Origin of the sequence: Streptomyces sp. HUAS YS2 (assembly GCF_033343995.1) — a bacterium.
GTDB classification, from domain to species: domain Bacteria; phylum Actinomycetota; class Actinomycetes; order Streptomycetales; family Streptomycetaceae; genus Streptomyces; species Streptomyces solicathayae.
In genome coordinates this window covers 3,346,434-3,401,337 of the sequence record NZ_CP137573.1, presented here as the reverse complement: position 1 = coordinate 3,401,337, position 54,904 = coordinate 3,346,434, and the positions used below count along the sequence as shown (strand labels likewise).

The following is a 54,904-nucleotide window of genomic DNA, read 5'->3' as shown; positions in this document are numbered from 1 at the left end:
ACGCGGGCCGTACAGCCCAGGATCTCCGGCTCCGCCCGGCGGATGAACATCCCGATCAGGCTGTCCGGGCCATACCGTCCCGCGATCTCGTTGACCCGGTCCACGGGATTCGTGGGCGTCCCGTCCGGAGTCGTGTTCATGTCGCAGAAGCAGAGCGCGTCGGCGAGGTGCGGCTCTTCCCTCGGGAATTCGCTCTCCAGCTCATCGCGTAGACCGCGGGCCTCCGCCTCCATCCACGCGCAGGAGTGGTGCGCGACAAGCCGGATAACCCGCAGGTCGGCGTCGGCCACGTCCCGGAGGTACCGAGCGCCGTCCAGCGGGTGGAAGCCGGTCTTGGCGAGGTCGGGCGAGTAGCCGATGTCGTGAAGGACGGCCGCGGCCTCCAGCAGTTCGGCGTCCTCGCCCAGGATCGGCGCGAGAAGCCGGGCCCGCTCAGCGACCCCGAGCGAGTGAGCCCACCGCCGCGGCAGCGGCTCGGCGAGCAACGACTTCGCAAGCGGGTAAGCCCACTCCGTCAGTCCTGTGGTGGCCACGCTACGAACGCTCCTCTCCGCCCGGCAGGGCAAGTACAGTCCGCGCCTTCCCCTGGCGGCTCTCGGAGAGCAACCCGGCGGCCTCCAGCTCGGCCAGAGCCTTCGCCACGGTAGGGCGCGCGACCCCGAGGCGTTCAGCGAGCTTGGAAGCGCTCAGGAAGGGCTTCCCCACGGCGACACTGTCATCCGTGAGCATCACGTCGGAGATCCGTTCCGTTAGCGACCTCCGGCCGGCACCATGGTCGCCCCTGATGACGCGCCAACGGCCGCCGGGCACAGGTTCGGCCACCCCGTCCGCACGCAGGACGCGAAAGGCCCGGAGAGCGAGCCCTCGCGAGACCCCGAACCGGTCCATGACCTCCGCAAGGGTCGGCAACTCCGTCGCCTTCAGATCGGACTCGATGTCCGTCCTCAGGGCATCCGCAATCTTCAGGAACGTCCCCCGAGGGCTGGCCTGTTGCGTCACTCCCTCTCCCCTCTGAGTCAGTCGTCCTGCTCTAGCCTCGCATGCTGTCATCACTCTCCAGAGTGTCCGAGCTGTCCAGCTGTCCGGATGGCTCCCTGACCAGCGCAAACGCTTGGGATCGTCGCCAGTGATGCTGTCCGGACTGTCCGATGCGAACCAGGCTGTAACACCCGGGTGTTACAGCCCTGCGGTGAAGCTGGCCGGGCAGACTCTAAGTCGGAGTTCATTCGCGGCACGCGTTACTTATTGGGCTGCCATTCGCCGTCTGAGGGATTCGATCTTTGTCCTGAGTGTGGCGTCGTCCCGTTCGCTCACCCAATGCGCGACCTCGAAGGGGCATGGTGCGTGTTGGCGAACTTCCTCAATCTCCAGTTCAAGGTTCTTGGAAATGTGGCGACTAGTCACGAGTAGAGCGGCGTCAGTCAGTGAGCTGGGGTTGAAAATGGCTGCCTCTATGTCGGCCATGCGAAGTCTCCCTTCTCCGGCTTTGACTGATACCGCGATCAGCCCTTCCCGGGATTTGGAGATTGCGTCTGCTCCCAAGTCTCCTGGCCCGTCTGTGATGTAGACGGAGTCATTCACGCGACGGAGCGCATCGAAGACCCGGTGGCTGTATACAAGCGCGTATCGAGCGTCGAGATTGCGGGAGTCGAATTGCTCGCGTTGGAGTCTCCGAGAGATGGCTAGTCTCCTAGGGTCATCAGAGGCGTCCTCGTCATCGATAGTGCTTTGATACTCTTCTTGGGTCATTTCCTCTTCGAAGGAAAGGAGATCCCTGGACAGACTATCCTTCAGCTCGCCGTCGAGTTCATCCAGAGTGATTGGTGCGATGCGCCCGCCTCTCAAGAGGGAAATGGGGGCCGTGTCACCCTCAGGGAAGAGGATGGAGGTATCCCATTCCATCATCAACGGGTCGAGGTGGCGGCGCTGGAGTACGTACAGTTGCCACTTGACCTTGGACCAGTACCACACGGAGCTCCCGATGCGCCGGCACTCAACCGGCTCTATAGAGTCGAAGGAAACTCTCACTTTCGGGGGTGCATCTCCGCCCTTCATTCGGAAGTGGCTCCGCCCTACCCTCCTCCATGCCTCCCGTGCCATGGTTGCGGTCGACTCGCGGCTGGAGAGACGCGCGGTCAGAGCCTCCTGAATTCCTTCCGGGGCCTCTGCCTCCTCAGTGAATTCTTTCAGGGCGTCTTCGAAGTTTAGGAGGTGTGTGATTCGATGGACACTCTCGCCGAGGTCTAGATTTAGAGGGAATGGCCACTTGTCCGGTTCCCCGAAATCGGTTGTATTGTTCGAGACGAAATAGACCTTCGCTTCCGGGTTCTCGCCCAGGTGTTCTAGGATTGAGAACCACACGGCCACGTCGCGGCCGCCTGATTTCTTGCTTTTGTCAACCTTCGCAGGCTTTATGCAGGCGGATTCACGTAGTACCGCAGTGCGCAAGGCGCTCTGAGATGTGGGTAGTACGGCAAAGATGTCAGAGTACTGATTTCGCCAGTGGTCAGCGAAACGTTCTCCTCGGAATGTTGGCGGGAGGCCCGCAAGATTGGGTTCAAGTCTCGCCAGTTCCTGGTGTTGGCGAAGCATCAGGTCGAAGTGGCGCTGGTACTCGTAGAGCTTGTGTGCCGTGAGCTCTTCAATCACGACCCATGGAGCGGCGACCTCAAGTCCGGCCTTTCTTAGGAGGCGGATGAGATCCGCCTTGCTCCCGTGTGGATCGAGTTCATTCACTGCATTAGTGTCGAAAATGATCATAATTCTCCCCCAGTCGGCTGAAACCGCCACATCTTGATGCCTTGGGCTGAGCGCAGTCAGTTTCGCAGCGAGGGCTATCCGGTGGAGGGGATTCCAGAAAGCCGCTCGCTAGAGGCTCAACGGCGGCGAGGAGTCGCCTCTGGCGAGCGTCGGCTCCAAGATCAGGACGGGGCGTGGACGAGGCGTACAAGTCCAGTGCTACGTCTGGGCGTTGCCGCTGGTCAGGGCAGCGGGAGATTGCCAGCGCCAGAAGTCTGTAAATCCGTCGGCTTAGCCTACCCAGGTTCGAATCCTGGCGCCGCCACGCGATGGAACGGCCCCTGATCTGCGGAAACGCGATCGGGGGCCGTTCTGCGTATGCCGGCGAGGAATGGCTGGTCCGGCGGCCGAACGCGTCTTCTCGTGCGTACAACTCTCCCCCACCTTCGAAGGTCTCATCGGGCGGCGCGCACCCGTTCCACGCCGTTCGATCCATGGGGGATCTCCTTGACGTCACGCACCACCCGACGGCACCTCGCGGCTTCGGTCGCTGTCGCTCTCGCGCTCACCGTCGGGGCCGGCGGCCTCGCCGCCCCTGTTGCCGTCGCTGCACCGGTTGCCGCGGGGGAGGGGCAGAGCGCTGCCTTCGTTCCGGTGGGCTCCTCGTTGATGGGCATCGGGTCGTCCGGCGTCCTCACCGCGACCAAGGACGCGACGGAGACGTACCACTACCGCTGGACACGTCTCGCGGACGGTGCCGTGACGGAGCTGCCGGGCCAGGTGTACGGCTCTGGCACCGACACCGTCCTCCTGGTCGAGAGCGACGCCTACGTCCTGCGCGACATGACAGGAAGCAGCGCGCCGGTCCGCATCCCGCGTGACGCGCTGAACAGCGGTTACAGGTTGCTCCGGCCCCTCGGCTCCACGCTCCTCATGAGCGCTGCCAACCCGGCGGGCGGTACCGAGCTGCACCTGGTCTCCCGGAGGAACGGCACGCTGTTCGACCGGACGGTGACCGGTCTGCCCTCGAATGCCTCGAGCCTGAGCGTGGACGTCGACTCACCTCCGGGGACCGCCCTTCTCCGCTACGACGTGTACCCCGAGCCGCGCGTCGCCCTGGTCGATCTGGCCTCGGCGGCCGTCGTCGAGACCCGTGCACCCGCGTACACGTCCAGAGGGGTGACGGACGTCGCCGCTTCCGCGACCCACATCGCCTGGGGCGACCTCGACAGCGTCACGGGGGCGGGAGTGTCGACCGCTTCCCGCGGCTCCGGAGAGGTCGAGCGCACCTTCGTGGGGGGCGGCGGGGTTCAGCTCCACGTGGATCTCCTGGGTGACTGGGTGCTGTACTCGGGCAAGGGAGCCGAGACCGCCACCACGCCGCACCCCCTGTTCGCGCTCACCGCGCGCAACATGAAGACCGGCGCGACCCTCGAGCTGCTGGACCACTCCGAGAGCATCGGCCCCACGCCCGACGGAGCCCTGGTGGCGGAAGGCGGAAGCGTCGAGCACGGCGAGGGCTTGTACCGGATCGAACTGGGGGCCGACGGCGCGCCCGTCACCACGCTCGTCGCGAGCACCGGGGTGCCGACCGCGGTCAACCTGCTCGGGTACGTCGCACCAAGCGGCGTGATCGACCTGGACAAGACGCCTCTCGTGCCCGTGGAGGCGACGTTCAGCCGGAGCAACGTACGTCTGGAGATCGAGTTCACGCATGTCGCGTCACAGCGGCGGCACCTTCTCGTCCGGCTTCCGGAGAGGCCAGGGGCGGAGGGTCCCGTCACGGTCAAGGGCAGCTGGGACGGGCGTCTGGACCGGCAGCAGGGCGAGGTGGGCTCGTTCCTCACCGCCTACAACGGTGACTACACCTGGCGGCTCAGAGCCGTTCCGATGAACGGCGTCGGCCCGGCGGCGGAGCGGACCGGGTCGTTCAGGGTGCTCCGCACACCCAAGCCTCACGACTTCAGCGACAACGGCTCACCCGACGCCCTGGGCGTCGACTCCGCGGGGCGGCTGACCCGCTACGACTCCTCCACCACCGAGAACGGCTCGACCTCCTTGATCGGCCGTTCCGGGATCGGTACCGGCTGGCAGATCTACGACCGCCTGGTCGCACCCGGAAACGTCGGTGGCACCGCACAGGCCGATGTCGTGGCGCGGGACCGGAGCGGCGTCCTCTGGCTCTACGAGGGGACCGGCAAGTTGGAGCGGCCGTTCGAGCTCCGGAAGAAGGTCGGCGCGGGCTGGCAGATCTACAACAAGATCACCGCCGGCAGCGATCTCACCGGCGACGGCAGGACCGACCTGCTGGCCACGGACGCCGCCGGCGTCCTGTGGCTCTACAAGGGGACCGGCAGCGCCACCGCTCCCTTCGCGCCCCGGGTGAAGGCCGGGAACGGTGGTTGGGGGATCTACAACAAGATCGTCGCGACCGGGAACATCGCCGGCGGCGCCGCGGGCGATCTCGTCGCCCGCGACGCATCCGGTGTCCTCTGGCTCTACCCCGGCAACGGGAACGGCACCTTCGCCACCCGCATCAGGGTCGGCAGCGGCTGGAACGCGTTCGCCCATGTGCTCGCCGTCGGCGACGCCAACCACGACCGGCGCCCCGAGGTCTTCGCGTACAAGCCGGACGGCCGCATGTTCGTCTACGAGTCCACCGGCGACGCGAACGCGCCCTTCAAGCCCGGTCGCGCGACGTACTACGCGCTCACCGTCGCCCCCGGAGAGTTCACCCAACTCTTCTGACGCGGACGCGTTCCTGAGGTGTGCTCAGTTCCCCGCCACGTCCCGCACCGCCACCGCCACCGGGACCGAGCCCGAGACGAGTTCGAGGGTGAGGCCAGCGGTGGCGGGGGTGTCGACGAGTTCGGCGAGGACGGCGGCGACGTCGTCGCGGGGGACCGGGCCGCGGCCGGTGTGGGCCTCCAGGCGGACCAGGCCGGTGCCGGCGTCGTCCGTGAGGAGGCCGGGGCGGAGGATCGTCCAGTCGAGGTCCTCGCGGGAGCGGACGTACGCGTCGGCCGCGCCCTTCGCCCGCTGGTAGGCGTCGAAGACGTCGTCGCCCGGGCGGTCCGGGTCCGCGCCCATGGACGAGACGACGACGTACCGCCGCACACCCGCGCGTTCCGCCGCGTCCGCGAACAGAACCGCGGCGCCCCGGTCCACCGTGTCCTTCCGGGCCGCGCCGCTGCCCGGGCCCGCGCCGGCCGCGAAGACCGCCGCGTCGGCGCCCTGCAGGGCCGCCGCGACCATCTCCACCGACGCCGACTCCAGGTCCAGGACGACGGGTTCGGCGCCCGCCGCGCGCAGGTCGTCCGCCTGTTCCGGCTTGCGGATGATGCCCGCGACCTCGTGTCCGCCCGCCGAGAGCAACCGCTCCAGGCGCAGCGCGATCCGACCGTGTCCTCCTGCGATGACAATGCGCATACTCACGACCGTACGTCGCCGCCGCCCGGAGGGCTTCCCGTGTCCGGCCGGGTCTGGCGCGGCAGGTCCAGCGCCGCCGCCGAGTCGCAGTACTCGCGGACCGCGCTGGTACGGGCCACCACCCGGCCGCGGTGGATCACGATCCGGCTGTAGGCGAGCGAGAGGACGCCCTCCAGACGGTCGCCGCGTACCGCCAGCAGCTCCGCGGGAAAGCCGGCCTCCACCCGCACCTCCGGCAGCCCCATCGCCGCCCGGGCGGCCGAACTCACCGCCCCGTACGCGTCCTGCGGCCCCAGCCCGCCCTGCGAGGCCAGCAGGTACGCCGCCTCCAGCGGGTCGCCGCGCCCCACCGGGTTAGACACGTCCCGCAGCGCCCCGCTGCCCGCCGCGAGCCGTACGCCCGCCGCGCGCAGCAGCCGCGCGGGCGCCGCGCCGCGCGCCTCCGCGCCCGCGCAGGCGCCCTGCGGCAGCGTCACCACCGTCACCCCGGCCGCCGCCAGCCGGTCCGCCGTCCGCCGCGCCACGTCGGCCGGCAGCCGGCCGAGCCCGGCGCACGGGCCGATCGTGACGCCGGCCCGCAGCCCGCCCGCCATCGCGGCGAGCCGGGCGAGCCGGGCCGGGTCGTCGCCGTCCGTGTGCAGGTCCACCGGGCAGCCGTGCTCGGCGGCGACCTCCAGGACCGCCTCCACGTACCCCGTCGGGTCGGGATCCAGGTCCGGGCAACCGCCCACCACGCCGGCGCCCATCTTCACCGCGTCCCGCAGCATCGCCAGGCCGTCCGCGCCCGCGACCCCGGTCAGCAGCCGTGGCACCGCCACCGTCGTGAGGTCCGCGAGGCCGCGCAGCGAGCGCCGTGCCTGGAGCACCGCTTCCAGCGGGCCGAGCCCGTGCACGTCCCCGATCCGCACCTGGGCGCGCAGCGCGGTCGCCCCGTGCCCGAGCTGGAGCAGCGCCGCCTCGGTGGCCCGGCGCTGCACCTCGTCGGCGGCGTACGAGACCGGTCCCGGGACGTCGGCGCTGAGCGCGGTGTCGGCGTGCGCGTGCGGCTCGGCGGGGGCGGGCAGCAGCAGGTAGCCGGCGAGGTCGACGCGGGAGCCGGTGGCGGTGAGGCTGCCCGCCGTGCCGACGGCCTCGATCCGGCCGCCGCCCAGCCGTACGTCGACGGTCCGCCCGTCCGTGAGCCGGGCGCCGGACAGGAGCAGCGAGGTGGCGTCGGCGGTGGCGGCCCCCCAGTCGTCGGACGGCGGTGGCTGGGGCTGCTTGCTGTCGGCTGACATGGGGCTCCTCGGGGCTCCTCAAGATCAAGATCACGCAGCGTGGGCCCGAGCCTAGAGGCGGCCCGGCCGCACTTGGAGGAGGAGCGCAATAGTCGTACCGACGAGTCCACGAGTGGCCTACGGGGCACCTGTGAGAGAGCCCGGCAGGGAGCCCCGGAGGGCCGTCGGGGTGGGGCGGGGAAACGGATTTGGGGGAACGGCGGCCGACCGTGTAATGTCTTCATCGCTCGCCCCAATAGCTCAGTCGGTAGAGCGTCTCCATGGTAAGGAGAAGGTCTACGGTTCGATTCCGTATTGGGGCTCTGGTGGAAGGGAACCCGTCTTCGGACGGGAACCCGATCATCAAAGCGGTGTAGCTCAGTCGGTAGAGCAAGCGGCTCATAATCGCTGTGTCACCGGTTCAAGTCCGGTCACCGCTACACACGGTAGCCGATTGTGGGGTCGGTCCTTCGATCGGCTACTCTTTTTTGCGTTCATCCGTCCATCCGTCCGTCAAGGAGCACTCACGTGGCTGCCACCGACGTCCGCCCGAAGATCACGCTGGCCTGCGTGGAGTGCAAGGAGCGGAACTACATCACCAAGAAGAACCGGCGCAACAACCCGGACCGTCTTGAGATGAAGAAGCACTGCCCGCGCTGCAACGCGCACACTGCGCACCGCGAGACGCGCTAATCAGGCTCGTTCACGAGGCCGTCCCCACTTCGGGGGCGGCCTCGTGGCGTTTGTGTCGACAACACGTCCAGTAGCAGCAGTCCAGGAGGGAACGAGTCCATGGCGCTCGACCAGTCCTTCGTGGGGCGGACCTATCCGCCCACCGCGCCGTACGAGGTCGGCCGGGAAAAGATCCGCGAGTTCGCCGAGGCGATCGGTGACGCGAATCCCGCGTACACCGATCAGGAAGCCGCGAAAGAACTCGGTCACCCCGATGTGATCGCCCCGCCGACCTTTGTGTTCGCGATCACATTCAAGGCCGCCGGACAGATCGTCCAGGACCCGCAGCTCGGGCTCGACTACAGCCGCGTGGTGCACGGCGACCAGAAGTTCGCCTACAAGCGCCCGGTCCGGGCCGGCGACCGGCTCGCGGTCACCTCGACCATCGAGGCCATCAAGTCCCTCGCGGGCAACGACATCCTGGACATCCGCGGCGAGGTCCACGACGAGAGCGGCGAGCACGTCGTGACCACGTGGATCAAGCTCGTGGCGCGCGCGGCCGAGGAGGGCTGACCATGGCGGCGAAGATCGCTTACGACGAGGTCGAGGTCGGCACGGAGCTGCCGGCGCAGTCCTTCCCGGTGACCCGCGCCACACTGGTGCAGTACGCCGGCGCCTCGGGGGACTTCAACCCGATCCACTGGAACGAGAAGTTCGCGGTCGAGGTCGGCCTGCCGGACGTCATCGCGCACGGCATGTTCACCATGGCCGAGGCGATCCGCGTGGTGACCGACTGGGTCGGCGACCCGGGCGCGGTCGTCGAGTACGGCGTCCGCTTCACCAAGCCGGTCGTCGTGCCGAACGACGACACCGGCGCGCTCATCGAGGTCAGCGCGAAGGTCGCGGCGAAGCTGGACGACGGGCAGGTCCGGGTGGACCTGACCGCGATGTCGGCCGGCCAGAAGGTCCTGGGCATGAGCCGGGCCGTGGTCAAGCTCGCCTGACAGCGGCATGAGCCGGGCTGTGGTCAAGCTCGCCCGGCACCGAGACGTCACGGGCCCCTCCCGCGCGGGAGGGGCCCGTACTCTTGAGCCCGTGCAGGAACTCCACGACGCTCCCCTCGCCCCCCTGACCACCTTCCGGCTCGGCGGCCCCGCCCGGCGGCTCGTCACGGCGACCACCGACGACGAGGTCGTCGCCGCGGTCCGCGAGGCCGACGAGACCGGCACTCCGCTGCTGATCATCGGCGGTGGCTCCAACCTGGTCATCGGCGACAAGGGCTTCGACGGGACCGCCCTGCGCATCGCCACCGAGGGCTTCGCCCTGGACGGCACGCGCCTGGAGCTGGCGGCCGGCGAGGTCTGGACGGACGCGGTCGCGCGCAGCGTCGAGGCCGGGCTCGCGGGCATCGAGTGCCTCGCCGGCATCCCCGGCTCCGCGGGCGCCACCCCGATCCAGAACGTGGGGGCGTACGGCCAGGAGGTCTCCGCCACCATCACCGAGGTCGTCGCGTACGACCGCCGGGCGGGGGAGACGGTCACGCTCACCAACGCCGAGTGCGCCTTCTCGTACCGGCACAGCCGCTTCAAGGAGCACCCGGACCGTTATGTGGTGCTCCGGGTCCGCTTCGCGCTGGAGGACGCCGGCGGGCTCTCCGCGCCGGTCAAGTACCCGGAGACCGCCCGTGTGCTCGGCGTCGAGGCCGGCGACCGGGTGGCGCTGACGACGGCCCGTGAGACGGTCCTGAAGCTGCGCGCGGGCAAGGGAATGGTCCTGGACCCGGCGGATCACGACACCTGGTCGGCCGGCTCGTTCTTCACCAACCCGATCCTCGCCCGGGAGCAGTACGAGGACTTCCTCGGCCGGGTGCACGACCGGCTCGGCCCCGAGGTCGCCCCGCCCGCCTTCCCCGCCGGCGAGGACGGCGAGCGGATCAAGACCTCCGCCGCCTGGCTGATCGACAAGGCCGGCTTCACCAAGGGGTACGGCTCCGGCCCCGCCCGCATCTCCACCAAGCACACCCTCGCCCTCACCAACCGCGGCGAGGCCACCACCGAGGACCTGCTGGCGCTCGCCCGCGAGGTGGTCGCCGGGGTGCGGGACGCCTTCGGGGTCACGCTGGTCAACGAGCCGGTGACGGTCGGCGTCGAGCTCTGAGCGCCGAGCTCCAGGGCCTCACCACCTCAGTACGCCACGCCCACCGGCTGCTTCACCGTGGCCGGGTCGGACACCATCGCGAGCATCGCGTGCGCCACGTCCGCCCGGCCGATGTTCCGGCCCGAGCGCGGGTTCGCGCCGACGACCTTCCGGTACGTCCCCGTCAGCGGCCTGTCGCCGAGCTTGGGCGGCCGGACCGACGTCCAGTCGGTCGCGCTGCGCTCCAGCTCCGCCTCCATGACCCGCAGGTCCGCGTAGACGTCCTTCAGGGCGGCCCGGACCACCGAGACGACGACCTTGTCGAGCAGCGGCTCGTCCGGGGGAGTGGTGGCGAGCGGGGCCGCGCTGACCACGACCAGCCGCCGCGTCCCCTCCGCCTCCATCGCGGCGAGCACGACGCGGGTGAGCCGTGCGGCGACGCCGGCGTCCGCGCGGCTGCGGGCGCCCAGACCCGACAGGACCGCGTCCCGGCCGGCCACGGCGGGGCGCAGCGCCTCCGGGTCGGTGAGGTCCGCGCGGAAGACCTCCAGGTTCTCGCCGGTGACGGTGAACCGCGCGGGGTCCCGTACGACCGCCGTCACGTGATGGCCGGCCGCGAGGGCCTGGCCGACGATCTCGCGGCCGATGCCGCCGGTCGCGCCGAAGACTGTGAGCTTCATGTCGCACCCTCCTTGGGGGTGAGTGAGCATTCACTTACCTCTAGAGTGGGTGGGTACTCACTCACCCGTCAAGCGTGATCGGAGAATTCGAGCCTTCATGGACCAGAAGCCGACTCGCGTCCGCATCGTCGACGCGGCCCGCCACCTCATGCTGACCGCCGGCCTCGCCCGCACCACCACCAAGGAGATCGCGAAGGCCGCGGGCTGCTCCGAGGCCGCGCTCTACAAGTACTTCAGCAGCAAGGAAGAGCTGTTCGTGACGGTGCTCAACGAGCGGCTGCCCGGGCTCGGCGCACTGCTCGGCACCCTCGCCGCCGACCCCGGCGGCCGCTCGGTCGAGGAGAACCTCACCGAGATCGCCCGCAGCGCGGCCCTGTTCTACGAGCAGACCTTCCCGATGGCCGCCTCCCTCTACGCCGAACCGCAGCTCAAACACCGTCACGAGGAGGTCATGCGGGACCTCGGCGCGGGCCCCCACAAGCCCATCGAAGGGCTCGACGCGTACCTCCGCGCCGAACAGCAGCACGGCCGCGTCGCGCCCGACGCCGACACGCACGCCGCCGCGTCCCTGCTCCTGGGCGCCTGCGTGCACCGCGCCTTCGCGTACGAGATGGCCCCCGAGCGCCGTCCGCCCCGGCCGCTCGACGAGTTCGCCGCCGCCCTCGCCCGCACCCTCATGGCCGGGATCGCCCCGAGGAAATGACGTTGCGGGCGCCTCCGCGCCCCCGCCACGCTGGGCACCATGCCTCCGAAAGCACGGCCATGCGCCTGAAAGTACGTGAGTTCAGGATCCGTACCGGACCTCACGCGTACCGGATCGTCCAGCCGTGGCAGCCGCTGCGGCACACCACCGTCAACGACCCCGTGGGGCAGCACTGGGGCTATCTGCTCGGCGACCACGAGGGGCTCAACGCCCTCGCCGCACTCTTCTCCTTCGCCGCCTTCTCCCGGCACACGATCGTGCACGTCCCGCTGCGACACAGCATCCCGCGCACGTTCTTCACCGTGGACCCGGTCGACCTGGTCCTCGCCCACCGCTCACCCGGCCTGCGTCCCTCCGCCTGGCCCGGGCTGCGTGGGCGCCTGCGCGACGGCACCCCGCTGACCGTCCGTACGAACGAGCAGCGCACCGCCGCCCACGCCGCCGACTGGGAGCGGGAGCGCGAGCGCCGTCACGAGCGGGCCGTCGAATGGCTGCACCCTGCCGTCCACGCGGGCACCCTGTTCCTGCACGGCGGCCGGGACGTGTTCTCCGCCGCGTCCGTCGCCTTCTCGCTCGCTGCCGGCTTCGGGCCGCTGGAGAAACGCGCCCGCAAGGGCCACGACGCGCTGATCGCCTCGCTCACGCCCTACCTGGCCCCGTCTCGCGCCGGACACCGGACCGAGCTCGACATCGGCTTCCAGGCCCGGCCCCCGCTGCACCGCTTCAGGCCGCCGGGGCGGCCAGCCAGTCGTCGACCCCGGACAGCAGCTTCCGCCTGACGTCCTCCGGCGCCGCCGAGGCGCGCACCGACTGCCGGGCCAGCTCCGCCAGCTCCGCGTCCGTGAAGCCGTGGTACCGGCGGGCGATCTCGTACTGGGCGGCCAGCCGCGACCCGAAGAGCAGTGGGTCGTCCGCGCCCAGGGCCATCGGCACCCCCGCCTCGAACAGCGTGCGCAGCGGGACGTCCTCGGGCTTCTCGTACACGCCGAGCGCAACGTTGGACGCCGGGCAGACCTCGCAGGTCACGCCCTTCTCGGCGAGCTTGCGCAGCAGCCGCGGGTCCTCCGCGGCGCGCACGCCGTGGCCGATGCGGGAGGCGTGCAGGTCGTCCAGGCAGTCCCGGACCGACGCCGGTCCGGTGAGCTCGCCGCCGTGCGGCGCGGCCAGCAGACCGCCCTCGCGGGCGATCGCGAAGGCCCGGTCGAAGTCGCGGGCCATGCCGCGCCGCTCGTCGTTGGACAGGCCGAAGCCGACGATCCCCCGGTCGGCGTAACGGACCGCGAGCCGGGCGAGCGTACGGGCGTCCAGCGGGTGCTTCATCCGGTTGGCGGCCACCAGGACCCTCATCCCGAGCCCGGTGTCCCGGGAGGCCGTCTCCACGGCGTCCAGGATGATCTCCAGGGCCGGGATCAGCCCGCCGAGCCGGGGTGCGTACGAGGTGGGGTCGACCTGGATCTCCAGCCAGCCGGAGCCGTCCCGGACGTCCTCCTGCGCGGCCTCCCGCACGAGGCGCTGGATGTCCTCCGGGGCGCGCAGGCAGGAGCGGGCCATGTCGTACAGCCGCTGGAAACGGAACCAGCCCCGCTCGTCGGTGGCGCGCAGCTTCGGCGGTTCACCGCCGGTCAGCGCCTCGGGGAGGTGGACGCCGTACTTGTCGGCCAGCTCGATCAGCGTCGTGGGCCGCATCGAGCCGGTGAAGTGCAGATGCAGGTGGGCCTTCGGGAGAAGCGTCAGATCGCGTACGTGCTCCATCGCCCGATCTTGCCCCACCCGAATGGACTACGGGAGTCCCTTTCCCCGATCGGGACCTTGCTCGAACGTGAAAACGGGCCCCCGGCGCAGCGCCGGGGGCCCGTCACGGGCTCATCGCAGAAGCGGACGTCAGTCGCGCGCCTCGGCGAGCAGCTTCTGGATCCGGGACACGCCCTCGACCAGGTCCTCGTCGCCCAGCGCGTACGACAGGCGCAGGTAGCCCGGCGTGCCGAACGCCTCGCCCGGGACGACCGCGACCTCGGCCTCGTCCAGGATCAGTGCCGCGAGCTCCACGGAGGTCGCCGGGCGCTTGCCGCGGATCTCCTTGCCCAGCAGGGCCTTCACCGACGGGTACGCGTAGAACGCGCCCTCGGGGGTCGGGCAGACCACGCCGTCGATCTCGTTGAGCATCCGCACGATGGTCTGGCGGCGGCGGTCGAACGCCTCGCGCATCTCCGCGACCGCGTCCAGGTCGCCGGAGACGGCGGCGAGTGCGGCCACCTGGGCCACGTTGCTCACGTTGGAGGTGGCGTGCGACTGCAGGTTGGTCGCGGCCTTCACCACGTCCTTCGGGCCCACGATCCACCCGACGCGCCAGCCGGTCATCGCGTACGTCTTGGCGACGCCGTTGACGATGATGCACTTGTCGCGCAGTGCCGGGACCAGCTTCGGCAGCGAGGTGAACGTGGCGTCGCCGTAGACCAGGTGCTCGTAGATCTCGTCGGTCAGCACCCACAGGCCGTGCTCGGCGGCCCACTCGCCGATCGCGCGCGCGTCCTCCTCGCTGTAGACCGCGCCGGTCGGGTTCGACGGGGAGACGAAGAGCAGGACCTTCGTGTTCTCCGTGCGCGCCGCCTCCAGCTGCTCGACGGAGACCCGGTAGCCGGTGGTCTCGTCGGCCACGACCTCCACCGGGACACCGCCCGCCAGCCGGATCGACTCCGGGTACGTGGTCCAGTACGGCGCCGGGACGATGACCTCGTCGCCCGGGTCGAGGATCGCGGCGAAGGCCTCGTAGATGGCCTGCTTGCCACCGTTGGTCACCAGGACCTCGGCCGGGTCGACCTCGAGACCGGAGTCCCGCAGGGTCTTCTCGGCGATGGCCTTCTTCAGCTCGGGCAGACCGCCGGCCGGCGTGTAGCGGTGGTACTTGGGGTTCTTGCAGGCCTCGACGGCCGCCTCGACGATGTAGTCCGGGGTCGGGAAGTCGGGCTCACCGGCGCCGAAGCCGATCACCGGACGGCCGGCGGCCTTGAGGGCCTTGGCCTTGGCGTCGACGGCGAGGGTGGCGGACTCGGAGATCGCGCCGATGCGGGCGGAGACCCGGCGCTCGGTCGGAGGGGTAGCAGCGCTCATGCGGCCATGGTCCCAGACCGTCTCCGGACCGGGCACACAGGTTTCGAAGGGCGGACAGGACCGGTCATTACCGGTCACGCAGAGGGCTCGGCAGGGCTCCGACGTGCTTTCTGTTCGACGCGGCGCTCATGAACACGTACACTCACTGCTCGTTGGCCCTCACCGACCACATCTCACGATGCGGTAGGTTGGGGACACCGCAAAGGGTCGTAGCTCAATTGGTAGAGCACCGGTCTCCAAAACCGAAGGTTGGGGGTTCAAGTCCCTCCGGCCCTGCTACACACACCGCCAGGTTGTGTGCGCATGTACGTCTTGCTATTGCACCGCCGTGCGGCTCCACCCGGGCGCGGCACGGCCACGACCCGGAATCAGGTGAGAGATCGTGACGGACGCCGTGGGCTCCATCGACATGCCTGATGCCCAGGACGAGGCTCCGGACTCGAAGAAGAAGTCCCGCAAGGGCGGCAAGCGCGGCAAGAAGGGCCCTCTGGGCCGTCTCGCGGTCTTCTACCGCCAGATCATCGCGGAGCTCCGCAAGGTCGTCTGGCCCACGCGCAGCCAGCTGACGTCCTACACCACTGTGGTGATCGTCTTCGTTGTCATCATGATCGGTCTCGTAACCGTGATTGACTATGGCTTCCAGGAAGCAGTCAAGTACGTCTTCGGCTGATTCCCGCGGAGGGCGCCTCCTGGCGCCCCTTTTCGCATGTTCCACCCCATCTGTATCGCAGGAAGAAGCAGCCACCGTGTCTGACCCGAACCTGAACGTTGAGGACGAGCTCGACATCGTCGAGGCGGCCGACGAGGACCAGGCCGAGGCTGCTGACGCCGCTGCGGGCGAGGCAGCCGAAGAGGCCGCTCTCCACATCGAGGACGAGAGCGACGAGGCCGAGGCCGAGGACGCCGACGAGACCGACGCCGACGACGAGGCCGAGGACGCCGACGAGTCCGAGGACGAGGACGCCGAAGAGGCCGAGGTCGTCGCCGAGGACGAGGAGGAGGCCGAGCCGGCCGCCCCCGTCGACCCGATCCAGGCCCTGCGCGACGAGCTCCGCGGCCTGCCCGGCGAGTGGTACGTCATCCACACCTACGCGGGCTACGAGAAGCGCGTGAAGGCCAACCTGGAGCAGCGTGCCGTCTCGCTGAACGTCGAGGACTTCATCTACCAGGCCGAGGTCCCCGAGGAAGAGATCGTCCAGATCAAGAACGGCGAGCGCAAGAACGTCCGGCAGAACAAGCTGCCCGGCTACGTGCTCGTCCGCATGGACCTGACGAACGAGTCCTGGGGCGTCGTCCGCAACACCCCCGGCGTCACCGGCTTCGTGGGCAACGCCTACGACCCGTACCCGCTGACCCTGGACGAGATCGTCAAGATGCTCGCCCCGGAGGCCGAGGAGAAGGCCGCCCGCGAGGCCGCCGAGGCCGAGGGCAAGCCGGCTCCGGCCCGCAAGGTCACCGTCGAGGTGCTGGACTTCGAGGTCGGCGACTCGGTCACCGTCACCGACGGCCCCTTCGCCACGCTGCAGGCCACGATCAACGAGATCAACGCCGACTCGAAGAAGGTCAAGGGCCTCGTCGAGATCTTCGGTCGCGAGACCCCGGTCGAGCTCAGCTTCGACCAGATCCAGAAGAACTAGCAGCACCAGCTCTTCACAGATTTCCGACCAGGTCAGAGAGGCTCTCGTAGCCCCTCTGACCTGCTCGGTTTTTGGCCGCGCAGCTATACCCGTTATCGTTGTGCGGTATGCCTCCATCCGGATGACCGGATGGATCGGCTGAAAACTCTCACTAGGACCCGGAGAGAGCTATGCCTCCCAAGAAGAAGAAGGTCACGGGGCTTATCAAGCTCCAGATCAACGCCGGTGCGGCGAACCCGGCCCCGCCGGTCGGCCCCGCGCTCGGTCAGCACGGCGTCAACATCATGGAGTTCTGCAAGGCCTACAACGCCGCGACCGAGTCGCAGCGTGGCATGGTCGTGCCGGTGGAGATCACGGTCTACGAGGACCGTTCCTTCACCTTCATCACCAAGACTCCGCCGGCCGCCAAGCTGATCCTCAAGGCCGCGGGTGTGGACAAGGGCTCCGGCGAGCCGCACAAGACCAAGGTCGCCAAGCTCACGGCCGCCCAGGTCCGCGAGATCGCCACGGTCAAGCTGCCCGACCTGAACGCCAACGACCTGGACGCCGCGTCGAAGATCATCGCCGGCACCGCCCGTTCCATGGGCATCACGGTCGAGGGCTGATCAGCCCCCTTGTGACCTCAGTGGTAGGGCCTGCGCCGGCCCGCACCACGACTCCATACCTGAACCAACAGGAGAAGAAGTGAAGCGCAGCAAGGCTCTCCGCTCCGCGGACGCCAAGGTCGACCGCGAGCGGAACTACGCTCCCCTCGAGGCCGTCCGTCTCGCCAAGGACACCGCCACCACGAAGTTCGACGGCACCGTCGAGGTCGCCTTCCGCCTGGGCGTCGACCCGCGCAAGGCCGACCAGATGGTCCGTGGCACCGTGAACCTTCCGCACGGCACCGGTAAGACCGCCCGGGTCCTGGTCTTCGCGACCGGTGACCGTGCCGAGGCCGCGATCGCCGCGGGCGCCGACATCGTCGGCTCCGACGAGCTCATCGACGAGATCTCCAAGGGCCAGCGCCTGAACGAGTTCGACGCCGTGGTGGCCACCCCGGACCTCATGGGCAAGGTCGGCCGCCTCGGCCGCGTCCTCGGCCCGCGTGGTCTCATGCCGAACCCGAAGACCGGCACCGTCACCCCCGATGTCGCGAAGGCTGTCAACGACATCAAGGGCGGCAAGATCGAGTTCCGCGTCGACAAGCACTCGAACCTGCACTTCATCATCGGCAAGGTCTCCTTCGACGAGACGAAGCTGGTCGAGAACTACGCCGCGGCTCTGGAGGAGATCCTCCGTCTGAAGCCGTCCGCCGCCAAGGGCCGCTACATCAAGAAGGCGACCCTGACGACGACGATGGGCCCCGGCATCCCGCTGGACTCCAACCGCACCCGTAACCTCCTCGTCGAGGAGGACCCGGCCGCGGTCTGAGCCCTCTGAAAGGCCCCTCGGGGCCGGCTCGCAGCGCCTCGGGCCCCGCACCTCTCCGGAGGAGCGGGGCCCGATTTGCTTGCCGCGTACCGGTTCGCGTATGGTCTTCCAGAAGCCAAAGACCGCTGGTCGTTGCTGTGCCCGCGAGGGTGCGGTGGCCGAAGGATTCGCTGATTGATGCGAACGACCCGCGCAGGTGATCGTGGAAGAGTTCCCGGATCGTACGATTCGGTCGAGCTGAGCCCCGTGCGCCTGCGCCCGGGGCGTTTTGTTTTGTTCAGCCCCTTCTGAGCGGTCCTCATCACCCGGAAGGAGGCCGACGCACTATGCCGACGCCCAACAAGGCTGCATCGGTGGCCGAGCTCAAGGACGCGTTCCAGAGCTCCAACGCCGCCGTGCTGACCGAGTACCGGGGTCTCACCGTCGCGCAGCTCAAGACGCTGCGTCGCTCTCTCGGTGAGAACGCCCAGTACGCCGTGGTGAAGAACACGCTGACCAAGATCGCGGCCAACGAGGCCGGGATCACCGCACTGGACGAGCACTTCGCTGGTCCGACCGCGGTCGCCTTCGTCACCGGTGACCCGGTGGAGTCGGCGAAGGCTCTGCGTGACTTCGCCAAGGAGAACCCGAACCTCATCATCAAGGCCGGTGTCCTTGACGGTAAGGCTCTCTCCGCCGACGACATCAAGAAGCTTGCGGACCTCGAGTCCCGCGAGGTTCTGCTCAGCAAGCTGGCCGGCGCGTTCAAGGGCAAGCAGTCTCAGGCTGCTCAGCTCTTCCAGGCGCTGCCGTCGAAGCTCGTCCGCACCGTGGACGCGCTCCGTGCCAAGCAGGCCGAGCAGGGCGGTGCCGAGTAATTCGGCTCGCGCATTGATCCGCGCCGCCTAGCGCGCGGGTCGTAGCGGGCCGATACGCCCGCCTCTCTATACAACCGGCACCTGCCGATTTAGTGGAAGGATCGCCCATCATGGCGAAGCTCTCTCAGGAAGACCTCCTCGCCCAGTTCGAGGAGATGACCCTCATCGAGCTCTCCGAGTTCGTGAAGGCGTTCGAGGACAAGTTCGACGTCACCGCCGCCGCGGCCGTCGCCGTTGCCGCCCCGGGTGCCCCGGGCGCCCCGGTCGAGGCTGCTGAGGAGAAGGACGAGTTCGACGTCATCCTCACCGGCGCCGGCGACAAGAAGATCCAGGTCATCAAGGTCGTGCGTGAGCTGACCTCCCTGGGTCTGAAGGAGGCCAAGGACCTCGTCGACGGCACCCCGAAGCCGGTCCTCGAGAAGGTCAACAAGGAGGCCGCTGACAAGGCTGCCGAGGCCCTCAAGGGCGCCGGTGCGGCCGTCGAGGTCAAGTAACACCTCGTCGCGTCAGCGACTCTTCTGTTGAGCGTGTAACGCTCGCAGCGTGAAGGGCGATCACCCATCTGGGTGGTCGCCCTTCGGCGTTCCCCGGACGGCGCGTGGCGGCGGTCTTGTGCCTGGCCGGGGGCGGAGTATGGTGATCTTCGCCGTGCGCCCCGCAGGCCCGGGGGCCTTGACGAACCGCACGCAGCGCGCAATTCTCAGGACGCGTCGTCACAACGATCCGAATCCGAGGCATGGATCGACGACCGAAGGGGCAGTATCGAGGTGCGCCGCACGGCGCGAGGTACCGCGGAGATGAGAACAACGAGGGTCGCGAAGAACTCGCCCTGGACATCAGTGGGCCAAGTGGCTACACTGACCCTTTGCGCTGCCTGTTAGCTGCCCCCTGCCCGTCACCAGGGGCATGCCCTCCTAAGACCATCGTCGACCAAACGCCCTGACCAGGGATTTTAGTTCGATGGCCTGCTGGGGACCGGTACGCGCGTAGTGAGTCCGAGCCCTCGGAAGGACCCCCTCTTGGCCGCCTCGCGCAACGCCTCGACCAATACGAACAACGGCGCCAGCACCGCCCCGCTGCGCATCTCCTTTGCAAAGATCAAGGAGCCCCTCGAGGTTCCGAACCTCCTCGCGCTGCAGACCGAGAGCTTTGACTGGCTGCTCGGCAACGCCGCGTGGAAGGCTCGCGTCGAGGCAGCCCTTGAGTCGGGACAGGACGTCCCCACGAAGTCCGGTCTGGAGGAGATCTTCGAGGAGATCTCCCCGATCGAGGACTTCTCCGGGTCGATGTCGCTGACGTTCCGAGACCACCGGTTCGAGCCGCCGAAGAACTCGATCGACGAGTGCAAGGACCGTGACTTCACGTACGGCGCCCCGCTCTTCGTCACCGCGGAATTCACCAACAACGAGACCGGCGAGATCAAGTCCCAGACTGTCTTCATGGGCGACTTCCCGCTCATGACGAACAAGGGCACCTTCGTCATCAACGGCACCGAGCGTGTCGTGGTGTCGCAGCTCGTCCGCTCGCCGGGTGTGTACTTCGACTCCTCCATCGACAAGACGTCCGACAAGGACATCTTCTCCGCCAAGATCATCCCGTCCCGGGGTGCCTGGCTGGAGATGGAGATCGACAAGCGCGACATGGTCGGTGTCCGCATCGACCGCAAGCGCAAGCAGTCCGTCACCGTGCTGCTGAAGGCGCTCGGCTGGACCACCGAGCAGATCCTGCAGGAGTTCGGCGAGTACGAGTCCATGCGCGCCACCCTGGAGAAGGACCACACCCAGGGCCAGGACGACGCGCTGCTCGACATCTACCGCAAGCTGCGCCCGGGCGAGCCGCCGACGCGTGAGGCCGCGCAGACGCTGCTCGAGAACCTGTACTTCAACCCGAAGCGCTACGACCTGGCCAAGGTCGGCCGCTACAAGGTCAACAAGAAGCTCGGCGCGGACGAGCCGCTGGACGCGGGCGTCCTCACCACCGACGACGTCATCGCCACCATCAAGTACCTGGTGAAGCTGCACGCCGGCGAGACCGAGACGATCGGCGAGTCGGGCCGGGAGATCGTCGTCGAGACCGACGACATCGACCACTTCGGCAACCGTCGTCTGCGCAACGTCGGCGAGCTCATCCAGAACCAGGTCCGTACGGGTCTGGCTCGTATGGAGCGCGTCGTGCGCGAGCGCATGACCACCCAGGACGTCGAGGCGATCACGCCGCAGACCCTGATCAACATCCGGCCGGTCGTCGCCTCCATCAAGGAGTTCTTCGGCACCAGCCAGCTGTCGCAGTTCATGGACCAGAACAACCCGCTGTCGGGTCTCACCCACAAGCGCCGTCTGTCGGCTCTTGGCCCGGGTGGTCTGTCCCGTGAGCGGGCCGGCTTCGAGGTCCGAGACGTGCACCCGTCCCACTACGGACGCATGTGCCCGATCGAGACCCCCGAAGGCCCGAACATCGGTCTGATCGGTTCGCTCGCCTCGTACGGCCGCGTCAACGCGTTCGGCTTCATCGAGACGCCGTACCGCAAGGTCGTCGACGGTCAGGTCACCGACGAGGTCGACTACATCACCGCCGACGAGGAGGACCGCTTCGTCATCGCCCAGGCGAACGCGACCCTGAACGACGAGCTCCAGTTCACCGAGCCCCGCGTTCTGGTCCGCCGCCGTGGTGGCGAGGTCGACTACGTCCCGCCGACCGACGTCGACTACATGGACGTCTCGCCGCGCCAGATGGTGTCGGTCGCGACCGCCATGATCCCGTTCCTCGAGCACGACGACGCCAACCGTGCCCTCATGGGCGCGAACATGATGCGTCAGGCGGTGCCGCTGATTAAGTCGGAGGCCCCGCTCGTCGGCACCGGCATGGAGTACCGCTGTGCCACCGACGCCGGCGACGTGCTCAAGGCCGAGAAGGACGGTGTGGTCCAGGAGCTCTCCGCCGACTACATCACGGTCGCCAACGACGACGGCACGTACAACACGTACCGCCTGCACAAGTTCTCCCGCTCGAACCAGGGCACCTCGGTCAACCAGAAGGTCGTCGTCGACGAGGGCGACCGCGTGATCGAGGGCCAGGTCCTCGCCGACGGTCCCGCCACCGAAGACGGCGAGATGGCGCTCGGCAAGAACCTGCTCGTGGCGTTCATGCCGTGGGAGGGTCACAACTACGAGGACGCGATCATCCTGTCGCAGCGCCTCGTGCAGGACGACGTCCTCTCCTCGATCCACATCGAGGAGCACGAGGTCGACGCCCGTGACACCAAGCTCGGCCCGGAGGAGATCACCCGGGACATCCCGAACGTCTCCGAGGAGGTCCTCGCCGACCTCGACGAGCGCGGCATCATCCGGATCGGTGCCGAGGTCGTCGCCGGCGACATCCTGGTCGGCAAGGTCACCCCGAAGGGTGAGACCGAGCTGACCCCGGAGGAGCGCCTGCTCCGCGCGATCTTCGGTGAGAAGGCCCGTGAGGTCCGTGACACCTCGCTGAAGGTCCCGCACGGCGAGACCGGCAAGGTCATCGGCGTCCGCGTCTTCGACCGCGAGGAGGGCGACGAGCTTCCCCCCGGCGTGAACCAGCTGGTCCGCGTCTACGTCGCCCAGAAGCGCAAGATCACCGACGGTGACAAGCTCGCCGGCCGTCACGGCAACAAGGGTGTCATCTCCAAGATCCTTCCGATCGAGGACATGCCGTTCCTCGAGGACGGCACCCCGGTCGACATCATCCTCAACCCGCTGGGTGTCCCGTCCCGAATGAACCCGGGGCAGGTCCTGGAGATCCACCTCGGCTGGCTCGCCAGCCGCGGCTGGGACGTCTCCGGCCTCGCGGACGAGTGGGCGCAGCGCCTCCAGGCGATCGGCGCCGACCAGGTCGCGCCGGGCACCAATGTCGCGACCCCGGTCTTCGACGGTGCGCGTGAGGACGAGCTCGCGGGTCTGCTCCAGCACACCATCCCGAACCGCGACGGCGAGCGCATGGTGCTCCCGTCCGGCAAGGCGCGTCTGTTCGACGGCCGTTCCGGCGAGCCGTTCCCGGACCCGATCTCGGTCGGGTACATGTACATCCTCAAGCTCCACCACCTGGTCGACGACAAGCTGCACGCCCGGTCGACCGGTCCGTACTCGATGATCACCCAGCAGCCGCTGGGTGGTAAGGCCCAGTTCGGTGGCCAGCGGTTCGGCGAGATGGAGGTGTGGGCGCTGGAGGCGTACGGCGCCGCGTACGCCCTCCAGGAGCTGCTGACGATCAAGTCCGACGACGTGACCGGCCGCGTGAAGGTCTACGAGGCCATCGTCAAGGGCGAGAACATCCCTGAGCCCGGCATCCCCGAGTCCTTCAAGGTGCTCATCAAGGAGATGCAGTCCCTGTGCCTCAACGTGGAGGTGCTGTCCTCGGACGGCATGTCCATCGAGATGCGCGACACCGACGAGGACGTCTTCCGCGCTGCGGAGGAGCTCGGTATCGACCTGTCCCGGCGCGAGCCGAGCAGCGTCGAAGAGGTCTGACGGGAGTCCGGTACGGGGACTCGGTGCAATCCGCTGAGTCCCCGGCCGGCCCCAGGACCCCCGTTTCAGACCCCAAGACTTACAACCCTGAGAGGGATTGACGCATAGTGCTCGACGTCAACTTCTTCGACGAGCTCCGGATCGGTCTGGCCACCGCTGACGACATCCGCCAGTGGAGCCACGGCGAGGTCAAGAAGCCGGAGACCATCAACTACCGCACCCTGAAGCCCGAGAAGGACGGACTCTTCTGCGAGAAGATCTTCGGTCCGACCCGGGACTGGGAGTGCTACTGCGGCAAGTACAAGCGCGTCCGCTTCAAGGGCATCATCTGTGAGCGGTGTGGCGTCGAGGTCACCCGCGCCAAGGTGCGCCGTGAGCGGATGGGCCACATCGAGCTGGCCGCTCCCGTCACCCACATCTGGTACTTCAAGGGCGTTCCGTCGCGCTTGGGCTACCTGCTGGACCTCGCGCCGAAGGACCTCGAGAAGGTCATCTACTTCGCCGCGTACATGATCACGTTCGTGGACGAGGAGCGTCGTACCCGCGACCTGCCGTCCCTGGAGGCCCACGTCTCCGTCGAGCGTCAGCAGATCGAGAACCGTCGCGACGCGGACCTCGAGGCCCGCGCCAAGAAGCTCGAGACCGACCTGGCCGAGCTCGAGGCCGAGGGTGCCAAGGCCGACGTGCGCCGCAAGGTGCGCGAGGGCGCCGAGCGTGAGATGAAGCAGCTGCGCGACCGCGCGCAGCGCGAGATCGACCGTCTCGACGAGGTCTGGAACCGCTTCAAGAACCTCAAGGTCCAGGACCTGGAGGGCGACGAGCTCCTCTACCGCGAGCTGCGTGACCGCTTCGGCACGTACTTCGACGGCTCGATGGGTGCCGCGGCGCTGCAGAAGCGCCTGGAGTCCTTCGACCTGGAGGAGGAGGCCGAGCGCCTCCGCGAGATCATCCGTACCGGCAAGGGCCAGAAGAAGACCCGTGCGCTCAAGCGCCTCAAGGTCGTCTCCGCGTTCCTGCAGACCGCGAACAGCCCCAAGGGCATGGTTCTCGACTGCGTGCCGGTGATCCCGCCGGACCTGCGTCCGATGGTGCAGCTGGACGGTGGCCGCTTCGCGACCTCCGACCTGAACGACCTGTACCGCCGCGTGATCAACCGCAACAACCGTCTGAAGCGTCTGCTCGACCTCGGTGCCCCCGAGATCATCGTGAACAACGAGAAGCGGATGCTCCAGGAGGCGGTCGACGCCCTCTTCGACAACGGCCGTCGTGGTCGCCCGGTCACGGGCCCCGGCAACCGTCCGCTGAAGTCCCTCAGCGACATGCTGAAGGGTAAGCAGGGTCGATTCCGTCAGAACCTGCTCGGCAAGCGTGTGGACTACTCCGCGCGTTCCGTCATCGTCGTCGGTCCGCAGCTGAAGCTGCACCAGTGCGGTCTGCCCAAGGCCATGGCCCTTGAGCTCTTCAAGCCGTTCGTGATGAAGCGCCTGGTCGACCTGAACCACGCGCAGAACATCAAGAGCGCCAAGCGGATGGTCGAGCGCGGCCGCACGGTCGTGTACGACGTTCTCGAAGAGGTCATCGCCGAGCACCCGGTTCTGCTGAACCGTGCGCCCACGCTGCACCGCCTCGGCATCCAGGCCTTCGAGCCGCAGCTGGTCGAGGGCAAGGCCATCCAGATCCACCCGCTCGTCTGCACCGCCTTCAACGCGGACTTCGACGGTGACCAGATGGCCGTGCACCTGCCGCTCTCCGCGGAGGCGCAGGCCGAGGCCCGCATCCTGATGCTGTCCTCGAACAACATCCTCAAGCCGGCCGACGGCCGTCCGGTGACGATGCCGACCCAGGACATGGTCCTCGGTCTGTTCTTCCTCACCACCGACGGTGAGCTCCGTGACACCAAGGGCGAGGGCCGCGCGTTCGGCTCCACGGCCGAGGCGATCATGGCGTTCGACGCCGGCGAGCTCGCTCTGCAGTCGCAGATCGACATCCGCTTCCCGATCGGCACCGTTCCGCCGCGCGGCTGGGTTCCCCCGGTCGCCGAGGAGGGCGAGCCGGAGTGGCAGCAGGGTGACTCGTTCCGTCTGCGGACCTCGCTGGGCCGCGCGCTCTTCAACGAGCTGCTGCCCGAGGACTACCCGTTCGTCGACTACTCGGTGGGCAAGAAGCAGCTCTCCGAGATCGTCAACGACCTGGCCGAGCGCTACCCCAAGGTCATCGTGGCGGCGACGCTCGACAACCTGAAGGCGGCCGGCTTCTACTGGGCGACCCGTTCCGGTGTCACCGTGGCCATCTCCGACGTCGTCGTTCCCGAGGCGAAGAAGGAGATCGTCGCGGGCTACGAGGCGCAGGACGAGAAGGTCCAGAAGCAGTACGAGCGCGGTCTGATCACCAAGGAAGAGCGCACGCAGGAGCTCATCGCGATCTGGACCAAGGCGACCAACGAGGTCGCCGAGGCGATGAACGCGAACTTCCCGAAGACGAACCCCATCTTCATGATGGTTGACTCGGGTGCCCGAGGAAACATGATGCAGATGCGTCAGATCGCCGGTATGCGTGGTCTGGTGTCGAACGCGAAGAACGAGACCATCCCGCGTCCCATCAAGGCGTCCTTCCGCGAGGGTCTGTCCGTCCTCGAGTACTTCATCTCGACGCACGGTGCCCGTAAGGGTCTCGCCGACACCGCCCTGCGTACCGCCGACTCGGGTTACCTGACCCGTCGTCTGGTGGACGTCTCGCAGGACGTCATCATCCGCGAGGAGGACTGCGGCACCGAGCGCGGTCTGAAGCTGCGGATCGCCGAGAAGGACGAGGCCGGCGTCCTGCGCAAGACGGACGACGTCGAGACGTCCGTGTACGCGCGGATGCTCGCCGAGGACGTCGTCGTGGACGGCAAGGTCATCGCGCCGGCCAACGTCGACCTCGGTGACGTGCTCATCGACGCCCTCGTCAACGCGGGCGTCGAGGAGGTCAAGACCCGCTCGGTCCTGACCTGTGAGTCCGCCGTCGGTACCTGTGCGTTCTGCTACGGCCGTTCGCTCGCCACCGGCAAGCTGGTGGACATCGGTGAGGCGGTCGGCATCATCGCCGCCCAGTCCATCGGTGAGCCCGGTACCCAGCTGACGATGCGTACCTTCCACACCGGTGGTGTGGCCGGTGACGACATCACCCAGGGTCTGCCCCGTGTCGTCGAGCTCTTCGAGGCCCGGCAGCCGAAGGGTGTCGCCCCGATCTCGGAGGCGGCCGGCCGCGTCCGTATCGAGGAGACCGAGAAGACCAAGAAGATCGTCGTCACCCCGGACGACGGCAGCGACGAGACGGCGTTCCCGATCTCGAAGCGTGCCCGTCTGCTGGTGGGCGAGGGCGACCACGTCGAGGTGGGCCAGAAGCTCACCGTGGGTGCCACCAACCCGCACGACGTGCTGCGGATCCTCGGCCAGCGTGCCGTCCAGGTCCACCTGGTCGGCGAGGTCCAGAAGGTCTACAACTCGCAGGGTGTGTCGATCCACGACAAGCACATCGAGATCATCATCCGGCAGATGCTGCGCCGCGTGACGATCATCGAGTCCGGCGACGCGGAGCTGCTGCCGGGCGAGCTCGTCGAGCGCTCGAAGTTCGAGACCGAGAACCGTCGTGTGGTCACCGAGGGCGGTCACCCCGCCTCCGGCCGTCCGCAGCTGATGGGTATCACCAAGGCCTCGCTGGCGACGGAATCCTGGCTGTCGGCCGCCTCCTTCCAGGAGACGACCCGAGTCCTGACGGACGCGGCGATCAACGCCAAGTCCGACAGCCTCATCGGCCTCAAGGAGAACGTCATCATCGGTAAGCTCATCCCGGCCGGTACGGGTCTGTCCCGCTACCGCAACATCCGGGTCGAGCCGACCGAGGAGGCCAAGGCCGCGATGTACTCGGCCGTCGGCTACGACGACATCGACTACTCGCCGTTCGGCACCGGCTCCGGCCAGGCCGTCCCGCTGGAGGACTACGACTACGGTCCGTACAACCAGTAAGCGAGTCGCTTGACCGAAGGGCGGCACCCCATGACGGGGTGCCGCCCTTCGGGGTTCTCCGAGCCGTCCGGGACGCGGTGCTGCCGCAGGAGCCTCTGTGCGCCGAGGACCGGCCGGAGGCCCCACCGGCCCGGCATGCGCGACGGCACGGCCACGAGGACGACGTGGTGGACGACCCGGCCGCGGTGGCCGAGGGCACGCCGGCGCCGACGGCGCCGCCGAAGTGCGGTCCGCGTCGTCCTGTGATAGACGAGGCCCTCTCCGGTAGAACCGCAGGTCGCGGGCGTCCGGGCGGCTCTGCGCTCTGCCGCGTTCCTTTTGTTTTGACCGGAGTCTGTGCGGTAGGTACGCTCAGACCTTGTGCCTGGGGTGTGCCCTGGCTCGTGTGCGTGCTGTCAACCGCACGGCGAGCCGGTACTGGCCACTGAAATCTGCGCCCTTTTCGCCTTGCGCGAGGGTTTGCAGGGTTCGACACACCCGACCGCGTGGGTCGGCAACGTTCCAGGTTAGCTTTACTACACGGCACACAGAAACCGGAGAAGTAGTGCCTACGATCCAGCAGCTGGTCCGTAAGGGCCGGCAGGACAAGGTCGAGAAGAACAAGACGCCCGCACTCGAGGGTTCCCCTCAGCGCCGCGGCGTCTGCACGCGTGTGTTCACGACCACCCCGAAGAAGCCGAACTCGGCCCTCCGTAAGGTCGCGCGTGTGCGTCTGACCTCGGGCATCGAGGTCACGGCCTACATCCCGGGTGAGGGACACAACCTGCAGGAGCACTCCATCGTGCTCGTGCGTGGTGGCCGTGTGAAGGACCTGCCGGGTGTTCGCTACAAGATCATCCGCGGCTCCCTTGACACCCAGGGCGTCAAGAACCGCAAGCAGGCCCGCAGCCGCTACGGCGCCAAGAAGGAGAAGTAAGAATGCCTCGTAAGGGCCCCGCCCCGAAGCGCCCGGTCATCATCGACCCGGTCTACGGTTCTCCTCTTGTCACCTCGCTGATCAACAAGATCCTGCTCAACGGCAAGCGCTCCACCGCCGAGCGGATCGTGTACGGCGCCATGGAAGGCCTCCGCGAGAAGACCGGCGCTGACCCGGTCATCACGCTGAAGCGCGCCCTCGAGAACGTCAAGCCGTCTCTCGAGGTCAAGTCCCGCCGTGTCGGTGGCGCCACCTACCAGGTGCCGATCGAGGTCAAGCCCGGTCGCGCCTCCACCCTCGCGCTCCGCTGGGTCGTGGGTTACTCCCGCGCCCGTCGCGAGAAGACCATGACCGAGCGCCTCATGAACGAGCTGCTGGACGCCTCGAACGGCCTCGGCGCTGCGGTCAAGAAGCGCGAGGACACGCACAAGATGGCCGAGTCCAACAAGGCCTTCGCGCACTACCGCTGGTAGTCGCAACCCACATCGAGACCGAGAGAAGACTGAAGCCTTATGGCTACCACTTCGCTTGACCTGGCCAAGGTGCGCAACATCGGCATCATGGCCCACATCGACGCGGGCAAGACGACCACCACCGAGCGGATCCTGTTCTACACCGGCGTTTCGTACAAGATCGGTGAGGTCCACGACGGCGCCGCCACGATGGACTGGATGGAGCAGGAGCAGGAGCGTGGCATCACGATCACCTCTGCTGCCACCACCTGTCACTGGCCGCTCGAAGACGTCGACCACACGATCAACATCATCGACACGCCGGGCCACGTCGACTTCACCGTCGAGGTGGAGCGTTCGCTGCGCGTGCTCGACGGTGCGGTCACCGTGTTCGACGGTGTGGCCGGCGTCGAGCCCCAGTCCGAGACTGTCTGGCGTCAGGCGGACCGCTACGGCGTTCCGCGTATCTGCTTCGTCAACAAGCTCGACCGTACGGGTGCCGAGTTCCACCGCTGCGTCGACATGATCGTGGACCGCCTCGGCGCCGTCCCGATCGTCATGCAGCTCCCCATCGGTTCCGAGATGGACTTCCAGGGTGTCGTGGACCTCGTCCGCATGAAGGCCCTGGTCTGGTCCGCGGAAGCGACCAAGGGCGAGATGTACGACGTCGTCGACATCCCGGCCACGCACACCGAGGCCGCTGAAGAGTGGCGCGGCAAGCTGGTCGAGACCGTCGCCGAGAACGACGAAGAGATCATGGAACTCTTCCTCGAGGGCCAGGAGCCCACCGAGGAGCAGCTCTACGCCGCCATCCGTCGTATCACCATTGCCTCCGGCAAGGGTGGCGGCGAGAAGACGATCACCCCCGTCTTCTGTGGCACCGCGTTCAAGAACAAGGGTGTTCAGCCCCTGCTCGACGCGGTCGTGCGCTACCTCCCGTCGCCCCTGGACGTCGAGGCCATCGAGGGCCACGACGTCAAGGACGCCGAGGTCGTCGTGAAGCGCAAGCCGTCCGACGACGAGCCGCTGTCGGCGCTCGCCTTCAAGATCGCGAGCGACCCGCACCTCGGCAAGCTCACCTTCGTCCGGATCTACTCCGGTCGCCTGGAGGCCGGCACCTCGGTGCTGAACTCCGTCAAGGGCAAGCGTGAGCGCATCGGCAAGATCTACCGCATGCACGCGAACAAGCGTGAGGAGATCGACTCGGTGGGCGCCGGCGACATCGTCGCCGTCATGGGCCTCAAGCAGACCACCACCGGTGAGACGCTGTGCGACGAGAAGAACCCGGTCATCCTGGAGTCCATGGACTTCCCGGCGCCGGTCATTCAGGTCGCCATCGAGCCCAAGTCCAAGGGTGACCAGGAGAAGCTGGGTGTCGCCATCCAGCGTCTCGCGGAGGAGGACCCCTCCTTCCAGGTGCACTCGGACGAGGAGACCGGCCAGACCATCATCGGTGGTATGGGCGAGCTTCACCTCGACATCCTCGTCGACCGTATGCGTCGCGAGTTCAAGGTCGAGGCGAACGTCGGCAAGCCGCAGGTCGCGTACCGCGAGACGATCCGCAAGACCGTCGAGCGCGTGGACTACACCCACAAGAAGCAGACCGGTGGTACCGGTCAGTTCGCCAAGGTGCAGATCGCGATCGAGCCGATCGAGGGCGGCGACTCCTCGTACGAGTTCGTGAACAAGGTCACCGGTGGCCGCATCCCGAAGGAGTACATCCCTTCGGTCGACGCCGGTGCGCAGGAGGCCATGCAGTTCGGCATCCTGGCCGGCTACGAGATGACTGGCGTCCGCGTCATCCTTCTCGACGGTGGCTACCACGAGGTCGACTCCTCCGAGCTCGCGTTCAAGATCGCCGGTTCGCAGGCCTTCAAGGAGGCCGCGCGCAAGGCTTCGCCGGTCATCCTCGAGCCGATGATGTCCGTCGAGGTCACCACGCCCGAGGACTACATGGGCGAGGTCATCGGTGACATCAACTCCCGCCGTGGCCAGATCCAGGCCATGGAGGAGCGCAGCGGCGCTCGCGTCGTGAAGGGCCTCGTGCCCCTCTCGGAGATGTTCGGCTACGTCGGAGACCTCCGCAGCAAGACCTCGGGTCGCGCAAGCTACTCGATGCAGTTCGACTCCTACGCCGAGGTTCCGCGGAACGTCGCCGAGGAGATCATCGCGAAGGCCAAGGGCGAGTAACGCACCGCGTTCCACGCTTTAGGCTTGACCCGACCGCCGGGGTGACGACCCCGAACCCGGAGCACCGGACCCCGGCGGCCGGCATCCCAGCAAAGATCACCTGGCGCCGATGAGTAAGGCGTACAGAACCACTCCCCAGGAGGACCCCAGTGGCGAAGGCGAAGTTCGAGCGGACTAAGCCGCACGTCAACATCGGCACCATCGGTCACATCGACCACGGTAAGACGACCCTCACGGCCGCCATTACCAAGGTGCTGCACGACGCGTACCCGGACCTGAACGAGGCCTCGGCCTTCGACCAGATCGACAAGGCTCCCGAGGAGCGCCAGCGCGGTATCACGATCTCGATCGCGCACGTCGAGTACCAGACCGAGTCGCGTCACTACGCGCACGTCGACTGCCCCGGTCACGCGGACTACATCAAGAACATGATCACGGGTGCCGCGCAGATGGACGGCGCCATCCTCGTGGTCGCCGCCACCGACGGCCCGATGCCGCAGACCAAGGAGCACGTGCTCCTGGCCCGCCAGGTCGGCGTTCCGTACATCGTCGTCGCCCTGAACAAGGCCGACATGGTGGACGACGAGGAGATCCTGGAGCTCGTCGAGCTCGAGGTGCGTGAGCTCCTCTCCGAGTACGAGTTCCCGGGCGACGACCTGCCGGTCGTCAAGGTCTCGGCGCTCAAGGCGCTCGAGGGCGACAAGGAGTGGGGCCAGTCGGTCCTGAACCTGATGGCCGCCGTCGACGAGGCGATCCCGCAGCCCGAGCGTGACGTCGACAAGCCGTTCCTGATGCCGATCGAGGACGTCTTCACGATCACCGGTCGCGGTACGGTCGTCACCGGCCGTATCGAGCGTGGTGTCCTGAAGGTCAACGAGACCGTCGACATCGTCGGTATCCGTCCGGAGAAGACCACCACCACGGTCACCGGCATCGAGATGTTCCGCAAGCTGCTCGACGAGGGCCAGGCCGGTGAGAACGTCGGTCTGCTCCTCCGTGGCATCAAGCGCGAGGACGTCGAGCGCGGCCAGGTCATCATCAAGCCGGGCTCGGTCACGCCGCACACCAACTTCGAGGCCCAGGCCTACATCCTGTCGAAGGACGAGGGTGGTCGTCACACCCCGTTCTTCAACAACTACCGCCCGCAGTTCTACTTCCGTACCACGGACGTGACCGGCGTCGTGACCCTCCCCGAGGGCACCGAGATGGTCATGCCGGGCGACAACACCGCCATGTCCGTCGAGCTGATCCAGCCCGTCGCCATGGAGGAGGGCCTCAAGTTCGCCATCCGTGAGGGTGGCCGGACCGTCGGCGCCGGCCAGGTCGTCAAGATCACGAAGTAATTCGTGTTCTGACCTGGTAGCTCGCTGAGCTCCAACGCAAGGGCCCCGCACCGAGAGGTGCGGGGCCCTTCGCGTTGTCCGCAGCCGGCGGTGTCCGGGGCCAGGGGTCCGGGGGCCGGTGGGGGAGCCGCTCAGCCCGTGGCCGGGTGCTCCGGCCGCCAGGTCCAGGGATGCGCGTCCGCCCCTATGCCGACGGCGACCGCACCCTGGGGCGTCAGCCGCAGGGCGGAGTCCCCGAGGGCCACGACTCCCTGCGTACGGGTGTGCAGCGACCCGCCCCGGCGCAGCTGCACCCGGCCGCGCAGGTCCCGCCCGAGCAGGACCGTGCCGCGGACGTCCGCGGCCGCGGTCACCGCGCCGTACCCGTCGAACGCGGCGGTACGGGCCCGGCCGCCGGTCGCCGGCACCGTCAGCAGCTCCTTCGTCGCCGGGGCCCGGAAGTACAGCTCCACGGCCGCGGCCGTGGCGACCGCCCCGACCGGGTCGCCCGCCCCCGGCAGCGGCGCCGCCGCGACCCCGTCCACCCAGTGCCGGATCTCCTCGCGGCCCGCGGCGAACAGGTGCACCCGCCCCCGCCCGTCCACGAGCGCCCGCAGCCCGTCCTGGACCTCCTCGTCCCCGGGCAGGGTCCGCCACCGCTCCCAGGAGCCGTCGGCCCGCCGCACCCGCGTCGAGACGCCCTTGTCCGCGTTGCGCACGAAGAGGTGGACGCGGCCGTCCGGCGCCGCCACCGCGACCGGGACACCGATGCGCCGGCCGCGGTCGTCGCCGCGCTCCGGGTTGTCCAGTCCCTTCCAGGCGAGGAACGGGCCGCCGGGGGAGCGCTGCTCCAGCAGCACGATCTCGCGGCGGTTCGGCCCGCCGTGCCCGCCGAGCGCGGCGAACCGCAGTCCGAACAGGAGCACCCGTCCGTCGGCGAGCGTCGCGGAGCCCAGGGCGGGCGCCAGCGGCCCGCCGCCGAGGTCCTCCGGCTCGCCCCACAGCCCGCCGCCGGGCGCGTTCTCGCGCCAGCGCACCGCCCGCAGGCCGAGCACGCCGTACGCGGTGAGCCGGCCGTCCTCCTCGGCGACGACGGCCGGGCCGGTGCCGGGGTAGCGGTAGTGGGTGGCCCGCACCCAGCCCTTGACGTTCTTCAGCGGGCGGTCGCCGCCGACGCTGTAGTCGCCGCAGCCGGACGGGTTGCCGCACTTCCAGGAGGCGTCGCCGCCGTACGGGACGAGGCGCGCGGCCTTCTCCCGGAGCACCTGCGGCGGGAGGTTCTTCGGCCAGTGGCGGTTGTAGTAGCCGCGGAAGGCGGTGGCCGCGAAGGCCGGGACGGTGCCGCCTGCCTTGGTGGCCTCGGCGACCCGGCGGACCATCGCGGCCCAGCTGAAGGAGGCGACGGCGGTGTGGTCGCCGTGGTCGGAGTAGCCGGGCTGCTCGCTGTCGAACTTCCGGGTCTTCTCGTCGCTGTGCTGGATGTCCGGGTCCGGGTCCAGGGTGTGGATCACGGTGGGCCGGTAGGTCTCCATCAGCCCGGCGAGGACGTCGACGAGCTTGTCGTAGTCGTACGTCTCGGCCTTCAGGACGGGGGAGTCGGTGGCGATCACCGTCCGCAGCTCCAGCTTGCGGTCGCTCCACAGCGCCGGCAGCGCCATCCAGCGGCGCGGCGTGTGCATCGGCAGGTTGAGGAAGACCAGGTCGACCCGGCGGGCGCCGTTGGTGAGCGTGTTGATCTCGGCGCGCCGGCCGCCGCGGAGGGTGACGAGGTCCTTCCGCCAGGGCGTGAAGCGGCCCAGGCCGATGGCCTCGGCGTAGGACTGGCGCAGGCCCTGGTGGCGGGCGGAGGAGTACGCGGGCGGGTCGGCGGGGGTGTCCGTCCGGCCGCGGCCGGGGATGTGGTTCCTGCCGTCGTGCTCGCCCGCGGTGACGTAGACGCAGAGCAGCGGGATGCCCGCGTCGATCATCCGGCGGGCGTCGGGGTTCATGAAGTACAGGTCGTCGTCCGGGTGGGCGGCGATCTGCATCAGCTGCGTGTGGCGGGAGCCGGCGATGGCCAGGCCCGGCGCGGGGTCGGCGGCGGGGGCCTTGCGGCGTGGCCGGGGGACGGAGCAGCCGGCGAGGGCGGCCAGCGAGAGGGCGGCGGCGGACGCGACGACGCTGCGCCGCCGGACGCGGGTGGGCTCGGGTATGACTGCGTCCACTGTCCTGCTCCGTCCGCTTCCCCCGCAGCGGTCCGGCGCGTGGCGGTGCCCCCGTACTGCGTACTGCTGACCTCGGTGTCTGCCGGCAGGGCCGGTCGAAGCCGAGTGCCGCGTCTGACTAGACGGTGCCGGGCGGTCCGGGGTTGCCCGGAACCGCCGGATTCTCCTGGGGAGGGGCCTGCGGGCGGGCCGCGGGGCGGACCTCGCCGGTGCCGAGGTGGACGCGGGCGCGTACCTCCATCGGTCCGTCGTCGCGGCGGGAGAGCAGGACGAGCTCGTCGACACGGGCGGTCATGGGGCCGAGCAGGGACTCCGCCGTGCGGACGAGGGGGTGCGGGTCGGGGCTGCGGCCGAGGGAGAGGTGCGGGGTGTAGCCGTGCGAGCGGCCGCCGCAGAGCGGGAAGCGGAGCTCCAGGGATTCACGCAGCCGGGCCCAGGGCTCCTCGCCGGCGGCGGCCGGGTCGAGCCAGACGGTGGCGTCCTCGCGGTGCCCGAACCAGTGCACGCCCTCCAGGCGGGCGGTGAACGGCGGGGTCTCCGCGACAGCCGCCGCGACCAGCGGAGCGGCCCGTACGAACTCCGCCTCGGGGACGAAGCCGAACAGCACGTTGACGTGCGGCGGCCAGCGGCGGATCTGCCGGTCGTGCGTCCGGCGGATGTGCTGGATCGGCGGCCACAGCTCGGCGGGCGGCAGCCAGGCGACGGCGGTGCGGTGCGAGGGCGGCACGGCGAGGACGTCGGAGGGGGAGGGGTCGGGGCCGACGAGGCCACGGACGGTCTCGTCGAGCCGGTCGACGCCGGTGGCCCGGTCCCAGACGACCCGCCCGTCCGCCTCGAAGAACACCACCCGGTGCCAGGGGATCTCCCCGCCCGGTACGAAGTCCGGCAGCGCGACCCGCTTCGGCGGCGCCCCACGCTCGGCGATCCCCATGACGAACCGCTCGGGATCGAACCGCGGGTCCCACAGCACCCGGTGGTAGATCTCGTCGCTGGTGTGCATGGCCGGCACCTGCCCCGCTCGGCTGTTCGTGCCCCGCGTGTACCCCGACGTGACGTGGGGTACAGTCTTCCGCCCCGATTGGCGGCGGCTATGGCCGGTATGGCAGACTGTCGGGGTTGCTCGGTTGAGTGCCGATGCTGCGCGCCTCCCGCCGGGAGGACCGGAAGCGAGTCCCACAGTACTCGTCGCCCCTGCTCAGGAGCGGACGTACGGGAATCTTCCGGGAAGTGTCAGCGGGGCGCCGACCAGGCACCCGGTGGGTGTTCGTACCCCTGGCTTCGCGGGTTTCTGGGCCCGTACCCCCTTGGTTGGGAAATCTCTAGGGATTTCTACGTAGAGGGAGTGCGACACGCCCGACCGCGTGGGTCGGAGGTCGAGTCGGTAGATCCCCCGGGTTCCAGAGCGTTGACGAGACAAAGGACTACTGAGTAGCCATGGCGGGACAGAAGATCCGCATCCGGCTCAAGGCCTACGACCACGAGGTCATCGACTCCTCGGCGAAGAAGATCGTCGAGACGGTGACGCGTACTGGTGCGTCGGTCGCGGGCCCGGTGCCGCTGCCCACTGAGAAGAACGTGTACTGCGTCATCAAGTCGCCGCACAAGTACAAGGACTCGCGCGAGCACTTCGAGATGCGCACGCACAAGCGCCTGATCGACATTCTCGACCCGACGCCGAAGACCGTTGACTCCCTGATGCGACTCGACCTCCCGGCCGGTGTCGACATCGAGATCAAGCTCTGAAGGCCGGTGATCTGAGAATGGCTAAGCAGATCAAGGGCATCCTGGGCGAGAAGCTCGGCATGACGCAGGTCTGGGACGAGAACAACCGCGTTGTTCCCGTGACCGTCGTCAAGGCCGGCCCGAACGTCGTGACCCAGGTCCGTACGAACGACATCGACGGCTACGAGTCGGTCCAGATCGCCTTCGGCGAGATCGACCCGCGCAAGGTGAACAAGCCCCTCAAGGGTCACTTCGCCAAGGCCGACGTCACCCCGCGCCGCCACCTGGTGGAGCTCCGCACCGCTGACGCCTCCGAGTACACGCTCGGCCAGGAGATCACCGCCGAGGTCTTCGAGGCCGGCGTGAAGGTCGACGTCACCGGTAAGAGCAAGGGCAAGGGCTTCGCCGGTGTCATGAAGCGCCACAACTTCCGTGGTGGCAAGGCCTCCCACGGTGCCCACCGCGTGCACCGCAAGCCCGGTTCGATCGGTGGCTGCGCCACTCCGGGCCGCGTCTTCAAGGGCATGCGCATGGCCGGCCGCATGGGCAACGAGCGCGTGACCACCCAGAACCTGACCGTTCACGCCGTTGACGCGGAGAAGGGCCTGCTCCTGATCAAGGGTGCGGTTCCTGGTCCGAACGGCGGCCTCGTCCTGGTCCGCACCGCGGCCAAGGGGGCCTGAGGATATGAGCACCATTGACATTCTGTCGCCCTCCGGCGACAAGACCGGGACCGTCGAGCTCCCGGCCGAGATCTTCGAGGCCAAGGTCAGCATCCCGCTGATCCACCAGGTCGTCGTCGCGCAGCTGGCCGCCGCCCGTCAGGGCACGCACAAGGTCAAGACGCGTGGCGAGGTCCGTGGTGGTGGCAAGAAGCCTTACCGCCAGAAGGGCACCGGCCGCGCCCGTCAGGGTTCGACCCGCGCCCCGCAGTTCGCCGGTGGTGGCGTCGTGCACGGTCCCGTGCCGCGTGACTACTCGCAGCGCACCCCCAAGAAGATGAAGGCCGCCGCCCTCCGCGGTGCCCTCTCCGACCGGGCGACCCACTCCCGCATCCACGTCGTCACCGGCGTGGTCGAGGGTGGCATCTCCACCAAGGCCGCCAAGACGCTGTTCGGCAAGATCTCGGAGCGCAAGAACGTGCTCCTGATCGCCGAGCGCTCCGACGAGGCCGCGTGGCTGTCCGCCCGCAACCTGCCCCAGGTCCACATCCTGGAGCCGGGCCAGCTGAACACGTACGACGTGATGCGATCCGACGACGTGGTCTTCACCCAGGCCGCCCTCGAGTCCTTCGTGTCTGGCCCCAAGGCCGCTGACAACGAAGGGAGCGAGGCCTGATGTCCGAGGCCACGATCACCAGCAAGACCTTCACGGACCCGCGCGACGTCCTCGTCAAGCCGGTTGTCTCCGAGAAGAGCTACGCGCTGCTGGACGAGAACAAGTACACGTTCATCGTCGCGCCCGGCGCCAACAAGACCCAGATCAAGCAGGCCGTCGAGGCGGTCTTCTCGGTCAAGGTCACCGGGGTCAACACGATCAACCGCCAGGGCAAGCGCAAGCGCACCCGCACCGGTTTCGGCAAGCGCAAGGACACCAAGCGCGCCATCGTGACCCTCGCTGAGGGCAACCGTATCGACATCTTCGGCGGTCCGACCGCCTAAGGGCGGTCTGGATCGTCCGGAATCGGACGAGGACTGAGAAATGGGAATCCGCAAGTACAAGCCGACTACGCCGGGCCGTCGTGGCTCCTCCGTAGCCGACTTCGTCGAGATCACGCGGTCCACGCCGGAGAAGTCGCTGGTCCGCCCGCTGCACAGCAAGGGTGGCCGTAACAACACCGGTCGTGTGACCGTCCGTCACCAGGGCGGTGGCCACAAGCGCGCCTACCGTGTGATCGACTTCCGTCGTCACGACAAGGACGGCGTGCCGGCCAAGGTCGCTCACATCGAGTACGACCCGAACCGCACCGCTCGCATCGCGCTGCTCCACTACGCGGACGGCGAGAAGCGCTACATCATCGCCCCGCGTGGCCTCACGCAGGGTGACCGGATTGAGAACGGCCCTGGCGCCGACATCAAGCCCGGCAACAACCTGGCCCTCCGTAACATCCCGGTCGGTACCACGATCCACGCGATCGAGCTCCGTCCCGGCGGTGGCGCCAAGTTCGCCCGTTCCGCGGGTGCCTCCGTGCAGCTGCTGGCGAAGGAGGGCACGATGGCCCACCTTCGTATGCCGTCCGGTGAGATCCGTCTCGTCGACGCCCGCTGCCGCGCCACGATCGGCGAGGTCGGCAACGCCGAGCAGTCGAACATCAACTGGGGCAAGGCCGGCCGCAAGCGCTGGCTGGGCGTCCGCCCGACCGTTCGCGGTGTGGCGATGAACCCGGTTGACCACCCGCACGGTGGTGGTGAGGGCAAGACCTCCGGTGGTCGCCACCCGGTCTCCCCGTGGGGTCAGAAGGAGGGTCGTACTCGTTCGCCCAAGAAGGCGTCGAACAAGTACATCGTCCGCCGCCGCAAGACGAACAAGAAGCGCTAGGAGCGGGTTTAGATGCCGCGCAGTCTCAAGAAGGGGCCCTTCGTCGACGACCACCTCATCAAGAAGGTGGACGCCCAGAACGAAGCCGGCACCAAGAACGTCATCAAGACCTGGTCCCGTCGCTCCATGATCGTGCCGGCCATGCTCGGCCACACGCTCGCGGTGCACAACGGCAAGACCCACATCCCGGTGTTCGTCACCGAGTCGATGGTCGGCCACAAGCTCGGCGAGTTCTCGCCGACGCGCACCTTCCGGGGTCACGTCAAGGATGACCGGAAGTCGAAGCGCCGCTAGTAGCGGATCGCATTCAGACACGTAAGTAACTGAGAGGGACAACCATGGAAGCCAGGGCCCAGGCGCGGTACATCCGCGTTACGCCCATGAAGGCCCGCCGCGTGGTGGACCTGATCCGTGGCATGGATGCCACGGAGGCTCAGGCTGTTCTGCGATTCGCTCCGCAGGCAGCCTCTGTGCCGGTCGGCAAGGTGCTCGACAGCGCCATCGCCAACGCCGCGCACAACTACGACCACACGGACGCCTCTTCGCTGGTCATCAGCGAGGCGTACGTCGACGAGGGTCCGACCCTGAAGCGGTTCCGTCCGCGTGCCCAGGGCCGTGCCTACCGGATCCGCAAGCGGACCAGCCACATCACCGTGGTCGTCAGCAGCAAGGAAGGAACCCGGTAATGGGCCAGAAGGTTAACCCGCATGGGTTCCGGCTCGGCATCACCACGGACTTCAAGTCCCGGTGGTACGCCGACAAGCTGTACAAGGACTACGTCAAGGAAGACGTCGCCATCCGTCGGATGATGACGTCCGGCATGGAGCGCGCCGGCATCTCGAAGGTTGAGATCGAGCGCACCCGTGACCGTGTGCGGGTGGACATCCACACCGCGCGTCCCGGCATCGTCATCGGCCGCCGTGGCGCCGAGGCCGACCGCATCCGCGGCGACCTCGAGAAGCTCACCGGCAAGCAGGTCCAGCTGAACATCCTCGAGGTCAAGAACCCCGAGGTCGACGCTCAGCTCGTGGCCCAGGCCGTTGCCGAGCAGCTGTCCTCCCGCGTCTCCTTCCGTCGGGCCATGCGCAAGAGCATGCAGTCCGCCATGAAGGCCGGCGCCAAGGGCATCAAGATCCAGTGTGGTGGCCGTCTCGGCGGCGCCGAGATGTCCCGCTCGGAGTTCTACCGCGAGGGTCGTGTGCCGCTGCACACGCTGCGCGCGAACGTCGAGTACGGCTTCTTCGAGGCCAAGACGACCTTCGGCCGCATCGGCGTGAAGGTCTGGATCTACAAGGGCGACGTCAAGAACATCGCCGAGGTCCGCGCCGAGAACGCTGCTGCCCGCGCGGGCAACCGCCCGGCCCGTGGCGGCGCTGACCGTCCGGCCGGCCGCGGTGGCCGCGGTGGCGAGCGTGGCGGTCGCGGTCGCAAGCCGCAGCAGGCTGCTGCCGAGGCCCCCAAGGCCGAGGCTCCCGCCGCCGCTCCGGCTGCTGAGAGCACCGGAACGGAGGCCTGACCGAAATGCTGATCCCCCGTAGGGTCAAGCACCGCAAGCAGCACCACCCGAAGCGCAGCGGTATGTCCAAGGGTGGTACGCAGGTTGCGTTCGGCGAGTACGGCATCCAGGCCCTCACTCCGGCGTACGTGACCAACCGCCAGATCGAGGCGGCGCGTATCGCGATGACCCGCCACATCAAGCGTGGCGGCAAGGTCTGGATCAACATCTACCCGGACCGTCCCCTCACCAAGAAGCCGGCCGAGACCCGCATGGGTTCCGGTAAGGGTTCCCCCGAGTGGTGGATCGCGAACGTCAAGCCCGGTCGGGTGATGTTCGAGCTGTCCTACCCGAACGAGAAGATCGCACGTGAGGCTCTGACTCGCGCGGCCCACAAGCTGCCGATGAAGTGCCGGATCGTCAAGCGCGAGGCAGGTGAAGCGTGATGTCGGCCGGTACCAAGGCGTCCGAGCTGCGCGAGCTGGGCAACGAGGAGCTTGTTGCCAAGCTCCGCGAGGCCAAGGAAGAGCTGTTCAACCTCCGCTTCCAGGCGGCGACCGGTCAGCTCGAGAACCACGGCCGTCTCAAGGCGGTCCGTAAGGACATCGCCCGGATCTACACCCTGATGCGGGAGCGCGAGCTCGGCATCGAGACGGTGGAGAACGCCTGATGAGCGAGAGCAACGTGACTGAGAACAAGACCGAGCGCGGTTTCCGCAAGACCCGCGAGGGTCTGGTCGTCAGCGACAAGATGGACAAGACCGTCGTCGTCGCCGTCGAGGACCGTGTGAAGCACGCGCTGTACGGCAAGGTCATCCGCCGTACGAACAAGCTCAAGGCGCACGACGAGCAGAACGCCGCGGGTGTCGGCGACCGTGTCCTCATCATGGAGACCCGGCCGCTGTCCGCCACGAAGCGCTGGCGCATCGTCGAGATCCTCGAGAAGGCCAAGTAATCCCTCCTAGGGGGACCCCCTAGGAACAGTTCCGCCAGGCTCGGCCGGGGCTTCCTCGTGAAGCCCCGGCCGGGAACCGGCAGACAAATCAGGAGATAGACGTGATCCAGCAGGAGTCGCGACTGCGTGTCGCCGACAACACTGGTGCCAAGGAGATCCTTTGCATCCGTGTTCTCGGTGGCTCGGGTCGCCGCTACGCGGGCATCGGTGACGTCATCGTCGCCACCGTCAAGGACGCGATCCCCGGTGGCAACGTGAAGAAGGGTGACGTCGTCAAGGCGGTCATCGTTCGCACCGTCAAGGAGCGCCGCCGCCAGGACGGCTCGTACATCCGCTTCGACGAGAACGCCGCTGTCATTCTCAAGAACGACGGCGACCCTCGTGGCACCCGTATCTTCGGCCCGGTCGGCCGTGAGCTGCGCGAGAAGAAGTTCATGAAGATCATCTCGCTCGCGCCGGAGGTGCTGTAAGCATGAAGATCAAGAAGGGCGACCTGGTCCAGGTCATCACCGGTAAGGACAAGGGCAAGCAGGGCAAGGTCATCTCGGCCTTCCCCCGCGAGAACCGCGTCCTGGTCGAGGGTGTCAACCGGGTCAAGAAGCACACCAAGGCCGGCCCGTCGCAGGCCGGTGGCATCGTCACGACCGAGGCTCCGGTCCACGTCTCCAACGTCCAGCTGGTCGTGGAGAAGGACGGCAAGAAGGTCGTCACGCGTGTCGGTTACCGCTTCGACGACGAGGGCAACAAGATCCGCGTTGCCAAGCGGACGGGTGAGGACATCTGATGGCTACCACCACTCCGCGTCTCAAGACGAAGTACCGCGAGGAGATCGCGGGCAAGCTGCGTGAGGAGTTCTCCTACGAGAACGTCATGCAGATCCCCGGCCTCGTGAAGATCGTGGTGAACATGGGTGTCGGCGACGCCGCCCGTGACTCCAAGCTGATCGACGGTGCGATCCGCGATCTCACCACGATCACCGGTCAGAAGCCGGCCGTCACCAAGGCCCGCAAGTCCATCGCGCAGTTCAAGCTGCGTGAGGGTCAGCCGATCGGTGCCCACGTCACGCTCCGTGGCGACCGCATGTGGGAGTTCCTGGACCGCACCCTGTCGCTCGCGCTGCCGCGCATCCGCGACTTCCGTGGCCTGTCCCCCAAGCAGTTCGACGGCCGTGGCAACTACACCTTCGGTCTCACGGAGCAGGTCATGTTCCACGAGATCGACCAGGACAAGATCGACCGTGTCCGGGGTATGGACATCACCGTGGTCACCACGGCGACCAACGACGACGAGGGCCGTGCCCTTCTGCGTCACCTCGGCTTCCCGTTCAAGGAGGCGTAAGCGAGATGGCGAAGAAGGCTCTCATCGCGAAGGCTGCTCGCAAGCCCAAGTTCGGTGTGCGTGGCTACACGCGCTGCCAGCGCTGTGGTCGTCCCCACTCCGTGTACCGCAAGTTCGGCCTGTGCCGCGTGTGCCTTCGTGAGATGGCTCACCGTGGCGAGCTGCCGGGCGTGACCAAGAGCTCCTGGTAGTCCCTGCTTTTCAGGGATGACCGGAGTCTCTCGGTAAGTATTGGGTTGGCGGTTGCCCATCCCTCCATGGCTTAGGCTAGGAGGGTTGGGCGTCCGCCGCCCTACCGACTTACTACGCCGTAGGTCCCCGCGCCGCACCCGTCCCGCCCCTGTGTGGGGAGAGGGATGGCGCATACAGGAAACCCCGGCGAGAGAGGCCGAAGGCCAATTCATGACCATGACTGATCCGATCGCGGACATGCTGACTCGTCTGCGTAACGCGAACTCGGCGTACCACGACACCGTGGCGATGCCGCACAGCAAGATCAAGTCTCACATCGCGGAAATCCTCCAGCAGGAGGGCTTCATCACGGGCTGGAAGGTCGAGGACGCCGAGGTCGGCAAGAACCTCGTCCTCGAGCTCAAGTTCGGTCCGAACCGTGAGCGCTCCATCGCGGGCATCAAGCGGATCTCGAAGCCCGGCCTCCGGGTTTACGCGAAGTCCACCAACCTGCCGAAGGTTCTCGGCGGCCTGGGCGTGGCGATCATCTCCACGTCCCACGGTCTCCTGACCGGCCAGCAGGCGCAGAAGAAGGGCGTGGGTGGGGAAGTCCTCGCCTACGTCTGGTAGTCGGGAACGGAGGAATAGCTAATGTCGCGTATTGGCAAGCTCCCCATCACGGTTCCCGCCGGCGTGGACGTCACCATCGAGGGCCGCACGGTCACGGTCAAGGGTTCCAAGGGCACCCTGACCCACACCGTCGCCGCGCCGATCGAGATCGTTAAGGGCGAGGAGGGCGTTCTCAACGTCACCCGTCCGAACGACGAGCGTCAGAACAAGGCCCTTCACGGCCTGTCCCGCACGCTGGTGGCCAACATGATCACCGGTGTGACCCAGGGGTACACGAAGGCGCTCGAGATCAGCGGTGTCGGTTACCGCGTCGCCGCGAAGGGCTCCAACCTGGAGTTCCAGCTCGGTTACAGCCACTCGATCCTGGTGGAGGCGCCCGAGGGCATCTCCTTCAAGGTCGAGTCGCCGACCAAGTTCTCGGTCGAGGGCATCGACAAGCAGAAGGTCGGCGAGGTCGCCGCCAACATCCGCAAGCTTCGCAAGCCCGACCCGTACAAGGCCAAGGGCGTGAAGTACGCGGGCGAGGTCATCCGCCGCAAGGTCGGAAAGGCTGGTAAGTAAGCCATGGCATACGGTGTGAAGATCGCCAAGGGCGACGCTTACAAGCGCGCTGCCAAGGCGCGTCGCCACATGCGCATCCGCAAGCACGTGTCGGGTACGGCGGAGCGTCCGCGCCTCGTCGTGACGCGTTCCAACCGCGGTATCACCGCTCAGGTCATCGACGACCTCAAGGGCCACACCCTTGCGTCCGCGTCGAACCTGGACGCGTCGATCCGCGGTGGCGAGGGTGACAAGTCCGCGCAGGCCAAGCAGGTCGGAGCCCTGGTCGCCGAGCGCGCCAAGGCCGCCGGCGTCGAGGCCGTCGTGTTCGACCGTGGTGGCAACAGGTACGCCGGGCGCATTGCCGCTCTGGCTGACGCCGCCCGCGAAGCCGGGCTGAAGTTCTAAGCCCCGGTTCCGGGACTAACGGACGTAACAGAGAGAGGTAATCCAATGGCTGGACCCCAGCGCCGCGGCAGCGGTGCCGGTGGCGGCGAGCGGCGGGACCGGAAGGGTCGCGACGGTGGCGCTGCCGCCGAGAAGACCGCGTACGTTGAGCGCGTTGTCGCGATCAACCGCGTCGCCAAGGTTGTCAAGGGTGGTCGCCGCTTCAGCTTCACCGCGCTGGTCGTGGTGGGCGACGGTGACGGCACCGTAGGTGTCGGTTACGGCAAGGCCAAGGAAGTTCCCGCGGCCATCGCCAAGGGCGTGGAAGAGGCCAAGAAGAACTTCTTCAAGGTCCCCCGCATCCAGGGCACCATCCCGCACCCGATCCAGGGCGAGAAGGCCGCGGGCGTCGTCCTGCTCAAGCCGGCTTCCCCCGGTACCGGTGTTATCGCCGGTGGCCCGGTGCGCGCCGTGCTCGAGTGCGCCGGCGTTCACGACATCCTGTCGAAGTCGCTCGGCTCCGACAACGCGATCAACATCGTGCACGCGACCGTGGAGGCCCTGAAGGGCCTGCAGCGTCCCGAGGAGATCGCGGCTCGCCGTGGTCTGCCGCTCGAGGACGTCGCCCCCGCGGCTCTGCTTCGTGCACGTGCGGGAGCGGGTGCGTAATGGCCCGTCTCAAGATCACGCAGACGAAGTCGTACATCGGCAGCAAGCAGAACCACCGCGACACCCTGCGTTCGCTCGGGCTCAAGCGCCTGAACGACGTGGTCGTCAAGGAGGACCGCCCCGAGTTCCGCGGAATGGTGCACACCGTCCGCCACCTCGTGACGGTCGAGGAGGTCGACTGACATGGCGGAGCAGAACCCGCTGAAGGTCCACAACCTCCGTCCCGCCCCGGGCGCCAAGACCGCCAAGACCCGTGTGGGTCGTGGTGAGGCGTCGAAGGGTAAGACGGCCGGTCGTGGTACGAAGGGCACGAAGGCCCGCTACCAGGTTCCGGAGCGCTTCGAGGGTGGGCAGATGCCCCTCCACATGCGCCTCCCGAAGCTGAAGGGCTTCAAGAACCCCTTCCGCACCGAGTACCAGGTCGTGAACCTGGACAAGCTCGGCGCTCTCTACCCCGAGGGTGGAGAGGTCACGGTGGCCGACCTGGTCGCCAAGGGCGCGGTGCGCAAGAACAGCCTCGTCAAGGTGCTCGGCACCGGCGAGATCACCGTGGCGCTGCAGGTGACGGTCGACGCCGTCTCCGGCTCCGCCAAGGAGAAGATCGCCGCCGCCGGCGGCACCGTCACCGAGCTCGTCTGAGCCTCGGCACGACAGCACTGAGCCTGGCCGGTTCCCCCTCGGGGGAGCCGGCCAGGCTTGTTTGCGATGCATGCCGGGTCCCGGCTCCTCGGCGGACGTTTCCCGCTCGCCGTGGGGGCGGGTATGGTAGCCGCTGTTAGCTTGCCCGGCAGTCTGCGCTCAGAGCGTGGGACTGCCGTGTTCTGTACCCCGCTCACTTACAAACCGTCACCTCACGCGCTCTCACGCGGGGGTCGCAGGAGGCACCGTGCTCACCGCGTTCGCCCGGGCGTTCAAGACGCCCGACCTGCGCAAGAAGCTGCTCTTCACGCTCGGCATCATCGTGCTGTACCGGCTCGGAGCACACATCCCGGTGCCCGGCGTCGACTACTCCTCGGTCCAGCAGTGCGTGGACGAGGCGAGCCAGGGCAACAACAGCCTGTTCGGCCTGGTGAACATGTTCAGCGGCGGCGCGCTGCTGCAGATCACCATCTTCGCGCTCGGCATCATGCCGTACATCACGGCGAGCATCATCCTTCAGCTGCTGACCGTCGTCATCCCGCGTCTGGAGGCCCTCAAGAAGGAGGGTCAGTCCGGCACCGCCAAGATCACGCAGTACACGCGTTATCTGACGGTCGCCCTGGCGATCCTCCAGGGCACCGGTCTGGTCGCGACGGCCCGTACCGGCGCGCTCTTCAGCGGCTGCTCCGTCGCCGGGCAGGTCGTGCCGGACCAGTCGATCTTCACCACTGTGACAATGGTCATCACGATGACCGCGGGCACCGCCTTCGTCATGTGGCTCGGCGAGCTGATCACCGACCGCGGCATCGGCAACGGCATGTCGATCCTGATGTTCATCTCGATCGCGGCCGGTTTCCCCGGCGCGCTCTGGAAGATCAAGGTCGAGGGCGACCTGGCCGACGGCTGGATCGAATTCGGCACCGTGATCCTCGTCGGATTCGCGATGGTCGGTCTCGTGGTCTTCGTCGAGCAGGCCCAGCGCCGTATCCCGGTGCAGTACGCGAAGCGGATGATCGGCCGCAGGTCCTACGGCGGAACGTCCACTTATATCCCTCTCAAGGTGAACCAGGCGGGTGTGATTCCTGTCATCTTCGCCTCGTCGCTGCTCTACATCCCGGCCTTGATCGCGCAGTTCTCGAACTCGACGGCGGGCTGGAAAACCTGGATCGAAGCCCACTTCGTCAAGGGTGACCACCCCTACTACATCGCCGCGTACTTCCTTCTGATCGTGTTCTTCGCCTTCTTCTATGTGGCGATCTCGTTCAACCCCGAGGAAGTCGCGGACAACATGAAGAAGTATGGTGGCTTCATCCCGGGTATCCGGGCTGGTCGACCTACTGCCGAGTACCTGAGCTACGTGCTCAACCGGATCACTTGGCCGGGCTCGCTGTATCTGGGTCTGATCGCTCTTGTGCCGACGATGGCGTTGGCAGGCTTCGGTGGCGCCAATGCCAACTTCCCGTTCGGCGGGACGAGCATCCTCATCATCGTGGGTGTGGGGCTGGAGACCGTGAAGCAGATCGAGAGCCAGCTCCAGCAGCGCAATTACGAAGGGTTCCTCCGCTGATGCGAATCGTCCTCGTCGGACCGCCCGGGGCCGGTAAGGGTACGCAGGCCGCGTTCCTTGCCAAGAACCTGGACATCCCGCACATCTCCACGGGCGACCTGTTCCGCGCCAACATCTCGCAGGGCACGGAGCTGGGTCTGAAGGCCAAGGCGTTCATGGACGCCGGCGACCTGGTGCCCGACGAGGTGACCATCGGGATGGCCAAGGACCGCATGGAGCAGCCGGACGCCGCGAACGGCTTCCTGCTCGACGGGTTCCCGCGGAACGTGGCCCAGGCCGAGGCGCTCGACGTGGTGCTCAAGGCCGAGGACATGCAGCTGGACGCGGTCCTGGACCTGGAGGTCCCCGAGGACGAGGTCGTGAAGCGGATCGCGGGTCGCCGCATCTGCCGCAACGACAGTGCGCACGTGTTCCACGTGACGTACAACGCACCGAAGACCGAGGGCGTCTGCGACGTCTGTGGCGGTGAGCTCTTCCAGCGCAGCGACGACTCCGAGGAGACCGTCCGCAAGCGCCTGGAGGTCTACCACACGCAGACCGAGCCGATCATCGACTACTACCGGGCGCAGAACCTGGTCGTGACGATCTCGGCGCTCGGCAAGGTGGACGAGGTCACGGCGAAGGCCATGGCCGCGCTCAAGAAGTAACCCTGGTTCGTGCGATACGGCCGCGGTGCCCCTCGGGGATGCCGCGGCCGTATCGTTGTTCTGTCCCCGGTACGCGTAAGGAAAGGCCCCCGTCACGATGGTGCAGATCAAGACCCCCGAGCAGATCGCGAAGATGCGCGAGGCGGGGCTGGTCGTCGCCGCCATCCACGCGGCCACGCGTGAGGCGGCCGTGCCGGGCGCCACGACGAAGGACCTGGACGAGGTCGCCCGCAAGGTGATCGCGGACCACGGCGCGAAGTCGAACTTCCTCGGGTACGGCGGGTTCCCCGCGACCATCTGCACCTCGGTGAACGAGGTCGTGGTCCACGGCATCCCGGACGGGAAGACCGTCCTCAAGGACGGCGACATCATCTCCATCGACGCCGGCGCGATCGTCGACGGCTGGCACGGCGACGCCGCGTACACCGCCTTCGTCGGCACCGGTCACGCGCCGGAGCTGGTCGAGCTCTCCCGGGTGACCGAGGAGTCGATGTGGGCCGGCATCGCGGCCATGAAGCTCGGCGGCCGGCTGGTCGACATCTCCAAGGCGATCGAGTCGTACATCAAGCGCCAGCCGCGTCCGCCGGTCGGCGACCACAGCCTCGGCAAGTACGGGATCGTCGAGGACTACGGCGGCCACGGCATCGGCACCGAGATGCACATGGACCCGCACCTGCTGAACTACGTCTCCCGCAAGCGCGGCAAGGGCCCGAAGCTGGTCCCCGGCTTCTGCCTGGCCATCGAGCCGATGGTCTCGCTCGGCACCCCGCGCACCGAGGTCCTCGCGGACGACTGGACCGTCATCACGACGGACGGCACCTGGTCCTCGCACTGGGAGCACTCCGTCGCCCTCACGGAGGAGGGCCCGCTGGTCCTCACGGCCGTCGACGGCGGCAAGGCGAAGCTGGCGGAGCTGGGCGTCGTAGCCGCTCCCGACCCGCTGGGCTAGCCGCGCCGGTTTTGCGGACCTGGCCCACTTCGTGGGCCGCCGGTCGGAGGCCGGCGCAGCGGCCCGAAGCTTGTGAGGCGCCCCAGGGCGCCGATCCCGCGAGGGGCGCGTCGTGGATGGGTCGGCGGCAAGGCGAAGCTGGCGGAGCTGGGCGTCGTAGCCGCTCCCGACCCGCTGGGCTAGCCGCGCCGGTTTGCGGACCTGGCCCACTTCGTGGGCCGCCGGTCGGAGGCCGGCGCAGCGGCCCGAAGCTTGTGAGGCGCCCCAGGGCGCCGATCCCGCGAGGGGCGCGTCGGGGATGGGTCGGCGGCAAGGCGAAGCTGGCGGAGCTGGGCGTCGTAGCCGCTCCCGACCCGCTGGGCTAGCCGCGCCGGTTTTGCGGACCTGGCCCACTCCGTGGGCCGCCGGTCGGAGGCCGGCGCAGCGGCCCGAAGCTTGTGAGGCGCCCCAGGGCGCCGATCCCGCGAGGGGCGCGTCGTGGATGGGTCGGCGGCAAGGCGAAGCTGGCGGAGCTGGGCGTCGTAGCTGCTCCCGACCCGCTGGGCTAGCCGCGCCGGTTTGCGGACCTGGCCCACTTCGTGGGCCGCCGGTCGGAGGCCGGCGCAGCGGCCCGAAGCTTGTGAGGCGCCCCAGGGCGCCGATCCCGCGAGGGGCGCGGCGGGGATGGGTCGGCGGCAAGGCGAAGCTGGCGGAGCTGGGCGTCGTAGCTGCTCCCGACCCGCTGGGCTAGCCGCGCCGGTTTGCGGACCTGGCCCACTCCGTGGACCGCCGGTCGGAGGCCGGCGCAGCGGCCCGAAGCTTGTGAGGCGCCCCAGGGCGCCGATCCCGCGAGGGGCGCGGCGGGGATGGGTCGGCGGCAAGGCGAAGCTGGCGGAGCTGGGCGTCGTAGCCGCTCCCGACCCGCTGGGCTAGCCGCGCCGGTTTGCGGACCTGGCCCACTCCGTGGACCGCCGGTCGGAGGCCGGCGCAGCGGCCCGAAGCTTGTGAGGCGCCCCAGGGCGCCGATCCCGCGAGGGGCGCGTCGGGGATGGGTCGGCGGCAAGGCGAAGCTGGCGGAGCTGGGCGTCGTAGCTGCTCCCGACCCCCTCGCGTAACGATCTTCCGCGTTGGGCAGACTGGACGGATTCGTCTTTTCCAGGGGCCTGACGTAGACTGATGCGTCGGCTCTCGTGTACCCGTGTGTCCGCATACGAAGGCGAGAGTCGATCAAGGTAGCCGATTCGAAGGGCGAAGCGTGGCCAAGAAGCAAGGTGCCATCGAAATCGAGGGCACCGTGATCGAGTCCCTGCCGAACGCCATGTTCAAGGTAGAGCTCCAGAACGGTCACAAGGTCCTCGCGCACATCTCCGGCAAGATGCGGATGCACTACATCCGAATCCTTCCGGACGACCGGGTCGTCGTGGAGCTCTCTCCGTACGACCTGACGCGTGGCCGGATCGTCTACCGGTACAAGTAGATCTTGCCCGCACCCCGCCTTCGTGCGCGGGTGGTGGCACTGACCCGGAGAACCTCACATCCCATGAAGGTCAAGCCGAGCGTCAAGAAGATCTGCGACAAGTGCAAGGTGATCCGCCGTCACGGCCGGGTCATGGTCATCTGCGACAACCTGCGCCACAAGCAGCGCCAGGGCTGACGCACGCCGACCGACCTGCATTTCAGCAGTTCTTCGCGCGACGCATAGCAATTCGTACATACGCAGAGCCCGTCGGGCCGTGATCCACGGCTGACGGCACCTCCGGCGGGGGCCGGGGACCCGATTCGTACCTCGTACGGCGGTCGGGAGCGGTTCTGCAGCAGACCCCCGAGTACACAGGAGCCATTGAATGGCACGCGTTTCCGGTGTCGACATCCCGCGTGAAAAGCGTGTGGTGGTCGCACTCACCTACGTCTTCGGTATCGGGCGCACCCGGTCCGAGGAGATCCTCGCCTCCACCGGCGTGAACCCGTCCACCCGTGTCCGCGACCTTGCCGAGGAAGACCTCGTCAAGATCCGCGAGTACGTGGACGCCAACCTTCAGACCGAGGGTGACCTCCGCCGCGAGATCGCCGCCGACATCCGCCGCAAGGTCGAGATCGGCTGCTACCAGGGTCTGCGTCACCGCCGTGGCCTGCCGGTCCGCGGTCAGCGCACCAGCACGAACGCTCGTACCCGCAAGGGCCCGCGTCGCGCCATCGCCGGCAAGAAGAAGCCGGGCAAGAAGTAGTCCGCAGCGGACTCGCTCTCCAGCGGTCTTGCGCTGTAGGACCGACCACCTCCCCGTAGGAGTTATAGATGCCCCCCAAGGGTCGTCAGGGCGCTGCCAAGAAGGTGCGCCGCAAGGAAAAGAAGAACGTCGCTCACGGCCACGCGCACATCAAGAGCACGTTCAACAACACGATCGTCTCGATCACGGACCCGTCCGGCAACGTGATCTCCTGGGCCTCCGCCGGCCACGTCGGCTTCAAGGGCTCGCGCAAGTCCACCCCGTTCGCCGCGCAGATGGCCGCCGAGTCGGCCGCGCGTCGCGCGCAGGAGCACGGCATGCGCAAGGTCGACGTCTTCGTCAAGGGTCCCGGCTCCGGCCGTGAGACCGCGATCCGCTCCCTCCAGGCCACCGGCCTCGAGGTCGGCTCGATCCAGGACGTCACCCCCACCCCGCACAACGGCTGCCGCCCGCCGAAGCGCCGCCGCGTCTGACGCACGGCTCAGGCACGGACCGGCAGCCTGCTGGGGGTCCGGGGGTTGTCCCCCGGGACATCGCAGTACGGCTGCCGCCCGCCGAAGCGCCGCCGCGTCTGACGCAGCGACGCCTGTGCGTCTTTGAGTGGCCGGGCGGTACGTCCCCGTAGGGGGCGTGCCGCCCGTACCCTTGCAGTACCTGTCGGACGTCAAATAGTGGGCGTCCACAAACGAAGGAATCACAGACATGCTTATCGCTCAGCGTCCTTCGCTGACCGAAGAGGTCGTCGACGAGTTCCGCTCCCGGTTCGTCATCGAGCCGCTGGAGCCGGGCTTCGGCTACACCCTCGGCAACTCCCTCCGCCGCACCCTCCTCTCGTCGATCCCCGGCGCTGCTGTCACCAGCATCCGCATCGACGGTGTCCTGCACGAGTTCACCACCGTGCCGGGTGTCAAGGAGGACGTCACCGACCTCATCCTGAACATCAAGCAGCTGGTCGTCTCCTCGGAGCACGACGAGCCGGTCGTGATGTACCTGCGCAAGCAGGGCCCGGGTCTGGTCACCGCCGCCGACATCGCGCCCCCGGCCGGTGTCGAGGTGCACAACCCCGACCTGGTCCTCGCCACCCTCAACGGCAAGGGCAAGCTGGAGATGGAGCTGACCGTCGAGCGCGGTCGCGGCTACGTCTCCGCCGTGCAGAACAAGCAGGTGGGCCAGGAGATCGGCCGTATCCCGGTCGACTCCATCTACTCGCCGGTGCTCAAGGTCACGTACAAGGTCGAGGCGACCCGTGTCGAGCAGCGCACCGACTTCGACAAGCTGATCGTCGACGTCGAGACCAAGCAGGCCATGCGCCCGCGTGACGCCATGGCGTCCGCCGGCAAGACCCTGGTCGAGCTGTTCGGTCTGGCGCGCGAGCTCAACATCGACGCCGAGGGCATCGACATGGGCCCGTCCCCGACGGACGCCGCCCTGGCCGCCGACCTGGCGCTGCCGATCGAGGAGCTGGAGCTCACCGTTCGGTCGTACAACTGCCTCAAGCGCGAGGGCATCCACTCCGTGGGTGAGCTCGTGGCGCGTTCCGAGGCCGACCTGCTCGACATCCGCAACTTCGGTGCGAAGTCGATCGACGAGGTCAAGGCGAAGCTGGCCGGCATGGGCCTGGCCCTCAAGGACAGCCCGCCCGGATTCGACCCGACCGCCGCCGCCGACGCCTTCGGCGCCGACGACGACGCGGACGCGGGCTTCGTCGAGACCGAGCAGTACTGAAAGCTCGGGCCACACGGTCCGTACCCTCCGGGAGCGCCCTTCGGGGCCGCTCCCGGATCTCCGACAGGCGACCGCCTGCTCGGATACTGACCCCGGTACCTCATACGGCCGGGGCAGACACCAAGGAGAAACACCATGCCGCGTCCCGCGAAGGGTGCCCGCCTCGGCGGTTCCGCCGCGCACGAGAAGCTGCTCCTCGCCAACCTGGCGAAGTCGCTCTTCGAGCACGGCCGCATCACCACGACCGAGGCCAAGGCCCGTCGCCTGCGTCCGGTCGCCGAGCGCCTGATCACCAAGGCGAAGAAGGGCGACATCCACAACCGTCGCCTGGTGCTGCAGTCGATCACGGACAAGGGCGTCGTCCACACGCTCTTCACCGAGATCGCCCCGCGCTACTCCGAGCGCCCGGGTGGCTACACCCGCATCACCAAGATCGGCAACCGTCGTGGCGACAACGCCCCGATGGCCGTGATCGAGCTGGTCGAGGGTGAGATCGCCAAGAAGGCGACCGTCGCCGAGGCCGAGGCCGCTGCCAAGCGCGCCGTCAAGGAGGCCGACGAGGCCGCCAAGGCCGAGGAGACCACCGAGGACGCGCAGGACGCCTGAGCGTTCTGACGATCTCGTGGGCGGGCCCGCACCCCTCGGGGAGCGGGCCCGTTCCGCATGTACAGAGGTTTTGAGAGGATTTTCGGCGTGAGCGACGACGTGCAGCCCGGGTTCGTCCGCGTACGGCTCGATCTTTCGTACGACGGCAAGGACTTCTCCGGCTGGGCCAAGCAGGCCCGCGGGCAGCGAACCGTCCAGGGCGACATCGAGGACGCCCTGCGCACGGTGACCCGGTCCAAGGAGACGTACGAGCTGACCGTCGCCGGCCGCACCGACGCCGGCGTGCACGCGCGCGGCCAGGTCGCCCACGTCGACCTTCCCGTCGAGCTGTGGGCGGAGCACCGCGAGAAGCTGCTCCGGCGGCTCGCCGGGCGGCTCTCGCACGACGTACGGATCTGGAAGGTGGCGGAGGCCCCCAGCGGCTTCAACGCGCGTTTCTCGGCCGTCTGGCGCCGCTACGCCTACCGCGTCACCGACAACCCCGGCGGCGTCGACCCGCTGCTGCGCGGGCACGTCCTGTGGCACGACTGGCCGCTCGACATGGACGCCATGAACGAGGCCGCGACCGCCCTCGTCGGCGAGCACGACTTCGCCGCGTACTGCAAGAAGCGCGAGGGCGCGACGACCATCCGGACGCTCCAGGAGCTGCGCTGGGAGCGCCGCCCGGACGGCGTCCTGGAGGCCACGGTGAAGGCCGACGCCTTCTGCCACAACATGGTCCGCTCGCTGGTCGGCGCCCTGCTGTTCGTCGGGGACGGACACCGTCCCGTGGACTGGCCGGGCAAGGTCCTGGCGGCCGGTGTGCGGGACTCCGCGGTGCACGTCGTCCGCCCGCACGGCCTCACGCTCGAAGAGGTCGGCTACCCGGCCGACGAGCTCCTGGCCGCCCGCAATCTGGAGGCCAGGAACCGGCGGTCACTGCCCGGCGGGGGCGGTGGCTGCTGCTGACGCCTGCTGGCGGCCGCGGGCGTAGATCTGGTTGAAGGTGAAGTTCCCCAGGTCGTCGCTGGCCTTGAAGATCGGGGTGTCCTTCATCGTGACCTTCTTGCCGTTGGTGAAGCCGGCCTGGGTGAAGTACGCGTAGCGGCCGACCGCGTTCGCGCGGCGCAGGCAGACCGTGGAGCGGCAGAACTCCTTGACGCCGGCGCCGGCCAGCGGGGCGATGCCGCCCTTGGCCTGGGCCTTCGCCTTCAGGGCCTCGGCCTCGGTGGAGAAGATCGCGACGCCGACGGTGATCGCGACGCCGTCCTTGACGTACGTGGCGCGGATCACGCGGTCGCAGCCGTTCCGCTTCAGGATCTCGCCCAGGCCCGCCTGGCCCACGGAGGCGCAGTTCGTCGTGGAGGCCGTGGCGCCCTTCTGGTACGCCCGGCCGCTCATCGTCAGCTTCTTGCCGGGGAAGAGGCTGTCGGGGCTGATGGGCGCCTTGTCCTTGGCCTCGTTCGAGATGAAGTCCTTCGGGTTCGGCGGGGGCGGCGGGGCCACCGACGAGAAGGACGGCTGGGGCTCGGGGGAGTCCGTGGGGGAGGCCGGGGTCGTCGGGCCGTCGTTCTTGCCGTTCGCGACCGGGTCGTCGCCACCGGCCACGACCGCCGTGGCGACGATCGCGCCGACCACCAGGGTGGCCAGCGCGCCGCCGCCGATCATTATCCAGCGCTTACGGCGCGCCCGGGCGGCCGAGGCGTCGGCGAGCGCCCCCCAGTCCGGCGTCTGCCCGCCGGAGCCGAACGGCTGCTGCGGCTGCGACGGCGGCTGCGGCGATCCGAAGGGCGGCTGCCCGCCGAACGGTTGCTGCTGATTCTGCGGCTGCTGCGGCCACTGCGGTCCCCCAAAGCTCATGCCGCGCATCCTAATCCGGTTGGGATACGGGCGCTCCGGCGGCGACAATGCCGCTCATGGG

At 68.1% G+C, this 54,904-nt stretch carries 61 protein-coding genes, 3 tRNA genes and 1 pseudogene (2 of these 65 only partly in view); 54 read left to right on the top strand and 11 right to left on the bottom strand.

Going from position 1 to position 54,904, the window contains the following annotated elements; all coding sequences use genetic code 11:
• From R2D22_RS15430 to R2D22_RS15420, 3 genes are all read right to left on the bottom strand, one after another.
• Positions 1 to 533 carry the 5' portion of an HD domain-containing protein gene (locus tag R2D22_RS15430; protein ID WP_318103902.1) on the bottom strand. The gene continues 40 nt to the left of window position 1, outside the view, so the window shows 533 of its 573 coding nt (coding positions 1-533); the start codon lies at positions 531 to 533; its stop codon lies beyond the left edge, outside the window.
• Between the two features lies 1 nt (position 534).
• The gene (locus R2D22_RS15425; RefSeq protein ID WP_318103900.1) at positions 535 to 999 is read right to left on the bottom strand and encodes a GntR family transcriptional regulator; all 465 of its coding nucleotides are present in this window, start codon (positions 997 to 999) and stop codon (positions 535 to 537) included.
• 243 nt (positions 1,000 to 1,242) lie between these two features.
• Positions 1,243 to 2,760 (bottom strand): PIN domain-containing protein, encoded by a 1,518-nt coding sequence (locus R2D22_RS15420; protein ID WP_318103898.1) that lies wholly within the window; start codon positions 2,758 to 2,760, stop codon positions 1,243 to 1,245.
• A 486-nt stretch (positions 2,761 to 3,246) separates the two neighbouring features.
• On the opposite strand from R2D22_RS15420, the gene R2D22_RS15415 reads away from it, so the two are divergent.
• On the top strand, positions 3,247 to 5,487 hold the full coding sequence (locus R2D22_RS15415; protein WP_318103897.1) for an FG-GAP-like repeat-containing protein: 2,241 nt from the start codon (positions 3,247 to 3,249) through the stop codon (positions 5,485 to 5,487).
• Between the two features lie 24 nt (positions 5,488 to 5,511).
• On the opposite strand, the gene R2D22_RS15410 is transcribed toward R2D22_RS15415, so the two are convergent.
• Together R2D22_RS15410 and R2D22_RS15405 are read right to left on the bottom strand one after the other, a co-directional pair.
• Positions 5,512 to 6,168, bottom strand: coding sequence for an SDR family oxidoreductase (locus R2D22_RS15410; protein WP_318103894.1), 657 nt, complete (start codon positions 6,166 to 6,168; stop codon positions 5,512 to 5,514).
• 2 nt (positions 6,169 to 6,170) lie between these two features.
• Entirely contained in the window at positions 6,171 to 7,445 is a 1,275-nt protein-coding gene (locus tag R2D22_RS15405; RefSeq protein WP_318103892.1) for an amidohydrolase family protein, read from the bottom strand.
• 229 nt (positions 7,446 to 7,674) lie between these two features.
• On the opposite strand from R2D22_RS15405, the gene R2D22_RS15400 reads away from it, so the two are divergent.
• The 6 genes from R2D22_RS15400 to R2D22_RS15375 all read left to right on the top strand — a co-directional run bounded on the left by R2D22_RS15400 (position 7,675) and on the right by R2D22_RS15375 (position 10,253).
• Positions 7,675 to 7,747 (top strand) — tRNA-Thr (locus R2D22_RS15400).
• A gap of 44 nt (positions 7,748 to 7,791) precedes the next feature.
• A tRNA-Met gene (locus tag R2D22_RS15395) sits at positions 7,792 to 7,864 on the top strand.
• Positions 7,865 to 7,952: 88 nt separating this feature from the next.
• Complete coding sequence (gene rpmG, locus R2D22_RS15390) at positions 7,953 to 8,117, top strand: 50S ribosomal protein L33 (RefSeq protein ID WP_003948671.1); 165 nt, start codon at positions 7,953 to 7,955, stop codon at positions 8,115 to 8,117.
• A 99-nt stretch (positions 8,118 to 8,216) separates the two neighbouring features.
• On the top strand, positions 8,217 to 8,669 hold the full coding sequence (locus R2D22_RS15385; protein WP_318103852.1) for an FAS1-like dehydratase domain-containing protein: 453 nt from the start codon (positions 8,217 to 8,219) through the stop codon (positions 8,667 to 8,669).
• 2 nt (positions 8,670 to 8,671) lie between these two features.
• Positions 8,672 to 9,100: a MaoC family dehydratase gene (locus R2D22_RS15380; RefSeq protein ID WP_318103851.1), complete on the top strand. Its 429-nt coding sequence runs from the start codon at positions 8,672 to 8,674 to the stop codon at positions 9,098 to 9,100.
• A 91-nt stretch (positions 9,101 to 9,191) separates the two neighbouring features.
• Entirely contained in the window at positions 9,192 to 10,253 is a 1,062-nt protein-coding gene (locus R2D22_RS15375; protein ID WP_318103850.1) for a UDP-N-acetylmuramate dehydrogenase, read from the top strand.
• A gap of 26 nt (positions 10,254 to 10,279) precedes the next feature.
• Here R2D22_RS15375 and R2D22_RS15370 read toward each other — a convergent pair whose 3' ends face one another.
• The gene (locus R2D22_RS15370; protein WP_318103849.1) at positions 10,280 to 10,912 is read right to left on the bottom strand and encodes an NAD(P)-dependent oxidoreductase; all 633 of its coding nucleotides are present in this window, start codon (positions 10,910 to 10,912) and stop codon (positions 10,280 to 10,282) included.
• 97 nt (positions 10,913 to 11,009) lie between these two features.
• On the opposite strand from R2D22_RS15370, the gene R2D22_RS15365 reads away from it, so the two are divergent.
• Entirely contained in the window at positions 11,010 to 11,615 is a 606-nt protein-coding gene (locus R2D22_RS15365) for a TetR/AcrR family transcriptional regulator (protein ID WP_318103848.1), read from the top strand.
• Between the two features lie 59 nt (positions 11,616 to 11,674).
• Positions 11,675 to 12,394, top strand: a complete 720-nt coding sequence (locus R2D22_RS15360) for a hypothetical protein (RefSeq protein ID WP_318103847.1) — start codon at positions 11,675 to 11,677, stop codon at positions 12,392 to 12,394.
• Here R2D22_RS15360 and R2D22_RS15355 read toward each other — a convergent pair.
• Both R2D22_RS15355 and R2D22_RS15350 read right to left on the bottom strand, forming a co-directional pair.
• Entirely contained in the window at positions 12,339 to 13,367 is a 1,029-nt protein-coding gene (locus R2D22_RS15355) for an adenosine deaminase (protein WP_318103846.1), read from the bottom strand. The two genes, R2D22_RS15360 and R2D22_RS15355, sit on opposite strands and share 56 nt — an antisense overlap.
• Before the next feature lie 129 nt (positions 13,368 to 13,496).
• The gene (locus R2D22_RS15350) at positions 13,497 to 14,723 is read right to left on the bottom strand and encodes a pyridoxal phosphate-dependent aminotransferase (RefSeq protein WP_318103845.1); all 1,227 of its coding nucleotides are present in this window, start codon (positions 14,721 to 14,723) and stop codon (positions 13,497 to 13,499) included.
• A 203-nt stretch (positions 14,724 to 14,926) separates the two neighbouring features.
• On the opposite strand from R2D22_RS15350, the gene R2D22_RS15345 reads away from it, so the two are divergent.
• The 13 genes from R2D22_RS15345 to tuf all read left to right on the top strand — a co-directional run bounded on the left by R2D22_RS15345 (position 14,927) and on the right by tuf (position 32,040).
• A tRNA-Trp gene (locus tag R2D22_RS15345) sits at positions 14,927 to 14,999 on the top strand.
• Between the two features lie 106 nt (positions 15,000 to 15,105).
• On the top strand, positions 15,106 to 15,393 hold the full coding sequence (gene secE / locus R2D22_RS15340; protein ID WP_318103844.1) for a preprotein translocase subunit SecE: 288 nt from the start codon (positions 15,106 to 15,108) through the stop codon (positions 15,391 to 15,393).
• Between the two features lie 76 nt (positions 15,394 to 15,469).
• Positions 15,470 to 16,360 carry a transcription termination/antitermination protein NusG gene (nusG, locus tag R2D22_RS15335; RefSeq protein WP_318103842.1) on the top strand — a complete coding sequence of 297 codons (891 nt, stop codon included), beginning with the start codon at positions 15,470 to 15,472 and terminating at the stop codon, positions 16,358 to 16,360.
• A gap of 170 nt (positions 16,361 to 16,530) precedes the next feature.
• Positions 16,531 to 16,965, top strand: a complete 435-nt coding sequence (gene rplK / locus R2D22_RS15330) for a 50S ribosomal protein L11 (protein ID WP_030318720.1) — start codon at positions 16,531 to 16,533, stop codon at positions 16,963 to 16,965.
• 79 nt (positions 16,966 to 17,044) lie between these two features.
• Positions 17,045 to 17,773 (top strand): 50S ribosomal protein L1, encoded by a 729-nt coding sequence (rplA, locus tag R2D22_RS15325; RefSeq protein ID WP_318103840.1) that lies wholly within the window; start codon positions 17,045 to 17,047, stop codon positions 17,771 to 17,773.
• Positions 17,774 to 18,099: 326 nt separating this feature from the next.
• Entirely contained in the window at positions 18,100 to 18,630 is a 531-nt protein-coding gene (gene rplJ, locus R2D22_RS15320; protein ID WP_030757401.1) for a 50S ribosomal protein L10, read from the top strand.
• A 110-nt stretch (positions 18,631 to 18,740) separates the two neighbouring features.
• Positions 18,741 to 19,124 (top strand): 50S ribosomal protein L7/L12, encoded by a 384-nt coding sequence (rplL, locus tag R2D22_RS15315; protein ID WP_318103838.1) that lies wholly within the window; start codon positions 18,741 to 18,743, stop codon positions 19,122 to 19,124.
• Positions 19,125 to 19,649: 525 nt separating this feature from the next.
• On the top strand, positions 19,650 to 23,132 hold the full coding sequence (gene rpoB / locus R2D22_RS15310) for a DNA-directed RNA polymerase subunit beta (protein ID WP_318103836.1): 3,483 nt from the start codon (positions 19,650 to 19,652) through the stop codon (positions 23,130 to 23,132).
• A 107-nt stretch (positions 23,133 to 23,239) separates the two neighbouring features.
• Positions 23,240 to 27,139: a DNA-directed RNA polymerase subunit beta' gene (locus R2D22_RS15305; protein ID WP_318103835.1), complete on the top strand. Its 3,900-nt coding sequence runs from the start codon at positions 23,240 to 23,242 to the stop codon at positions 27,137 to 27,139.
• Between the two features lie 544 nt (positions 27,140 to 27,683).
• Complete coding sequence (gene rpsL / locus R2D22_RS15300; protein WP_003948652.1) at positions 27,684 to 28,055, top strand: 30S ribosomal protein S12; 372 nt, start codon at positions 27,684 to 27,686, stop codon at positions 28,053 to 28,055.
• Between the two features lie 2 nt (positions 28,056 to 28,057).
• On the top strand, positions 28,058 to 28,528 hold the full coding sequence (gene rpsG / locus R2D22_RS15295) for a 30S ribosomal protein S7 (protein ID WP_262006819.1): 471 nt from the start codon (positions 28,058 to 28,060) through the stop codon (positions 28,526 to 28,528).
• A 39-nt stretch (positions 28,529 to 28,567) separates the two neighbouring features.
• Positions 28,568 to 30,697 (top strand): elongation factor G, encoded by a 2,130-nt coding sequence (fusA, locus tag R2D22_RS15290; protein WP_318103830.1) that lies wholly within the window; start codon positions 28,568 to 28,570, stop codon positions 30,695 to 30,697.
• Between the two features lie 149 nt (positions 30,698 to 30,846).
• Positions 30,847 to 32,040, top strand: coding sequence for an elongation factor Tu (gene tuf / locus R2D22_RS15285; RefSeq protein WP_318103828.1), 1,194 nt, complete (start codon positions 30,847 to 30,849; stop codon positions 32,038 to 32,040).
• Between the two features lie 131 nt (positions 32,041 to 32,171).
• On the opposite strand, the gene R2D22_RS15280 is transcribed toward tuf, so the two are convergent.
• Both R2D22_RS15280 and R2D22_RS15275 read right to left on the bottom strand, forming a co-directional pair.
• Positions 32,172 to 34,223, bottom strand: coding sequence for a PIG-L family deacetylase (locus R2D22_RS15280; RefSeq protein ID WP_318103827.1), 2,052 nt, complete (start codon positions 34,221 to 34,223; stop codon positions 32,172 to 32,174).
• A gap of 199 nt (positions 34,224 to 34,422) precedes the next feature.
• Positions 34,423 to 35,223: pseudogene (locus R2D22_RS15275) on the bottom strand (RNA repair domain-containing protein); the annotation flags it as partial.
• 434 nt (positions 35,224 to 35,657) lie between these two features.
• Here R2D22_RS15275 and rpsJ point away from each other — a divergent pair.
• The 31 genes from rpsJ (at position 35,658) to truA (ending at position 53,952) form a co-directional block, all read left to right on the top strand.
• The gene (gene rpsJ / locus R2D22_RS15270) at positions 35,658 to 35,966 is read left to right on the top strand and encodes a 30S ribosomal protein S10 (RefSeq protein ID WP_003948644.1); all 309 of its coding nucleotides are present in this window, start codon (positions 35,658 to 35,660) and stop codon (positions 35,964 to 35,966) included.
• A gap of 17 nt (positions 35,967 to 35,983) precedes the next feature.
• A complete protein-coding gene (gene rplC / locus R2D22_RS15265) occupies positions 35,984 to 36,628 on the top strand; it encodes a 50S ribosomal protein L3 (protein WP_318103825.1) in 645 nt (214 codons plus the stop codon).
• A 4-nt stretch (positions 36,629 to 36,632) separates the two neighbouring features.
• The gene (rplD, locus tag R2D22_RS15260; RefSeq protein WP_318103823.1) at positions 36,633 to 37,283 is read left to right on the top strand and encodes a 50S ribosomal protein L4; all 651 of its coding nucleotides are present in this window, start codon (positions 36,633 to 36,635) and stop codon (positions 37,281 to 37,283) included.
• Positions 37,283 to 37,606 (top strand): 50S ribosomal protein L23, encoded by a 324-nt coding sequence (gene rplW / locus R2D22_RS15255; protein WP_318103821.1) that lies wholly within the window; start codon positions 37,283 to 37,285, stop codon positions 37,604 to 37,606. The genes rplD and rplW overlap by 1 nt, the downstream gene beginning before the upstream one ends.
• Before the next feature lie 40 nt (positions 37,607 to 37,646).
• Entirely contained in the window at positions 37,647 to 38,483 is an 837-nt protein-coding gene (rplB, locus tag R2D22_RS15250) for a 50S ribosomal protein L2 (RefSeq protein ID WP_318103819.1), read from the top strand.
• A gap of 12 nt (positions 38,484 to 38,495) precedes the next feature.
• Entirely contained in the window at positions 38,496 to 38,777 is a 282-nt protein-coding gene (rpsS, locus tag R2D22_RS15245; protein WP_003992359.1) for a 30S ribosomal protein S19, read from the top strand.
• Positions 38,778 to 38,821: 44 nt separating this feature from the next.
• Positions 38,822 to 39,169, top strand: a complete 348-nt coding sequence (gene rplV, locus R2D22_RS15240) for a 50S ribosomal protein L22 (protein ID WP_004571827.1) — start codon at positions 38,822 to 38,824, stop codon at positions 39,167 to 39,169.
• Positions 39,169 to 39,999, top strand: coding sequence for a 30S ribosomal protein S3 (gene rpsC / locus R2D22_RS15235; protein WP_318103817.1), 831 nt, complete (start codon positions 39,169 to 39,171; stop codon positions 39,997 to 39,999). The genes rplV and rpsC overlap by 1 nt, the downstream gene beginning before the upstream one ends.
• Before the next feature lie 5 nt (positions 40,000 to 40,004).
• Positions 40,005 to 40,424: a 50S ribosomal protein L16 gene (rplP, locus tag R2D22_RS15230; protein WP_030745246.1), complete on the top strand. Its 420-nt coding sequence runs from the start codon at positions 40,005 to 40,007 to the stop codon at positions 40,422 to 40,424.
• A complete protein-coding gene (rpmC, locus tag R2D22_RS15225) occupies positions 40,424 to 40,648 on the top strand; it encodes a 50S ribosomal protein L29 (protein ID WP_030759371.1) in 225 nt (74 codons plus the stop codon). The genes rplP and rpmC overlap by 1 nt, the downstream gene beginning before the upstream one ends.
• The gene (rpsQ, locus tag R2D22_RS15220) at positions 40,648 to 40,932 is read left to right on the top strand and encodes a 30S ribosomal protein S17 (protein WP_318103813.1); all 285 of its coding nucleotides are present in this window, start codon (positions 40,648 to 40,650) and stop codon (positions 40,930 to 40,932) included. Before rpmC ends, rpsQ begins: the two co-directional genes overlap by 1 nt.
• Before the next feature lie 101 nt (positions 40,933 to 41,033).
• Positions 41,034 to 41,402, top strand: a complete 369-nt coding sequence (gene rplN, locus R2D22_RS15215) for a 50S ribosomal protein L14 (RefSeq protein ID WP_003956455.1) — start codon at positions 41,034 to 41,036, stop codon at positions 41,400 to 41,402.
• A 2-nt stretch (positions 41,403 to 41,404) separates the two neighbouring features.
• The gene (gene rplX, locus R2D22_RS15210) at positions 41,405 to 41,716 is read left to right on the top strand and encodes a 50S ribosomal protein L24 (RefSeq protein ID WP_318103812.1); all 312 of its coding nucleotides are present in this window, start codon (positions 41,405 to 41,407) and stop codon (positions 41,714 to 41,716) included.
• Positions 41,713 to 42,270: a 50S ribosomal protein L5 gene (gene rplE / locus R2D22_RS15205; RefSeq protein ID WP_104860432.1), complete on the top strand. Its 558-nt coding sequence runs from the start codon at positions 41,713 to 41,715 to the stop codon at positions 42,268 to 42,270. Before rplX ends, rplE begins: the two co-directional genes overlap by 4 nt.
• A gap of 5 nt (positions 42,271 to 42,275) precedes the next feature.
• Complete coding sequence (locus tag R2D22_RS15200; protein ID WP_003948630.1) at positions 42,276 to 42,461, top strand: type Z 30S ribosomal protein S14; 186 nt, start codon at positions 42,276 to 42,278, stop codon at positions 42,459 to 42,461.
• Between the two features lie 211 nt (positions 42,462 to 42,672).
• Entirely contained in the window at positions 42,673 to 43,071 is a 399-nt protein-coding gene (gene rpsH, locus R2D22_RS15195; RefSeq protein WP_188337378.1) for a 30S ribosomal protein S8, read from the top strand.
• A 21-nt stretch (positions 43,072 to 43,092) separates the two neighbouring features.
• The gene (gene rplF, locus R2D22_RS15190; protein WP_318103810.1) at positions 43,093 to 43,632 is read left to right on the top strand and encodes a 50S ribosomal protein L6; all 540 of its coding nucleotides are present in this window, start codon (positions 43,093 to 43,095) and stop codon (positions 43,630 to 43,632) included.
• Between the two features lie 3 nt (positions 43,633 to 43,635).
• Entirely contained in the window at positions 43,636 to 44,019 is a 384-nt protein-coding gene (gene rplR, locus R2D22_RS15185; RefSeq protein WP_318103807.1) for a 50S ribosomal protein L18, read from the top strand.
• A 45-nt stretch (positions 44,020 to 44,064) separates the two neighbouring features.
• Complete coding sequence (rpsE, locus tag R2D22_RS15180; RefSeq protein ID WP_015035588.1) at positions 44,065 to 44,667, top strand: 30S ribosomal protein S5; 603 nt, start codon at positions 44,065 to 44,067, stop codon at positions 44,665 to 44,667.
• On the top strand, positions 44,667 to 44,849 hold the full coding sequence (rpmD, locus tag R2D22_RS15175; protein ID WP_005313525.1) for a 50S ribosomal protein L30: 183 nt from the start codon (positions 44,667 to 44,669) through the stop codon (positions 44,847 to 44,849). Before rpsE ends, rpmD begins: the two co-directional genes overlap by 1 nt.
• Before the next feature lies 1 nt (position 44,850).
• Positions 44,851 to 45,306, top strand: a complete 456-nt coding sequence (rplO, locus tag R2D22_RS15170) for a 50S ribosomal protein L15 (protein ID WP_318103801.1) — start codon at positions 44,851 to 44,853, stop codon at positions 45,304 to 45,306.
• A gap of 247 nt (positions 45,307 to 45,553) precedes the next feature.
• A complete protein-coding gene (secY, locus tag R2D22_RS15165; protein WP_318103799.1) occupies positions 45,554 to 46,873 on the top strand; it encodes a preprotein translocase subunit SecY in 1,320 nt (439 codons plus the stop codon).
• Positions 46,873 to 47,520 carry an adenylate kinase gene (locus R2D22_RS15160; protein ID WP_318103797.1) on the top strand — a complete coding sequence of 216 codons (648 nt, stop codon included), beginning with the start codon at positions 46,873 to 46,875 and terminating at the stop codon, positions 47,518 to 47,520. The genes secY and R2D22_RS15160 overlap by 1 nt, the downstream gene beginning before the upstream one ends.
• Positions 47,521 to 47,617: 97 nt before the next feature.
• The gene (map, locus tag R2D22_RS15155; RefSeq protein ID WP_318103796.1) at positions 47,618 to 48,469 is read left to right on the top strand and encodes a type I methionyl aminopeptidase; all 852 of its coding nucleotides are present in this window, start codon (positions 47,618 to 47,620) and stop codon (positions 48,467 to 48,469) included.
• Between the two features lie 1,234 nt (positions 48,470 to 49,703).
• Positions 49,704 to 49,925: a translation initiation factor IF-1 gene (infA, locus tag R2D22_RS15150; RefSeq protein ID WP_003956442.1), complete on the top strand. Its 222-nt coding sequence runs from the start codon at positions 49,704 to 49,706 to the stop codon at positions 49,923 to 49,925.
• Between the two features lie 63 nt (positions 49,926 to 49,988).
• A complete protein-coding gene (gene rpmJ, locus R2D22_RS15145) occupies positions 49,989 to 50,102 on the top strand; it encodes a 50S ribosomal protein L36 (RefSeq protein WP_003956441.1) in 114 nt (37 codons plus the stop codon).
• A 190-nt stretch (positions 50,103 to 50,292) separates the two neighbouring features.
• On the top strand, positions 50,293 to 50,673 hold the full coding sequence (gene rpsM / locus R2D22_RS15140; RefSeq protein ID WP_017239590.1) for a 30S ribosomal protein S13: 381 nt from the start codon (positions 50,293 to 50,295) through the stop codon (positions 50,671 to 50,673).
• A gap of 68 nt (positions 50,674 to 50,741) precedes the next feature.
• Complete coding sequence (rpsK, locus tag R2D22_RS15135) at positions 50,742 to 51,146, top strand: 30S ribosomal protein S11 (RefSeq protein ID WP_003956432.1); 405 nt, start codon at positions 50,742 to 50,744, stop codon at positions 51,144 to 51,146.
• Between the two features lie 229 nt (positions 51,147 to 51,375).
• Positions 51,376 to 52,398: a DNA-directed RNA polymerase subunit alpha gene (locus tag R2D22_RS15130; RefSeq protein ID WP_003966937.1), complete on the top strand. Its 1,023-nt coding sequence runs from the start codon at positions 51,376 to 51,378 to the stop codon at positions 52,396 to 52,398.
• A 135-nt stretch (positions 52,399 to 52,533) separates the two neighbouring features.
• On the top strand, positions 52,534 to 53,004 hold the full coding sequence (rplQ, locus tag R2D22_RS15125; RefSeq protein ID WP_318103795.1) for a 50S ribosomal protein L17: 471 nt from the start codon (positions 52,534 to 52,536) through the stop codon (positions 53,002 to 53,004).
• An 87-nt stretch (positions 53,005 to 53,091) separates the two neighbouring features.
• Entirely contained in the window at positions 53,092 to 53,952 is an 861-nt protein-coding gene (truA, locus tag R2D22_RS15120) for a tRNA pseudouridine(38-40) synthase TruA (RefSeq protein WP_318103793.1), read from the top strand.
• On the opposite strand, the gene R2D22_RS15115 is transcribed toward truA, so the two are convergent.
• A complete protein-coding gene (locus R2D22_RS15115; protein WP_318103792.1) occupies positions 53,920 to 54,843 on the bottom strand; it encodes a hypothetical protein in 924 nt (307 codons plus the stop codon). The two genes, truA and R2D22_RS15115, sit on opposite strands and share 33 nt — an antisense overlap.
• Positions 54,844 to 54,899: 56 nt before the next feature.
• On the opposite strand from R2D22_RS15115, the gene R2D22_RS15110 reads away from it, so the two are divergent.
• A protein-coding gene (locus tag R2D22_RS15110; RefSeq protein WP_318103790.1) for an ABC-F family ATP-binding cassette domain-containing protein crosses the window boundary here: on the top strand, positions 54,900 to 54,904 show its 5' portion. The gene runs 1,618 nt beyond the window's last position; 5 of the gene's 1,623 nt are visible here — the first part of the coding sequence; the start codon lies at positions 54,900 to 54,902; the stop codon falls past the right edge of the window.

Coding starts and splice junctions, on each gene's coding strand:
- map (WP_318103796.1), top strand. CDS start 47,618: ATGGTGCAGATCAAGACCCCCGAGCAGATCGCGAAGATGCGCGAGGCG.
- R2D22_RS15410 (WP_318103894.1), bottom strand. CDS start 6,168: ATGCGCATTGTCATCGCAGGAGGACACGGTCGGATCGCGCTGCGCCTG.
- rpsC (WP_318103817.1), top strand. CDS start 39,169: ATGGGCCAGAAGGTTAACCCGCATGGGTTCCGGCTCGGCATCACCACG.
- rpmC (WP_030759371.1), top strand. CDS start 40,424: ATGTCGGCCGGTACCAAGGCGTCCGAGCTGCGCGAGCTGGGCAACGAG.
- R2D22_RS15360 (WP_318103847.1), top strand. CDS start 11,675: ATGCGCCTGAAAGTACGTGAGTTCAGGATCCGTACCGGACCTCACGCG.
- R2D22_RS15365 (WP_318103848.1), top strand. CDS start 11,010: ATGGACCAGAAGCCGACTCGCGTCCGCATCGTCGACGCGGCCCGCCAC.
- R2D22_RS15420 (WP_318103898.1), bottom strand. CDS start 2,760: ATGATCATTTTCGACACTAATGCAGTGAATGAACTCGATCCACACGGG.
- rpmD (WP_005313525.1), top strand. CDS start 44,667: ATGGCCCGTCTCAAGATCACGCAGACGAAGTCGTACATCGGCAGCAAG.
- rplP (WP_030745246.1), top strand. CDS start 40,005: ATGCTGATCCCCCGTAGGGTCAAGCACCGCAAGCAGCACCACCCGAAG.
- rplD (WP_318103823.1), top strand. CDS start 36,633: ATGAGCACCATTGACATTCTGTCGCCCTCCGGCGACAAGACCGGGACC.
- rplC (WP_318103825.1), top strand. CDS start 35,984: ATGGCTAAGCAGATCAAGGGCATCCTGGGCGAGAAGCTCGGCATGACG.
- rplJ (WP_030757401.1), top strand. CDS start 18,100: ATGCCGACGCCCAACAAGGCTGCATCGGTGGCCGAGCTCAAGGACGCG.
- R2D22_RS15200 (WP_003948630.1), top strand. CDS start 42,276: ATGGCGAAGAAGGCTCTCATCGCGAAGGCTGCTCGCAAGCCCAAGTTC.
- R2D22_RS15115 (WP_318103792.1), bottom strand. CDS start 54,843: ATGAGCTTTGGGGGACCGCAGTGGCCGCAGCAGCCGCAGAATCAGCAG.
- R2D22_RS15160 (WP_318103797.1), top strand. CDS start 46,873: ATGCGAATCGTCCTCGTCGGACCGCCCGGGGCCGGTAAGGGTACGCAG.
- R2D22_RS15380 (WP_318103851.1), top strand. CDS start 8,672: ATGGCGGCGAAGATCGCTTACGACGAGGTCGAGGTCGGCACGGAGCTG.
- R2D22_RS15355 (WP_318103846.1), bottom strand. CDS start 13,367: ATGGAGCACGTACGCGATCTGACGCTTCTCCCGAAGGCCCACCTGCAT.
- rpmJ (WP_003956441.1), top strand. CDS start 49,989: ATGAAGGTCAAGCCGAGCGTCAAGAAGATCTGCGACAAGTGCAAGGTG.
- fusA (WP_318103830.1), top strand. CDS start 28,568: ATGGCTACCACTTCGCTTGACCTGGCCAAGGTGCGCAACATCGGCATC.
- rpsJ (WP_003948644.1), top strand. CDS start 35,658: ATGGCGGGACAGAAGATCCGCATCCGGCTCAAGGCCTACGACCACGAG.
- rplF (WP_318103810.1), top strand. CDS start 43,093: ATGTCGCGTATTGGCAAGCTCCCCATCACGGTTCCCGCCGGCGTGGAC.
- rplQ (WP_318103795.1), top strand. CDS start 52,534: ATGCCGCGTCCCGCGAAGGGTGCCCGCCTCGGCGGTTCCGCCGCGCAC.
- rplV (WP_004571827.1), top strand. CDS start 38,822: ATGGAAGCCAGGGCCCAGGCGCGGTACATCCGCGTTACGCCCATGAAG.
- rpsK (WP_003956432.1), top strand. CDS start 50,742: ATGCCCCCCAAGGGTCGTCAGGGCGCTGCCAAGAAGGTGCGCCGCAAG.
- rplK (WP_030318720.1), top strand. CDS start 16,531: ATGCCTCCCAAGAAGAAGAAGGTCACGGGGCTTATCAAGCTCCAGATC.
- R2D22_RS15385 (WP_318103852.1), top strand. CDS start 8,217: ATGGCGCTCGACCAGTCCTTCGTGGGGCGGACCTATCCGCCCACCGCG.
- rpsH (WP_188337378.1), top strand. CDS start 42,673: ATGACCATGACTGATCCGATCGCGGACATGCTGACTCGTCTGCGTAAC.
- rpsE (WP_015035588.1), top strand. CDS start 44,065: ATGGCTGGACCCCAGCGCCGCGGCAGCGGTGCCGGTGGCGGCGAGCGG.
- R2D22_RS15350 (WP_318103845.1), bottom strand. CDS start 14,723: ATGAGCGCTGCTACCCCTCCGACCGAGCGCCGGGTCTCCGCCCGCATC.
- rpsM (WP_017239590.1), top strand. CDS start 50,293: ATGGCACGCGTTTCCGGTGTCGACATCCCGCGTGAAAAGCGTGTGGTG.
- R2D22_RS15130 (WP_003966937.1), top strand. CDS start 51,376: ATGCTTATCGCTCAGCGTCCTTCGCTGACCGAAGAGGTCGTCGACGAG.
- R2D22_RS15370 (WP_318103849.1), bottom strand. CDS start 10,912: ATGAAGCTCACAGTCTTCGGCGCGACCGGCGGCATCGGCCGCGAGATC.
- rpsG (WP_262006819.1), top strand. CDS start 28,058: ATGCCTCGTAAGGGCCCCGCCCCGAAGCGCCCGGTCATCATCGACCCG.
- rplX (WP_318103812.1), top strand. CDS start 41,405: ATGAAGATCAAGAAGGGCGACCTGGTCCAGGTCATCACCGGTAAGGAC.
- rplO (WP_318103801.1), top strand. CDS start 44,851: ATGGCGGAGCAGAACCCGCTGAAGGTCCACAACCTCCGTCCCGCCCCG.
- rplR (WP_318103807.1), top strand. CDS start 43,636: ATGGCATACGGTGTGAAGATCGCCAAGGGCGACGCTTACAAGCGCGCT.
- rplB (WP_318103819.1), top strand. CDS start 37,647: ATGGGAATCCGCAAGTACAAGCCGACTACGCCGGGCCGTCGTGGCTCC.
- rplL (WP_318103838.1), top strand. CDS start 18,741: ATGGCGAAGCTCTCTCAGGAAGACCTCCTCGCCCAGTTCGAGGAGATG.
- rpsQ (WP_318103813.1), top strand. CDS start 40,648: ATGAGCGAGAGCAACGTGACTGAGAACAAGACCGAGCGCGGTTTCCGC.
- rpsS (WP_003992359.1), top strand. CDS start 38,496: ATGCCGCGCAGTCTCAAGAAGGGGCCCTTCGTCGACGACCACCTCATC.
- R2D22_RS15405 (WP_318103892.1), bottom strand. CDS start 7,445: ATGTCAGCCGACAGCAAGCAGCCCCAGCCACCGCCGTCCGACGACTGG.
- rplW (WP_318103821.1), top strand. CDS start 37,283: ATGTCCGAGGCCACGATCACCAGCAAGACCTTCACGGACCCGCGCGAC.